This is a genomic window from Bartonella sp. 1-1C (assembly GCF_002810325.1).
GTDB classification, from domain to species: domain Bacteria; phylum Pseudomonadota; class Alphaproteobacteria; order Rhizobiales; family Rhizobiaceae; genus Bartonella; species Bartonella rochalimae.
This window is the reverse complement of record NZ_CP019489.1, coordinates 979,046-1,036,716: the sequence shown is the minus strand read 5'-3', so window position 1 is coordinate 1,036,716 and position 57,671 is coordinate 979,046. Positions and strand designations below refer to the sequence as shown.

Sequence of the window (57,671 nt, the reverse complement as noted above, 5' to 3'; positions counted from 1 at the left end):
GTTTTTGAGAGCAATACGCATTTGTGCAGACATAGTTTCTTTACTCATAGGTACAATTTCAGCAACATGGTTGTTATCTTGTACGTTGACAGCTGTGATTGCTAAACTTGCTTTTGTTTGAAAATGTGTTGCTGTTTCTATATCACGAGCAATACCGGCTCCTCCTGTTGGGTCGGTACCTGCAACAATAAGTATAGAAGGCATTAGCGCCATGCTTGAGTCACCTTTATCCATTGTTGGACACGTTCTTCAGGCTTTTTATTTAAGATAATATCAGTGACAACAGCAGCGCTATTTGCTCCAACTTTTAAAATACTCATTGCGCGTTCTGGTGTTAAACCACCAATACCTATTAAAGGCAAAGAACCAATTTTCTTTCTCCATTGCTTGATTTTTTCTAGTCCTTGTGGGGCCCATTTCATTTTTTTTAAAATTGTTGGATAAATGGGACCAAGTGCAATATATTCGGGAGAGATAGATAAACTGATATCTAGTTCGTGTTCATCATGAGTGCTAAGGCCAAATTTTATGCCACTTTTACGGATTGCCAAAATGTCAGCACTTTTTAAATCTTCTTGTCCAAGGTGAATAAAATCACATTTTTCGTCAATGGCTATTTTCCAATAATCGTTAATGACTAATTGGACTTTAAATTTATCACATATATTCTTTGCTCGTTTTATATGTTGAATGATTGTTTCTGTATCTTTATCTTTTATGCGTAGTTGTATCAGCTTAATTCCAAAGGGAACTAAACGTTCAACCCAATCTGCACTATCAACAATGGGATAAAATGGGTCAAGTTTCATGAGAATATTGCTTTGCCGATAACTGGTGTTGAAGGCACTGCTACATTGCGTGCTTCAAGGAGACCTGCTTTGTAACCGATACGTCCTGCTGTAATAGCTTTAGAAAATGCTTCAGCCATTAATACAGGATCACCCGCTTTAGCAACAGCTGTATTGAGGAGTACTGCATCATAGCCAAGTTCCATAGCAATGGCAGCATGTGATGGACGTCCAATACCAGCATCAATGACAAGAGTAAGATCAGGAAGATATGCGCGAATAGAACGTAATCCATCAGTATCACGGGGACCTTTAGCAGATCCAATAGGCGCGCACCAAGGCATAATGACACGGCAACCAACTTCAAAGAGTTTTTCAGCAACAATAAGATCATCTGTTGTATAGGCAAAAATTTGAAAGCCTTCATTATTTAAAATTTGTGCTGCTTCGACTAAAGAAAAAACATTTGGCTGTAATGTATCTGGGTTACCAATAACTTCTAGTTTAATCCAAGGCGTTTTAAAGAGATCTCGTGCTAATTGAGCTGTTGTGACAGCTTCCTTAACAGTGTAACAGCCAGCAGTATTAGGAAGTACAGTTATGTCAAGTTCTTTAAGAAATTGCCAAAATTGTCCGCTCTGTTTTCCCCCTGCAGTTTCTCGACGTAATGAAATTGTTACAATTTCTGTCCCAGATTTATGAATAGCTTTACGGAGAACTTCTAGTGAGGGATATTGAGCTGTACCTAACAAAAGGCGGGAAGAAAATTCACGTCCATAAAAATTCAACATCGTTTTAGCCTCCTTGCATTGGGCTTAGAATTTCAATTCTATCTCCTTCATGCAAAACAAACTGGCTTCGTTCATCAAGAGAAACGACTTCAGAATTAACAGCTGTTGCTAGCCAATTACCTTCATAACCTAATTCATCAAGAAGTAAATTAAGGTAGGTTACTTTTGTTTCAATTATTTCACCGTTAACAGATATTTTCATGTTTTATTCCAACGCTAATTTTACTGCTTGTTTTGCCATTTCTGGAGATAAAAGGAAACCATGTCTATAAAATCCATTAATAAAGATATGATTATCATGTTTATGAACATAAGGTAAATTATTAGGATAGCAGGGACGAACACCAACGCCGGATTCAATAATTTCTGCTTCAGCAAAGGCAGGATGGAGAGTATAAGCTGCATTAAGAAATTCCATCATTGATCTTGCTGAGATAGCACCATTAAAGTCACTTTCAATCATTGTTGCTCCAATCATAAAGATATTATTTTGTCTAGGGACTACATAGAGTGGAATACGTGGGTGGAGAAGACGAATTGGACGAGAAATTTTAATATCTGTGCTGCGCACTAGAAGCATTTCACCACGAACTCCTCGTATATTTTTATCTTTTCCTAAACGTGCTATTCCTGTTGCATCAATGACAGTATTAAAATTCTCTTCGGGTATTCCTATATCAACAAAACAGGCTCCGTTTTTTATAAGAATCTCTTTTAAAGTGATCAGTGCTCTGCGTGGATCAATGTGTGCTTCAGTTTCATAAAAAAGTGCACGGTTAAAACGTCCAGCAAGATCGGGTTCAATATGTGTTATTTCTGTATTGTCTATGATTTTATGATTATTTGTACGTGTTGAAAATCGTTCGAGCTCTGCTATATCTCGCGTAGGAGCAACGACCAAAGTACCTTTTTGTTCTACAATATCAGGAAGTGTTTCTCTCCACCATTGCATAGCTTGTATACCAAGATCTTCGATAATTTGTTCAGAACTTTCTTTTTCACAATGAGGTGCTAACATGCCTCCTGCATACCAGCTTGCAGTTCCTATAGGAGAATGGGGAGGTGCAGATACAGTGATAGGGATACCTTTTTGTTGTAGCATAAAAGCAACTGTTAAGCCCCCTATACCTGCGCCTTTGATAAGAATATTTTTCAATTGTTTGCTTTCTCTTTTCTAGAGTGAGAATTTTCTATGTAGAGATCACCGTTTTTTTTATATTTTTCAGCCATAGCAATCATACCTTCTTCTTTTCTTTTTGTTGCTGCATCACGGATATCATGGGAAATACGCATTGAACAGAATTTAGGTCCACACATAGAGCAAAAATGCACCAATTTATGGGCCTCTTTAGGCATTGTTTCATCGTGAAAGGAGCATGCGGTATCTGGATCAAGGGAAAGATTAAATTGATCACGCCACCGAAAATCAAATCGTGCACGTGAGAGGGCATTATCGCGTAATTGCACTCCAGGCAAGCCTTTAGCAAGATCAGCAGCATGAGCTGCGATTTTATAAGTGATCACTCCGGTTTTTACATCATTTTTATCTGGTAGTCCTAGATGTTCTTTAGGTGTTACATAGCAAAGCATGGCAGTGCCAAACCAACCAATCATAGCGGCACCAATAGCCGATGTGATATGGTCATATCCAGGAGCAATGTCAGTTGTAAGAGGGCCTAAAGTATAAAAGGGTGCTTCGTGGCAGAGGGTTAGTTGTTTTTCCATATTTTCTTTAATTTTATGCATTGGTACATGACCAGGTCCTTCAATCATAACCTGTACATCTTTGTCCCATGCAACTTTTGTTAGTTCTCCCAAAGTTTCAAGTTCAGCAAATTGGGCTTCATCGTTTGCATCCGCAAGAGAGCCTGGACGCAATCCATCTCCTAATGAAAGAGAGACATCATACATGCGTGCAATGTCACAAATTTCATTGAAATGTTCATATAAAAAATTTTCTTTATGGTGATGCAGACACCACTTAGCCATAATAGAACCACCTCGTGAAACAATACCTGTTACGCGATTAATCGTTAAGGGAATGAAGGGCAATCTTAATCCTGCGTGAATAGTAAAATAATCAACACCCTGTTCTGCTTGTTCAATTAAGGTGTCGCGAAAAACATCCCATGTTAAATTTTCAGCAATACCATGTACTTTTTCAAGTGCTTGATAAATTGGGACAGTCCCAATAGGAACAGGAGAATTGCGAATAATCCATTCACGAATATTATGAATATTACGACCTGTTGAAAGATCCATAACTGTATCTGCACCCCAACGAATGGCCCAAACCATCTTTTCAACTTCTTCTGCCATGGATGAAGTAACTGCTGAATTACCAATATTAGCATTAATTTTAACACGAAAATTACGACCAATAATCATTGGTTCGCATTCTGGATGATTGATATTTTGAGGAATAATAGCTCGTCCGCAGGCAATTTCATTACGAACAAATTCTGCAGTATAGGTTTCTGGTATTGATGCGCCGAATGTTTCTCCCGATATTTTTTTTTGATCTTTTGCTACCAAACCTTCATTTTCACGTATAGCGACATATTCCATTTCTGCAGTAATAATACCTGCACGTGCATAAGCCATTTGTGTGACTGCTTTATTATTTTTTGCGCGAAAAACGGGACGAGTTTGTTCAAAAGTTGGTGCAAGATTTTTATCATGAGTAAAGCCATTATCTGCAGGTTGAATTAATCGTGCCGGATAGGATTCAATGTCAGAACGCTCAGATAGCCAGGGTGTGCTAATGGCAGGTAATCCTTTTGTAATATCAATAGTCGCATTTTCATCGGTATAAGGACCTGAAGTATCATAAATCGTCAAAGTTTCTTCATGACTATTATCTGTCAGAGAAATTTCACGGAATGGTACGTGTACATTAGGAAAGAGAAGACTCTGTTGATAAATTTTGCGTGACGCAGGGAAAGGAGAAAAACTAATTGATGGAGTGTTTTTTTGCACAAACTTTTTCCTTATAGATTCGTAGTGAAAAAATGCCTTGCAAGGTTATTAGAGATGCGTTCAGCTCAATAAATCAAGGACTCTTTAATAAGATTACGCACAATATCATTTTTTGTATAAATACACATCCGACAAAGTTCAGAAAATTTTATTTTGAAGAAATCAAGAACAATATTTTTTGTAATGTCTATATATGTACTCTACTCCTAGTTAGAGCATTTATTTGTGCAATTATGATCAGCTGAAATACCTATATTGTCAATTGCAAAGATGTATTTTGAATAATTTTGAAATGTTTTTTGAATAGAATCAAGAAAAATTATAAGTAATTAACTTACAATATTAGCAAAATAGTATAGGTAGAAAGTATATTTTTATGATTTACTTCATAAATAATTTATTGATGCAAAAAGTATAGCTCTATTTATTAGTAGAGCGCCTTTAATATATATAATAAAATTGTTCTTTTATTGAGGACTATCAATGAATGCAAGATCGCAAGAGATTGTGATTATTACAAATATTATTAGTAAAAAAAACACCAGTAACCTAGGCTACCAGTGTTTATAAGCTCTCTTTTTAAGAAATTAGAATGAACGTTGGAAACGAATCATGCTTTGCAAAGCACTTTTTCCATTCAAAGCATTACTATAGTTTGTATCACTATTTGCTTTACCTTTAAAAGTACGGTCATCGTTCCAAGAAATATAGGTTAGTTCAGGTGTAATAACAAATCCTGGAAGCAGTTTATATGCAACATTAACGGATGTTGCGAAAGTTTTTATAGCACTATAAGACACTTGAGCATTCAAATTTGCTTTTGGATTAATTTTGTAAGTTGCACCAGCCCACGCTGCCCATTTACCACCCCAGTTTGCATAAATGGTCGTATTCTGACGTGACAATACATTATTAGAATCTTCTATAGTATCTACTCTATAGTAATCTAGGTTATTTTTATAACCTCCCATTGCCCAAAGATTCAAATTATCATTGATATTAAAATCTACACGTGCCTTAGCAGCCCATTTTTTGTAATAAGCATCGTAAGCGACAACAGTTGAGGCACCACCCCATTTTTGCATAAATTTCATACCAAATAAGATATTAGGGTTATAGTCTTTTGTTTGTTTACTGGGAAGATCTGTTTCATCAACACGAACAATTTTGCTATCTTTATCGATGTAATAGTATTCGATATTATTACCAGCGTTTGTTTTAAGAGCAGGACCTGAAGCATTACCCAATTCAACTCCGATAATAGCGGAAAAACCAGAATCAGCATTAAAAGTGTAAGAGATAGTATTTGTGCGTATATCACCTGCCGGTGCTATGCTATCGTCATTGATAACTTTACCGTAACCACCTGTCCAACTATCGAAAATTGTGCTATCAAGGCCTACGCGAAGGCCACCAATTTCTATATAAGCAGCACGAAGCTGTCCACCAGAACTATCCTTTCCTTTGCTCCATTGTGAGCGAATTTCTGCATATGAACGAAGCGTTCCTAATTCCGTTTCAGACGCAGCTTGGAAAATAAGGGTTAAACGTGAATTTGTGCGATAAGTTTTTTTACCATTTGCTAAATCCGCATCGGTTATTGCATTAATATTATCACCACCTGTAAAATCAGCGCGGACATTACCAGATACGCGAATACATGTTTCTGTTCCAGGAATATAGAAATATCCTGGACCATATGCATCGCAAGCACGTACATATTCTATAGGTTCAGGTTTTGTCGGAACAGTTGAAGCCGCTTGAGATCCAGAGACTGCAGAGAGAGCTAATGTAGAACTGAGAAGGAAGGTTTTAATATTCATAAATGATCTCCAGTCGGTTTTAATTATAAGAGTGTATATTGGATTTAATTATAGAGTGTATAAAGGTCATATTATGTCCGCTTGTTAAAAAATACGAGGGAACTAAGCAAAACATTACATAATGTTAACTATACGAACCTTTATTTTGAGATACAAATATAAATTAACCTTGTCAAAAGTAATTTATATACTATTTATTATAGTGTGATAAAAAAGATACAAACATTCATTATTTTTTAATTTAATCCAATCAATTAGAACTGAAATTTTAGATATTTTGAAAAAAATCGAAAATATCTTGAATTTTTTATTGATACTGTTTATGCACCTTAATTGGAGAGGTGGCCGAGTGGTCGAAGGCGCTCCCCTGCTAAGGGAGTAGGGCTCAAAAGGCTCTCGAGAGTTCGAATCTCTTCCTCTCCGCCAAATATCAATAAAATCAATGGTTTTATCTAAAAGTTAGGGATTTTTGATTCCATTGATTTTATTATGTTTTTTCTATTCTATCCCGAACTTTTTTGAAGCTTTTTTATTGCTTCTATTGCGAGGTGTTTTTTATCCGCTGTTTTAGTATAGAGGGATGCCATGCTATCTTCTGTCCGGCCAAAAATTGCTTTGAGTTGTGAAATTGTAGCACCAGCATTGGCAGCACGTGTTGCTGCTAGTTTTCTCAATCCATGGGCTGATTTTTTGATTCCCGCTTGATTACACGCTTCACGAAATAAGTTGCCAAAGCTTTCTTTTACAAGTTTATTTCTACCCTTTCCGCAAATGAATGTTTCATCACCTACGGGACCAATTTTAAGCGTTTCTGCAAGTTCAGGCAGAATCGGAAGAAAAACATCTGTTTTAAATTGGCTCTTTTCTGTTTTGAGATGAATAATATTATCTGTTACATCTTTCCAACCAATCCGAACAGCATCACCACGACGCAATCCTGTATAAAGAAGAACATCAATCCAGATACGTTCATGGGTACCGTGATGCCATTTGTGATAATATTTATCAATGTCCTCTTCTAGCCATGGTTGCAATCTCTCACTGTTAAGAGATTTTGGTGCTTTAATATTCAGAGCAGGATTTCTGTTTAACAGAGCATTCCAACCGCCTAATTAAAAAGACCGTTTAGAGATGTTAAAAAATATTTTTCTGCTGCGGGAGTAGCACGTCTTCTGTCTACAGCGTCAAGGATATGGCGTTTTTCTACGCTTTTATAAGCGCGATCACCAATATGTTTAGAAATATTGTTTAGAATTCTATATTTAACTTTTTTTGTTGACTCTGATTGATTATGCCATTGCATGCTTTGTAAATATTGATGCAACAACCAATCAAAAGATCCTTCTGTAAGTCTTGTGCGTCTTATTGTTTTTAAGGAGCCATTTTGCGCATCTTTCAGAGCGAGCGTATAATTGTCAACAAATTCTTGTGTTCTGTAAGCACCGTCAATGCGAAACCGTGCTCCATGACCACCAATACGGACATACCATATGATTTTACCATGGTGTGTACGTTCATGCACAAGATGTAGTGGACGACGCTTTGGCATGGTTAGAATTTTATGCCATCAAAAGAAGGGCAAGATGGGTTAGTATGAAATTCTTCTTGCTTGCTTTCAAGTAGAGGAAAATCATTGATGCTATATACAGCATTTGTCGTTGGTGATACTACAGTTTTATTGATATGAATTAATAACTCTCCAGTAGGTTTGATTTCTATGAGTTCGCATCCTTGTTTTTTAGCTTCTCGTAAAGCGCGAGCAATAGCGGGTTGAGTTATGGTGGGAAGGCGGTGTGCCATGTTTTTCTCCTTCAATTGAGATGCAACTCGCCTGTGGTGTGAAGCACGCATGTTTTTACAGTTGTTAGGAAAGGGCGGGAATGCTGGAGGGTAGGGATGGAGCATCCCCATAACTTTAAGCCGTTTGAGCTGTAATCTGTTTGATGTCTTGTTCGATTTCTTCTAAAAATGCTTCCACTGCTTGATTGATGATTCTATCTGTTCATCATTGCGATGGATCCGCTGAACCTTAAGACGTAAGTGAGCAGATTGTCCTGCAAACCGAGGATCATAGCTCATGAAATCACACCACTGACGTCCTGTACAAGCCATTTGAAATTGCATTTGTGCTAAATATTCTGGTTTGACTTTTTCTGTCATCCAGAAACGAAGGTGGTTTACAGACTGGGGACATTTAATCTCTGTAAGCCCATTCTCACCAATGAGACCATTAGGGCTTGCACCGGCCATTTCGATTGTAGGATGTTGGATGCAACCACATGGAGTCACCTCTCTATCATAAATAAAGCTATATTTTTGAGGGCATCCCCTTCATGTTCAATACTCACATTGAAAGGCAGTTTCGCTTTTCAGATAATAAAGCTATCAGGAAAAGCGGTTGTATTATATATGTCATAAATGAGATGCTGTTTGTGGTAGTATAAAAGGGATGTTTTTTTTAGGTATTTCAGAAACTGTGAGCGAGCAATTATAAGCTTTACGCAGATTTTCTGTTGTTAAAACAGTGGAGGCATCTCCTTCACAACAAATTTCTCCTTGTTTTAATAGTATGATTTTATCGGCATAGTGGGCGGCAAGATTGAGATCATGTAGAACAGCAAGAACGCCACCACCACAACGAACAAAATTTTTTATAATATTCATGACAATAAGCTGATGTTGTATATCAAGGTTGGCAATGGGTTCATCTAATATCAGCCAACGAGCAACTCCATTATAAATAGGTTCCCATACTTGGCAAAGAACACGGGCAAGCTGGACTCTAGCTTGTTCACCACCAGATAATTGGTGATAATATCGGTTTTCATAGTCTGCTAGACCAACACGTTTTAAAGCTTTTTGGGGGAGGTTTTTAAATTGAGCTTTTGTGATGTTAATCTGGTTGATCGAAAGACCAAGTCTTACTACTTCATGAACGAAAAATGGAAATGCTAGTGTTGTTGATTGGGGCAAAACTGCACGCATCATTGCCATTTTATTTGCTTTTGTTTGTTTAATATCATGGCCATTCAGGGTCATTTTACCATTATAAGGAATTTCTCCACTAAGTGCTTGTATAAAGGTACTTTTTCCAGAGCCATTTGGACCAATAATGATGGTGAGGGTGCCACTTTTAGCTTGAAAGTGAATATGCTTCAGAATATTTGTTTTCCTGCGTTGAATACAGACATTGATCGCTTCAATCATGAAAAATTTATTCCTCGTTGGTATATAAGGATCCAAAGAAAAAAAGGTGCGCCAAAAAGTGCTGTGACAATTCCAATGGGTAATTCTGCTGGAGCAATAATACAACGTGCAAAGGTATCAGAAAAAGTCAGTAATACTGCTCCTAAGAGAGCTGAACAAGGGATGAGATAGCGGTGATCAGGACCAATAAGCAGACGTAGAATATGTGGAACAACAATACCAATAAAACCAATCCCACCACTGACAGCAACTGCTCCTCCGCACATCAGAGCAACAAGTAAAACAGCAATGTTTTTAATCCGTTGAATATGAAAACCAATATGTTGAGCGACAGCTTCCCCGAGTGCGAGTGCATTAAGTGCACGTGATAAAAAGGGAGAAAAAAGCAAGCCAATCCAAACAATAGGTAAAATGAGACAAACTTTTAACCACGTAGCACCCGAAAGAGAACCAAGATTCCAAAAAGTAATGTCACGCAATTGTTGATCATTGGCAGTAAAAATTAAACTTCCAACAATAGCGCTGCTGAAAGCACTAAGAGCAATGCCTGCAAGAAGCATCGTTGCAATAGAGGTAAAACTGTGTCGTGTTGCTATTACATAGAGAAACATTGTTGATAAAAGCCCACCAAGAAATGCACCTATGACAATTTTGTAAGATTCTAGAAAAGGAATAAAGAAAGGTGGGAAGGAAATACCAATAACAATGGTTAATACAGCGCCGAGACTTGCACCTGCTGATACACCTACGATTCCAGGATCTGCGAGAGGATTACGAAAGAGTCCTTGCATAAGAACACCAGAAACAGCGAGAGCGGCTCCAACCAATGAGCTTAAGATAATACGAGGTAATCTGATCTCAATGATGATAAGGTAGTCATACGTCTTGCTAGCTGCTGAAAAATTTTGCGTAAGAATTACATGAATGAGATTAATGAGAGAAGCATTTGATGCACCACTGAATAGTCCACTAAAAATACTGAAGATAAGAATTACTATTAAAATTAATAGCGCAATTTTTCCTCGATTTGTAGGGGGTACTTTTGTATTATCTATTATTTCAGAGATGTGCGTTGTAGAAATATGCTTAACCATTTCTATCAACTCTTGCCATTTTGTTCTGTGCCATAAAGCATATTAATTAGCTCTTTTGATGCTTCTGCAGTGCGTGGACCAAAACCTAAAAAATACATGGCATCTATTTGTTTAATGGCATGATTTTGAGCTGCAGGTGTTGCTTGAATTGCTGGTATAGCTAAAATTGTATCAATTTTAGTTGAATTTCCATTGTGATTGACAAATAATATGAAATCAGGATTTGAATTTAATAAGGCTTCATTATTTAAAAGCTTATATCCTTTATAATCAGAAACGGCATTTATACCTCCTGAAAGTTTGATCATACCATCAGCTGCAGTATCTGTTCCAGATACCATAACACCTCCGTTTTGTACTGAAAAAATAAAAAGAACGCGTTTTGGTTTAGTTATTTTTGTTAAAAGCATATCGTTTTTTATAAAGTTATTGTTCAATTTTTTAATCAATTCAGTTGCTTGAACTTCTCGATGTAGAGCTTTACCAACAAGGCGAATTTTTTCTATGACACTTTCACGTGAAAAGTTTTCTGGTATGATTACGAGAGGTATTGATGTTTTTTTGAGAATCTCAATTGTTGAAGGAGGACCGCTTCCTTCAATAAGTAATATACCTTCTGGAGAAAGAGATAAAATACCTTCAGGAGAAAGATGGCGCATGTACCCAAGTTCAGGAAGTTTGAGTGCAGCTTGTGGATAGATGCTTGTGCTGTCACGAGCAACAAGTTGATCTTGAGCTCCTAATGCATAAATAGTTTCTGTAAGAGCACCACCAATGGAAATAATTCGGGCATTTTCAGGAAAACTTGTCGTCAGTTCAGCCATTACTTGTTTAGAGAAACAAGTAAGGAACAACAACAAATATAAAAGAGAAAGGCCTGATAGTTTACGCAAAAAAGGTCTCAACATATCTAGGTCTTATCCTTTAAGTAATGTTTGTCTCTTGGTACAAAGGCAAATCATTTAATAAAGAGCGCCATTTTTCACATTCTTTGTGACCCTCTTTTCTTAGACCAAAGAATTGGACAATCATTTCACCATTTTGATCAAAAACTTCAAGAGAACTAACATAACCCTCACTTATAGGTTTGCGAACATGCCATACTTTGTTAACACCAGAAATAAGCATATGTAAATGAAAGTTGTCATCAAGAATATTGAGCCAAGGTCCCATTTGTTTAATATTTTTAATTGGACCGCTGAAAATTTGAATGCAGCCTTTATTACCAACAAAACACATAATTGGTATTTCTTGTTCAACGGCTTTATTCAGCATCATTTCAATGGATTCTGCACTTAATTCATCAGTAAACTCGTTTCCAGCGTATTTTACAGCATCATGCCGACCAATTTTAAATTCGGAAGTAATTTCATGGAGCTGATGCACATCAGTCATGTTTCTCCAACGATCACGAAATTTCTCAATGTCTAAATTTTCTGTATTGTGTTGTATAGGTGCAGGAGTTGGAGGAATATGAAGAGCAGATGATTGATCTTCATGAAGCAATTTTTCAACAAGTATATTCCATTGTTCCATATTTGTCATGTCTTTAGAATAGACTTTAAAAATAGCAGTACCATATTGATCAAAAAATTGTAAACTTTTTGTCGGCTTTCCAAAAACCATCATTTCATATTCAAAACCAAATTCCCATTTTTTGGAAAAAATCCGCAAATCAATTTCTCCAAATGTCATAGGGATATGTTCATTCAGAACAATTTTTTCAAAACATCCTGTTTTTTCATGAACAGCATATTCATTGCGTGTTAATGCCATAACGGTTTCAACTTTAGGAGCATTTTCAAGGAGAGTAGGAATATCAACTTTTAATCTTTTTGCTTTTCCAATTGTACGATAAGCTGCTATGAATTCCGCTTCAGATATACCAATCGAATTAGCAAAATCACGATTACGCATATCTTTTTTTTCTTCACGCATTTTTATAATCATTTCAGCTGTATAAGACATAGGCTTTCCTTACTTTATTTAGAGTCAATTTTAATTCATTTTAAAAAATTATGCTGAGCCATTGTAAGCAATGGCTCAGCTTGTCAATCAATTGCCCCTATCAATAATAAAAATTGAATCTGATAAATTAAAAATATTTACAATCCTTTTCCCAATTTTGGGTTAGAATAAAGTAAGGATTAAAATGCAATTTTATCAATTATAATTTCCTCAATAGTTTAAAGACTGACAACAATAATTAAAATTCTTGTACATAAGATACCTTAAAGTTACGACCAGGCTGACTAAAATAATCTTTTGGTGGTAACGATTGGCGTCTAGGAATAGGAGAAGGGGAAGGTAGATCAGCTGCATTCCAGTATTTTTGGTCAAAAAGATTATAAACACCAGCTCTTATAATTGGGCCTTTCTCACCAAAAGGTTTCCACCAACCCAATATATCAACGACACCATATCCTGGAACTTTGTTGTAATCAGAATTTCCTTCTACTTTATCACGCTTAGCAGCCAAAGTCAGTATAATATCTGTTCCCCAAAGTTCTTTTTCATATCCTAATCCAAAGACTGTTTTAAAAGCTGGAATTGAATTGAGATATTGATCTTTATCGAGATCTCTTCCTTGTGTATAAGCAAGGGCAAAATTACTATAAAGGCCATTCATCAAGGTGAAATGTGCTTTCGTTTCAACACCAGAAATACGCACATGTGCACGGTTCACATAATGTTTGCGCGCATACATAAATTCTTTTGAAGGTCCTTTATCTATAACATCAATAAAGTTTTTATATTCATTGGTGAAAACACTGAAAGAACCATTTAAATGCATGTTGTTGTATTGTACACCAATGTCATACCCATTACTGGTTTCTGGTTTAAGATCAGGATTTCCAATCATATAGTAAAAAGGAGATTTGACAAAGGTTAAGTAAAGCTCTGAAACGCTCGGCGCACGAAAAGCTTGCGCCCACTGAGTATAAAATAATACTTGATTATTAGCATCCCATTCTATCCGCATTTTAGGAGAAAAATGTGAGCCGCTACTTTCTTCGGGCATTACCCTAGAACCTAATGCTTTTTCAAAATCAGGTGTTTTTTGCGGGATATGTTTATACCAATCATAACGCATTCCAGGGATAAAACGAAGGCTATTGTTATAAAAACCTATTTCGTTTTCGAGCGTCAGACCAAAACCTTGGCTGTTTGTGTCAGGTGCATCCGATTTATTTGTACCTAGGAACACACATCCACGCTCATTGCCTTTTAAATGACAATTATCTTTACCTGATGCATATTGATGAAATTTAGAAGCAAAAACATTTGCAGCAAACTTTAATTTATGGCTCATAGAACCAATATCCACTTTTTTAAAACTATAAGTGTTAAAGCCATAATTCGTACTGCGCATAAAGTTATCTCTTAAATAATCTCCTTTGGGTATTTGTACGCGATATCCATTTAAGATGTGATTATTTGATTGCTTTTGCCAATAAAATTGCCCATGAAATGCATCAAGAATAGCATCTCCATTGCCGTTATAATCATAAGAAGCAGAAAAACGTTCACGGCGTGTGTTCTTCTTATTGTGAACAGATTTTGGCAAAAATATTTCAGTTGAAGCATTCAATGAATGGGTATCTTTGTTGTAAGAAAAACGTTCTGCTGTAAAGCCAAATCGATGATTATCATTAAGATATTGATGGACTTTAAAGAGCAAATTATTTTTGTCGAAATTAGCAGGATTTTTGCGAGTGCGCTGATCTCCATCAACTTCTACAGTACCCATATTCTTACGTTGATGACCTTCTGCACGAGAACCCTGAAAAAGAAGCAAGGTTTGGTTAGCACGTACTGCAAAAGCTTGATTTATATGCCAACTTTTATCAGCAGAATTGTAGCTGCCTTTTGTAAGGGCTCCCCAATTCTTTTCTTTTGTAAGGAGGTCTTCAGGATTAAGAGTACGCAAGGCAATAATTCCACCTAATACACCAGAACCATAAAAACTAGAATCTGAACCACGAATAATATCAATTGTAGAAAGCGCATTAAAAGCAAATGCAGAACTTCCACCTTTAACACCACGTACTCCATCATTCAGCCATGGGAGAGGCACACCATCTATTGTTGTTAAAACACGATTGGCATTTAAACCACGAATTACAAAACTGTTATTATCTGTATTATAGTTTATAGAGGGATTAAGATGGCTAATATCGTGAATATCATTTATTTGCTTTTTATCAATATTTTGAGTAGTGTCACGATCAGTTAAAACCGTTGCTTTATTCAAAGGATTTTCTATTTTTTTTTCAATTATGATTGGTTTAAGTTTAGTTATAGAATCCTTATTGCCATTTTGTGCAACAACAAATGAAGGTATACAAACTGAGAGCATACCTGAGATCATATATTTTTTATAGATATTTCGCTTTATTCGCATAATTCACCATCATTTTTCTTAAAAACACCCCCTACATAAGCTTTCGTATATAAAACACACAACAAAAAATATTCATCTTACTAATTACACACTGTAATCACATAATTGGTAAGCTAAACACTTAATTACTAATATAATCATATTAAACATGATAAAAATCGTCAAGAAAAAAGTTGTGCTTTAAAGATGACATGTTTTAATAGAACTGAGCTTCGATTATTTAGCTTAGAATGGTGGTAGATGAGATGATGAAGAGTGTAAGTATTGGGCGAGTATTAACTCTTTGGATAGGTGCTTTTTTGTGTTCTTTTGCTTTACATATTGGAATAGGATCACGATTTTATTTTAAAAGTATTTATATGAATGGTTTTATGTTCTCACCGATGGCTATGTTAATTGTTGCACCAAAGATTACGCACTCTGATGTTAATTTAGATACAGAAATATTAGAGTTTGATATTTTAAAACAAGAAGAAATATCAAAATCAGAATTCAGTAAAGTTCAATCAGAAAATTCTCTATCAAAAGAGGGGCAGATTACGGAAGAGTTGCAGTCTATCGCAGAAAAAAATGATTTGAAAGTGTTGAAACCTTTGGAAAAATCTTCTCCATCAGAAATAAATCGTAAAGTTTTTATAAAAAAGCGATCATCAACACTGAATGTTACAGCGAAGAAAAGTAATGAAAAAAAAGCACATTCATTTTCTGCAAGTAGGGATAGTCATATAATGGCATTTGACAGTGCATTATCAGAACGTTGGTTAGCAAAGGTACAAATACAGTTAGAAAAACAAAAAAGTTATATTATAGGACAGCGTATTAGTAGTGTACAAGGAGTCGTGCAGTTGGAATTTAAAGTGCATGAACAAGGAGGTATTTTTGCCAGCCGTATTATGCTTTCTTCTGGTAATCGGGAACTTGATTGGTTGGCTATGACAGCACTTAAACGTATTGACATGTTTCCTCCACCGCCACGTGAAATGGTGAATAAAACTATCAGAGTATCTCTGGTGTTCGAGTAAAGAAAGTAAAATGACGATATAAAATTATATCTTATATCGTATTTGGATTTTTCAGAAGGGTAACAGAAGGGTAATATATTGAAACTTATGATATTCTTGGTTATCGGGAATGGGAATAACTGAGATGGTTTCTGTTAGATTTATAGAGATAGAAAAGTTTATAGCACTATTATTATTATTATGTCTAACTACCTATCTACGAGACTAAAAATGTTTACGTTTATGACAAAGATACAGTTGTAATTATATAGGGGGTATGGAAGAGAAGATTATTAAAAACGTTTAACCTTATGATAAAACGAACTTTGCGAGATTTACGAAATTGAAATTACTTTGAATTATGTCTTTGAAAAGAATGTATGTTATTCAATAAACACTAATTAGCTGATAATTTTTTTACGATTGAAGGAGAAACTGAAATTTATGTGTATACTCCTTTTAGACACTCAATTGAAAGAAATAGAAAAGTTGAGCAAAAAAGGAAGTCATTCCTTTTAAAAGTAAAACTATTTTATTGTACACAGAAAATGAGCAATGCATTTATATAAATTAAGGTAAATTATTTAATTGTTACACTATGTGGTAATAGTTTACACTACTTACTATAGTGCTTGCAGAAAACAGGTGATGATGTAAAAATGGATGCATATTTTTTCATATTCGTGATTGTTAGATATGTTTAATGTATCATTGCAGCCAAATTTTTCATATGAGCTCGATTTGCAAAAAAAAGGTTTCTTTTATATAGCAGGTGTTGATGAAGTTGGACGTGGGCCTTTAGCTGGGCCTGTAGTGACGGCGGCTGTTGTTTTAGATAAAGACCGTATTCCCGAGGGCTTGAATGACTCAAAAAAGCTCTCTAGCCAACAGCGTAATAGACTTTATTATGAAATTTTGCGAAATGCATTAGCGGTTTCGGTTGCTAGTCTTTGTGCTCGGACAATCGATAAGTCTAATATTAGAAAAGCGACTTTAGAAGCAATGCGGCATTGTATTACAGGGCTTGCTATTTCAGCGCATTATGCGTTGATTGATGGGCGTGATATTCCTTCTAATCTGCCTTGTCCTGCAGTTGCTTTGATTAAAGGTGATCAGTCTTCAGTTTCAATTGCGGCAGCGTCTATTATTGCTAAAGTAATTCGCGATAGGATGATGCAATATGCTGGACGGGTTTATCAAAATTATGGTTTAGAGAAGCACGTGGGTTACGGAACAGTAGCGCATCGAGCAGCTATCGATAAGTATGGGCCTATTGTAAGATTGCATCGTTATAGTTTTTCTCCTCTTAAAGAACGCTATAAGGGTAGTATTTAATGGCGATCTTACCATTTAATAATGCTGCAATAAACCAAGCAGTTGCGATTCTTCAACAAGGACAATTAGTGGCTTTGCCGACAGAAACTGTTTATGGATTAGCTGGAGATGCGACAAATGGAAAGGCTGTGGCGTCTATTTTTTCTACAAAGGCACGACCACTCTTTAACCCTCTTATTGTTCATGTAAGTGACATAGTTATGGCAGAGTGTTATGTGAAAATTGATTTTCTTTCACGTCGATTAATGGAAGCATTTTGGCCAGGTCCTTTAACTGTAGTTTTGCCATTAAAGGCTCATCATAATATTCACCCTTTAACAACTGCTGGTCTTAATACATTGGCTATTCGCTCTCCAAAAGGAGGTTTTGTAGAAGTTATTCGGCATTTTGGACGTCCTTTAGCTGCACCTAGTGCTAATCAATCAGGAAAATTGAGTCCTACTTCAGCTCTATCTGTATTTACATCTTTAGGTACATCAGTGCCTTTGATTATTGATGGGGGAGATTCAAAAATAGGGCTTGAATCGACGATTATTAAAATTTGTGATGAAAATATTTATTTATTGCGTCCAGGAGGATTAGCTATTGAAGAAATTGAAAAAGTGGCAAAGAAGTCTGTAAAACGTTTGGATCAGAAAACTGCAATTGAAGCTCCGGGGATGTTAAAATCACATTATGCACCTAATACTTCTATGCGTTTAAATGTAAAAAAGGTGAAAAGCGGTGAAGCACTTTTAGCATTTGGACCTAAACGTATTGAAGGTGTTGAAAATGCCGTTGCTGTTCTGAACCTGAGTACAAGTGGTCGATTAGAAGAAGCTGCATTCCATTTATTTCAATATATGCAGCAATTGGATTCACTTAAAGTGAAGTGCATTGCAGTGGAGCCTATTCCATTCTACGGATTAGGGGAGGCTATTAATGATCGTTTAATACGCGCTGCGGCTCCAAAAGGGAAATAAAAATGGAGCAAGGTTTAATTGAGTCTTTTAGAAGCATTGTCGGTTCTGAATATGCTATAACAGATCAGGCATTGATTACACCTTATTTATTTGAAAATCGTCGACTTTTTCATGGTAAATCGCCGTTACTTTTACGGCCATCTTCTACAAAAGAAGTATCATTGATTATGCATTTGGCTAGTCAAACATGTACGCCGATTGTTCCTCAAGGAGGAAATACTGGTCTTGTAGGTGCTCAGTTGCCAGATGATAGCGGGCACAGTGTTATTTTATCTATGGAACGTTTGAATAAGATTCGATCATTGGATCTTAAGGATAATTTTGCTGTAGTGGAGGCTGGAGTTATTCTAAAAACGTTACAAAAAAAAGCTGATAAAATGAATCGTTTTTTTCCTCTTTCTTTGGCTTCTGAAGAATCGTGTCAGATAGGAGGTAACCTATCTTCTAATGCTGGAGGAACGGGGGGATTAGCTTATGGTAATATGCGTGATCTGTGTCTTGGTTTAGAAGTCGTTTTACCTGATGGACGTATTTTGGATGATTTGCGATTTGTGAAGAAAGATAATAGCGGCTACAATTTGAAAGATCTTTTTATTGGTGCGGAAGGGACTTTAGGGGTTATTACCGCAGCAGTTTTAAAGCTTTTTCCAAAACCAAAGTGGAAAGAAGTTGCTCTTGTAGGTTTAGATAGTCCAGCGAAAGTTGTAGAGCTTTTATCTCTTGCTCAATGCCACGGGGGGACATTATTGACTGGTTTTGAGCTCATGGGAAAACTTAGTTTTCAAATGGCTTTAAATTATAAGATGTGTTCCCGATCTCCTTTTGATCGTGAGCATGAATGGTATGTTTTGGTTAATATGTCATCATCACGAAGTGACAACGATGCATTATCAGCATTGCATATTGTTTTAGAAATGGCTTTAAAGAATTCTATTATTGACGATGCAGTTGTTGCTCAATCATTAAAACAGCAAGATTTTTTTTGGCAATTGCGTGAAAGTATATCACCTGCACAGAAATTAGCAGGAGGATCTATAAAACATGATATTGCTGTACCTATTGCTTCCATTCCTGATTTTATTGCTGAGGCTGCTCTTATTGTTGAAGAAATAATTCCAGGTTCACAAGTAGTTTGTTTCGGACACGTGGGTGATGGGAATCTTCATTATAATATTACACAACCAGTTGGAGCGGATACTACAGCATTTTTAAAATTATGGCCGAAAATAAACCATCGTATTCATTGTTTAGCAATACAATATCATGGCACATTTTCTGCTGAACATGGAATTGGTCAGCTTAAACGAGAAGAACTACGTACTTTTAAGTCATCTGTTTCATTAGAAATTATGCAAGAGATTAAGAAGATATTTGATCCTTTAGGAATTATGAATCCTGGAAAAATATTATAATTTCAGAAGAATAAATATTTTTTTGTATTTTTATTTAGAATTTAATAACCAAAAAGAAATTAAGTTTTTTTATATAATTTTGTTAATAATCTGATGAAGAAAATCTGCTAGATTGTGTGGCTTATTGAAAAAATTGGGAATATTATGTATGGCTAATCAATGCTTTAATCAGGCAAAGGCGGTGCTTGAGTTTCGACTAGATCCGTGTCATTTGCCACAAATAACGACATATTTTGTATCAAAAACGGGTAATCAAGTAGTTTGTTCATTAAATAAATGTGGTGTTTTTTTTAAATTGGGGTCTTCTTCAAGACTGTCACGTTTGATCCCAGCTCACCATTTTAGGGGGGTTACAGCCCGTATAGTCGATACTCTCTCAGGTGAGAAAGCTATAAGATTAGAGCTATTCCATGTAGATGAGAAGATTTGTATTCCACTTTTAGTTTCTAGAAAATTAAATAATGTTTTTCTGGATTGGCGATTGTGGACGCAGATTTACAATCTTCCTATGCTTATGATTGATGAGTATAGCAATATTGTCAAGGTTCAAGATCGTTCTATTATACATCAATTTTTTCATATGGTATCACCTAATTCTGCACAGAAACGTTTTTTACTTCGTGGGCCTAATTCATTAGGTTTACGTTTGATGATTAACAATCAGACTGCATTGTAAAAAATATACGTCAATTTTTAAAATATAGGTTCATTTTTATATGTTGTGCAGTCATGTATATTTATTTTATTTGTGTTTTGACCCTTTATTCATGATAATTGAATTCCTATCTAATAAAAATAGAAAAGAATTGTACGTATTTGAAACATTCAGAAAAAATTAAAAGGCGTATGCTTGTCTTTGAACTTGATCAAAAGAAGGCAATAGAAGCGCAAAAAGCGCATTGTCGTCGTTATACCAGAAGATTGAAGACATTTTTACATTTATTAATATTGTGGCTGATTTGTGTTTCTGTTTATTGTGGTTTTCTCATCATGATTGAGGGACAAAATTGGACGCATTATTGGGGAAAGTCTCTTATCAAAACGGCTTGCATTTATGCTGCAATTATTTGTGTTATTTGGGCACTGAATTATTATGTTTTAGTAACGCATAAAGCGTATCGTTTAGTAAAAAATAATCAACAAATAGGTCTTAAACAAGTATGGCAATGGGATGATCATGCGCTTGCGATTCGAAATTCTTATATACAGGGCACTTATCCTTTTCGTCTGTTTTATGATTGGCATGAGTATCCAAATTTTTTAGCACTCTATATTTCAGAGGAAAAATTCAACATTCTTCCTAAAGCTATCATGACTAAAGAGCAGTTAGCTGATTTACGCACTATTCTATCACGTGAAATTACGAGTCCTAAAAAAAGACTTTAAAAATCTAATTTTCTCGCATGATAGCCCGCCATCCAATATCACGGCGTACAAAACCTTCTGGCCAATCAATGCAGTCCACCGCTTCGTAAGCGCGTTTTTGGGCGATTTTTATGGTTTTTCCTGTTGCTGTTATATTTAAAACACGTCCGCTATTCGCAATTAATTCTCCATTGCATAAGGCTGTACCAGCTTGAAAAACTTTTACATTAGGGAGAGAATTTACTTTATCAATATTGCGAATTACACTCCCTTTTTGAGGAGAAACAGGGTAGCCATTAGCGGCCATAACAACTGTTAAAGCAGTTTCTTCAGACCATTGAAGATTTTTCTTTTCAAGGTTTCCTTGGGCCGCTGCAAGAAAAAGCGGAAGAATATCGTCTTTTAGACGCATCATTAAAACTTGGCACTCAGGATCACCAAATCGCACATTAAACTCAATTAATTGGGGACCTTTTTGTGTTATCATCAACCCAACGAAGAGAATTCCCTTAAAAGATATATCCATTTCAGCTAGACCGCGTAGAGCTGGTGTAACAATTTCTTGAAGAGTACGGTTAACCATTTCTTCCGTCATGATAGGAGCTGGTGAATAGGCACCCATGCCACCTGTATTGACACCTGTATCACCATCACCAATACGTTTATGATCTTGTGCAGATCCAAAGGGGATAGCTATTTTGCCATCACAAAGACAGAAAAAACTTGTTTCTTCTCCTTCGAGGAAAGCTTCAACAACTACTTCTTTTCCTGCATCGCCGAATGTCCCTTCAAAACAAGAATCAATTGCATCAAATGCTTCTTCCATTGTCATAGCAACTACAACGCCTTTACCGGCAGCTAAACCATCAGCTTTAATAACGATAGGAATACCTTGTTGATGAATATAAGATTTAGCTTTCAAAGCATTATCAAAGCGTTGATAAGGAGCTGTAGGAATGTTATTTTTGTAACACAGGTCTTTTGTAAAACCTTTTGAGCCTTCTAGCTGAGCAGCTTGTTGATTCGGTCCGAATACACAGATATGAGCTGCATTAAGGGCATCTGTTATACCCCCTACTAATGGGGCTTCTGGACCGACAACTACGAGATCAATAGTATTTTTTTTACAAAAATCAACGATACTAAAATGATCGTTAATGTCTAAGTCAATATTTGTACCAAATTCCATTGTTGCAGGATTTCCAGGAGTACAATATAACTTCGTTAGTAGTGGAGATGCTGCTATTTTCCATGCTAAAGCATGTTCTCGTCCGCCTGAACCTATAAGAAGAACGTTCATTGCTTGCTCCTATCATAGAAGATGGTTAAATTGATTATTTGTCATAAGAATGAAATATTTCTATTGCAAGTCTAAAAGGTGAAATCATTTAATGAAAAAAAGTAAAGATATTTTGCATATTCAGTCCTGTGATAAGCAGGGACGGGTTATGGATGCAGTGCCAAAACAGTGGGTTTATGATTTTCTTCCTTGTTCTTTATGGCTATATGCTCAATTAGCTCGATGGGATAGGCCTATTGGATGGAAACTATTGATGTGGCCTTGTTTTTGGTCAACAACTATGGCTATTTTTTCTTGTGAGATGTCACAATTATCTATTTTGTCGAGTGTTGTTAATTGGATTTGGTATCTTTTTTTATTCTTCGTAGGCTCTATAGCTATGCGGGGTGCAGGTTGTACATGGAATGACCTTGTTGATCAAGAAATTGATTCTAAAATAGAACGAACACGTTCTCGCCCATTGCCTACTGGTCAAGTGAGTCGGTTTCAGGCAAAAATTTTTATATTGATACAATGTATTATAGGCCTAGGTGTTTTATTGCAATTTAATGAATTTACTTTTTTTTTAGGTCTTTCATCACTGGTAGCAGTTATACTTTATCCATTTATGAAACGTATAACAAATTGGCCGCAATTTTTTTTAGGTATTGCATTTAATTGGGGAGCATTAATGGGATGGGCTGCGGTACATGGGAGTTTAAGTTGGGCTCCAATAGCACTTTATGGAGGCTCAATTTTATGGACGATAGGATATGACACAATTTATGCTCATCAAGATAAAGATGATGATGTGATTGTTGGTGTTCGTTCTACGGCACTTCTCTTTGGTAAAAAAACGAAATATGCATTGATATTTTTATATGGTGGTTTTGTGATTTTAACCAGCTTGGCATTTTATTTGGCTCAAGTTCCTATTCTAAGCTTTTTAGGGATTTTTATCGCAGCGATCCATATGTTCATACAAATTAAAGTTATTGATATTGACAACAATTTACAATGTTTACAACTTTTCAAGTCTAATTCATTTGTTGGTTTTTTGATCTTTGTTGGTTTGGTATGCGGAGGAATTTCAGCAGTGTTATACTCTGTGATTTTGTGATATTTATGACAATATAAAATAATCTATGAAGTAGAGATTTGTTATCATACAAACATGAAACGTATTGCTTTAAGAGTTTAAGAATTAAGGATAGAGTTTTTGCTTCTTCCAGCTGTTTTGTTTAATAGAATCTCGTGTAAAGAGTAAGCGATCATGTAAACGGAATGGGCGATCACGCCAGAATTCAATATAAAGAGGGTTTACACAAAATCCAGACCAGTGAGGTGGGCGTGGGATTTTTTTTGCAGCATATTGTGCGGTATATTCGGTGATTGCTTTTTCAAGAGCAAAGCGGTTCTCTAATATTTGAGATTGTTTAGATGCCCATGCGCCAATTTGGCTTCCACGTGGACGTGATTGAAAATATGCATCTGCTTCTTCAGTGCTGACTTTCTCAACGATTCCTCTGATTCTAACTTGACGACGGAGTGATTTCCAATGAAAGCTTAAGGATGCTTTCATTGATGCTAAAATTTCTTGTCCTTTGCAACTTTCGTAGTTTGTATAGAAGACAAATCCTTTAGAACTAAAATCTTTGAGGAGGACTATACGAACGTTAGGTAAGCCTGTTGTATCTATTGTTGCTAAAGCCATAGCATTTGGATCGTTGATTTCGCTTGTTGTTGCTTCTTCAAGCCAACGTGTAAAAAGTACAAAGGGATCTTGTATTTGTACAAAATTATCATTTGTTTGTGTTGTGTTCTTCATAATGGGCTTTGATCAATTAGCATGAATGAAGGATTATTTGAGTTGTTTTTTATATCAGCTGACAAAAGACTGCTCTTTTTATTTTGAAAAATTAATAATATTACATATTTTTATCATGGTTTTTTAATGATGTTGGTTTTTAGTATGAGTTGCAATACATTATATTAGATATAAAAATATTTATTCCATATGGTATTTTCATTTATTTATAAACATATAGATAAAGTAGAAATTACTTTAGTTAAATTGATTCAAGAATAAAATTACTAAAAATATACCGGTTGATATTAAAAATGACAAAACTGGAAAGAAGACAATATGCGTGATCCCTATACAGTTCTAGGTGTGGCGCGCACCGCAAAACCGCAAGAGATTAAATCTGCATTCAGAAAACTAGCGAAAAAATATCATCCAGATCATAATATGGGTGATGTGAAGGCTAAAGAAAAGTTTGCTGAAGTGAATCAAGCCTATGAAATTATAGGAGATAAAGATAAAAAAATACAATTTGATCGCGGTGAAATTGATGCAGAAGGAAAGCCGCTTCATCAAGCTTATAGCTCTGGAGGACATTTTAGAGAAGGGCATAATCCTTTTTCAGGAAGTACAGGAGGGTTTGACTTTGGTTCTTCAAGTGGTGTAGGTTTTGATGCAAGCGATATTTTTCGTGATTTATTTGGAAAAGGAAGGAGTTTTTCGCATTCTACACAACATAATCAGTCTCAACAAGGAGCCCATATTCGGACTAGTCTTTCTGTAACCTTGGAACAGATGGTTGGCGCAGAAAAGGTGGAAACAATTTTTCCTAATGGCAAAAAACTAAAAATTAAGCTTCCAGTTTATGTTGAGGATGGGCAAACTATCCGTTTAAAAGGTCAGGGAGAAAAAGTTCCGTATAGACAATCAGGGGATGCGTTGGTAACAATTCACATCCAAAAACACCCTCGTTTACGAGTTGAAGGAAGGGCACTTCATCTTGATTTGCAAATTCCTCTTAAAGACGCGGTGTTGGGAACAAAAGAGGAAATTCAGACATTAGAAGGGCGCGTCGTTGTAACAATTCCTGCATGGTCAAGTTCTGATCGTGTTTTACGGCTAAAAGGGAAAGGACTTCATTTAAAAAATGGAGAAAGAGATGATCTTTATGTGCATGTTCGTATCATGTTACCCAAAAAGGATCCTGCATTAGAACAGTTCTTGCAAATGGAGAAGAGTTAAGATTGCTTATAGGACGAAATTATAGTTTTGATTTTAAACCAACTGCTTGAAGAAAAAGTTTACCTGTGCCATAGGCAAGTGGGTAATATTAATTTTTTGTTGCGATGAGGCAATGTTAATGGCTGATAGTAATAATTTATTATGCGGTAAGCGTGGTCTAATTTTGGGGTTGGCCAATAATAGGTCTATTGCGTGGGGAATAGCTAAGGCAGCAAGTGCTGCAGGGGCAGAGCTTGCTTTTACTTATCAAGGTGAAGCATTGAAGAAGCGTGTTGAACCTTTGGCCGAAGAAGTAGGAGGAATTGTTTGTGGTCATTGTGATGTATCTGATAGTAAATCTATTGATGCAGTTTTTAATGAAATAGAAAGAAAATGGGGTAAGCTTGATTTTTTAGTTCATGCTATTGGTTTTTCTGACAAAGATGAATTAAGCGGTCGTTACATTGATGTCAGCGAATCAAATTTCATGATGACGATGAATATTTCTGTTTATTCTTTGACAGCTCTTACGCAGCGTGCAGAAAAATTGATGTCAGGTGGTGGTTCGATTTTAACATTGACTTATTATGGTGCTGAGAAAGTTGTTCCTAACTATAATGTAATGGGGGTTGCCAAGGCTGCTCTTGAAGCTAGCGTAAAATATTTAGCTGTAGATTTAGGACCGAAGAATATTCGTGTTAATGCTTTGTCAGCAGGGCCTATAAAAACGTTGGCTGCTTCTGGTATTGGTGACTTTCGTTATATTCTTAAATGGAATGAGTATAATGCTCCTTTACGTCGTACAGTGACAATAGAAGAGGTTGGTGATTCTGCGCTATACTTTCTCTCAGATTTATCTCGTTCTGTTACGGGAGAAGTGCATCATGTAGATTCAGGGTATCATATTATAGGTATGAAGGCCGTTGATGCACCAGATATTTCTGTTATTAAAGAGTAAGGGGTAAGCTTACTTTATCAGTAACAATTTGACTACAGTTGAAATGGTTAATAATAGTTTTAGGTAAGATGATCTTGCTTGCAGCTCAATGTACTTGATTATATATATTTTGTGTGCTGTGGTTGCGTATATTTTAAAATGAGACTGTTTCCATATCGCGTATACATTGGATCATTTATTTCGTGTGACAATATGGTATGAGAGTATGGGGTTAAGTTATACGTTGAGTATATTATTGACAGTTGTTCTCTAGAGATTATTTTCACTTTTACAGAAATTCAGGCATATCTTGATAACGGTGATCAGAACAATCAAAATTAAAGCATAACTTCAAGAATTAAGTAAGGTAGAGGTTCTTTCAGGAGTTATTACTCAGGTTTGATGCTACAACATGAGTAACAATAGGAATGCTAGTTTCAATATTTATCTAGGGTACAGATCAGTGATTAGAAGATTATAATATAATAATTAATTATTATTATCTAAATTATGCAGGTTTTATATATGATGTTAAATATGAAATTCTTTATTGTTGTAATGGTGAGCGTGCTGGAGCAACTGAAACAATAGAGCGGGTTGTGGCAGGTATATTTGATGCAAAATTATTCCTGATTCGATTGTATAGGGTGCGATGGTAGTGATTGTCACTAATCATATAATTGTGGTCGATGGAAGTGCCCAGAGCTCGATAATAATCCTTTTTTACACATGCTGCTTATGCAGCCTGTGTTTTCATTAATTATATGGACCAATTAATTAAAGATGAATCGTTCGTTTTGCTGTGTATTTTGTAGTTAAGCCCATATTATCGATTTTAGCTTTCTATTGTTCAATTGATGTTAATAGTAAAAACGTAGATGTTATCACAAACGGGTATTGTGATTCGGATTATTATTTTTAGTGAATCAATAGTTTCTTGTGTTATTGCTGATCATTAGCTGAGGAATTGCGGTCAAATTGGTTGTATAGGAAGGAAAAGCAATGATGTATAATCAGAAAAAGGTTGTTTCTGCTATTCAGGCTTTTGAACGCGGCGAAATTGTTGTGGTTATGGATGATAATGATCGCGAAAATGAAGGTGATTTAATCGTTGCTGCTGTCCATTGTACAGAAAAAAAAATGGCATTTATTATGCGTTATACATCCGGTATTATTTGTGCTCCTTTGCCGAAGGAGAAAGCGCAGCAATTGAATTTAACTCCTATGGTATCAGATAATGATTCAATGCATTGTACCAAGTTTACTGTTACTGTTGATTTTAAATATGGAATAACAACAGGGATTTCAGCACACGATCGTACATTAGCAGTTCGTAATCTTGCTAATCCAAATGCTAGTGCTAATGATTTTGTGCGTCCGGGACATATTTTTCCTTTAATTGCACATGAGGGGGGTGTTTTGATGCGATCAGGACATACTGAGGCTGCAGTTGATTTATGTAAATTAGCGGGTTTGACACCAGTTGGTGTGATTGGTGAACTAGTCAATGATGATGGCAGTGTTAAACATGGAGATGAGGTTATAAAGTTTGCGCAAGATCATCAGTTGCATACAATAACAGTTGCTGATCTTATTGCTTATCGCCAGCGTAAAGAGACACTAATAAAACATGTCGGAGAAATGCAAATTGAAACATTCATAGGGCCGGCTGTGGTTCAAAGTTATCAACTGCCTTGGGAGAGGGTTCAGCATATTGCAATTGTTTTTGGTGATATCCGTGATGGTGAGGATATTCCAGTACGTTTGCATCGTGAGAACATTTTGAATGATGTTTTTGGTCAAGTTTCAAATATTGAAGTTATTATGCGTCGTATGTTAGAAAAAGAAAAACGGGGTGTATTTGTTTATCTGCGAGGAGGATTTGTTGGTGTTGATTGTCAATCAGCTATTGATAATCAGGAAATAACAAAAAGAGATTTAGAAAATCATATGCAGGCGATTGAACGTGAAAAAGAATGGCGCCAAATTGGTTTAGGAGCACAAATTTTGAGACATTTAGGGATTAGTTCTGTTATTGTTTATGCTTCTAAGGAACGTCATTATGTTGGTTTAGAAGGTTTTGGAATTCGCGTATCTAGAACAGATATCTTGTGAGGATTATATGAAGCAAGGCAAAAAAAAAGAGGATATTACTACGTTGAGTTTTGAGGAAGCGCTAAAACAACTTGAAGCGATTGTCGAAAATTTAGAACGTGGAGATGTTCCTTTGGAACAATCGATTGATATTTATGAACGTGGTGAAGCTCTTAAAAATCATTGCGATAAGTTATTGAAAGTCGCTGAAGCTAAAGTTGAAAAAATTCAACTTTCAGATGAGGGGAAACCTGAAGGGGTAGAACCACTAGACCCTGAATGATGTAAGTCATTTTTTATTTTTTGATTACAAGAAGTACAAAAAGCTTATATACGATAAACTTGTTAATCTTATTTCTTGACATAAGCGAGTCAAAAGGACGCATATGAATCCTCAAGACATATGGATATAATTGTAATTATATCTACATAATTATCATGCATTGTGTATATCCATATTGTCTTTTATTCTTGATCATAAGTGATTGTTAAAAATATTGTTTATCCAGTGTATAAGACTGTTACGATGGGAACTATTTACACTTCATTGAATATTCACATACATCATGATATTTACATCATTATTTATTTTTTTATATTCTGTTCATACAGGGCCATTTTTTATAAAGAACTAGCAATTGAAACATCTGTTAAGGTATGAATTCTAAAAAGGTATCAAAGGAACAAGATAGCATAATTGATTGCTCTATACTAATAATATAAGGAGTTCTTTTTGTCTCGCCCATTAACGCCACTGCTTGATCTGATTCATTTACCGCAAGATTTGCGAGCATTGCCGGAGTCTGATTTGCTACAGTTGGCTCATGAATTGCGCACCGAGACAATTGACGCAGTTTCTGTAACAGGCGGTCATCTTGGGGCAGGGCTCGGTGTTATTGAACTTACTATTGCACTACATTATGTTTTTAATACACCTGATGATAGGATTATTTGGGATGTTGGTCATCAAACCTATCCTCATAAAATTTTAACGGGTCGCAGAGATAGAATTCGCACATTACGTCAAGAGGGCGGTCTATCAGGTTTTACAAAGCGTTCAGAAAGTGTGTATGATCCGTTTGGTGCTGGCCATTCTTCCACTTCTATTTCAGCAGGTCTTGGTATGGCAATGGTTAGTGCATTGGAAGCTGAAGAAAAACGCAACATTATTTCTGTGATTGGTGATGGCGCTATATCTGCAGGCATGGCTTATGAAGCGATGAATAATGCTGGTGCTTTGGATGCACGTTTGATTGTTATCCTTAATGATAATGATATGTCTATTGCACCTCCTACAGGCGCTATGAGCGCTCATCTTGCACGGTTAGTTTCACGTCCATCTTACCGCAGTTTGCGTGAACGAGTAAAGATTTTAAGCAAAAAGTTACCAAAATTCTTTTTGGAGAAAGCACGTTATTCAGAAGAATTTGCACGTAGTTTTTTTGCTGGGGGAACCTTGTTTGATGAGCTTGGTTTTTACTATGTTGGGCCTATAGATGGTCATAATTTTGGGCATTTGTTGCCTGTTTTGAAAAATGTTCGTGAATGTCCTGATGGTCCTGTTTTAGTGCATGTGGTAACGCATAAAGGGAAAGGGTATCCACCCGCAGAGGCATCATCCGATAAATATCACGGTGTTAATCGTTTTGATGTCATTACAGGTAAACAAGTTAAAGCACAAAGTAGCTCTCTTTCTTATACTAAAGTGTTTTCTCAAGCTTTAATAGAGGAGGCTAAACATGATAATAAAATTGTTGGCATTACGGCAGCAATGCCAAATGGAACGGGGCTTGACTCTTTTTCTGAAAAATTTCCAAAAAGGATGTTTGATGTTGGTATTGCTGAGCAGCACGCTGTAACTTTTGCTGCAGGGATTGCATGTGAGGGATATAAACCCTTTGTTGCGATTTATTCTACTTTTTTACAGCGTGCTTATGATCAAATTGTTCATGATGTATCACTCCAAAAATTACCGGTGCGTTTTGCTATTGATAGAGCAGGATTTGTTGGAGCAGATGGTGCGACGCATGCGGGGAGTTTTGATATTGTTTTTTTGGCAACTCTTCCTGATTTTGTGGTTATGGCACCTTCTGATGAGGTTGAACTTATGCATATGGTGCGTACAGCGGCAGCTTATAATCAAGGACCTATTTCTTTTCGTTATCCTCGTGGTCAGGGTGTTGGTATGGATTTGCCGCAGAGGGGTGAATTGCTTGAAATTGGAAAAGGGCGTCTTTTGTGTGAAGGAAGTAAAATCGCTCTGGTTTGTTTTGGGACACGGTTGTCTGAAGTATTGGTTGCAGCTGATGAATTAGTCGCAGAAGGATTGTCTACGACTGTTGCAGATGCTAGATTTGCAAAGCCTTTGGATAAAGATTTGATGCGTCGGTTAGCGCGGGAGCACGAAGTCTTAATAACAATTGAAGAAGGAGCAATAGGTGGCTTTGGAGCGCATTTACTACAGTTTTTTGCACAAGAAGGACTCCTAGAGCATGGCTTAAAAGTCCGTACCTTAAAGTTTCCGGATGAATATTTAAATCATGGTCTGCCAGATAAAGTTCTCTCACAGATTGGACTTGATGCGACAGGTATTATTAATGCTGTTTTTAGTGCTTTAGGGCGTAAACTTCGGCCTATATCGCGAACTCGAGTGTAAATATGGCAGTCACAAAAAGACTGGATGTTCTCTTAGTTGAAAAAAATTTTTTTGTAACGCGTTCACGGGCACGTGATGCAGTGGCACGAAAAACAGTTAAAGTTAATGGAGAAATTGTTTTTAAAGCTGGAAAAATGATTTCTGATGACGCTACGATTACGGTTTCTGATCCTGCAAAGAGTTATGTATCTCGTGCAGCATTAAAACTTCTTTATGCACTTGATGTGTTTCCTGTGATGACAAATAAAATTACTGCGATTGATATTGGCGCATCGACTGGTGGTTTTACGCAAGTTCTTTTAGAACGAGGAGCCTCTCATGTCATTGCTCTTGATGTTGGTCACAATCAATTTGATGTTCGTTTATCAGGTAACGATGCGATAACTTTACTAGAGGGTCTGAATGTTAGAGATTTGAAGCAGGAACATTTAAATGGTCATGAGATTGATCTTATTGTATCTGATGTCAGTTTTATTTCTCTTAAACTTGCACTACCATCGGTTTTATCTTTAACAAAAAAGAGTGCTCAAGCAGTTTTATTGGTAAAACCTCAATTTGAAGTTGGTCGAGCGGGTATTGGTAAAGGAGGAATATTAAAAGACCCGTTAATAGCCAAAAGAGTTGCTGAAGAGCTTTTTGATTGGCTGAATACTCAAATAGGATGGACAGCAAAAGGTTTACTTCCTTCACCTATTACAGGTGGTGATGGTAATTTAGAATATTTGTTATTCGGAGAAAAAAGTGAGCAGTGATGTTATAATTGACCATGTTGGCGTGAATGGTCATGGTATTGCCAAAACAGCATATGGTTCAATTTCTGTACCTTTTACTCTGCCTAGAGAGGTTGTTAATGTTGCCCTTCATGGAAAATACGGTACACCTATTACTCTAAAAGAGAAATCGCTAGAGCGTGTTGGTGCTGTTTGTCAACATTTTGAGGTATGTGGAGGATGTATGCTTCAGCATTGGCATTTTGATGCTTATCGCTCTTGGAAGCGGCAATTGGTTGTTGATGCATTTAAAAGATATGATCTTAATGCTGTTATTTCTCCATTAATTGAATGTGGAAATTATACTCGTCGACGAGTTACTTTAACAGCATATGTGATTCAAAAAAAACATATTGTTGGTTTTAATCGTTATCGATCTCATGACATTATAGCTATTAAAGAATGTCCAGTTACTCGTTCAGAGATTTTGTCTAAATTGGATGATATTAGGGCTATATGCGCTCTTTTAAGAAATAACGCTAAACCGTTTCATGTGACAGTAACAGCTGTCGAAAACGGTTTTGATGTTGCTTTAAGTAACTGTATTGTCCAAAATGAGTTTACTCGTCAAAAAATGATACGTGTAGCTCTTTCATGTGGAATTACACGTTTATCCGTCGAAGGTGAGATCTTAGTTGAACAAGAAAAACCGGTGATCCACTTTGGAGATGTTTGTGTTGAATTTCCTATTGGCGGTTTTCTTCAAGCAACTTTTGAAGCGGAAACTGTTATGGGAGAGATTATTTTAGCTCATTTTAAAAAAGCAAAAAATGCTGCTGATTTATTTGCAGGAGTAGGGACTTTTGCTTTACGTATGGCGAAAAAGATGAATGTTCATGCAATAGAAAACAATGGAGAAGCTCTAGCTAACCTTGATCAGGCAGCACGTATTGCTACTGGTTTAAAAACAGTGGTTTGTGAAAAACGTGACTTATTTCGTTGTCCACTTTCTGCAAAGGAGCTTGAATGCTTTGATAGTGTTGTTTTTGATCCACCACGGTCTGGAGCAGAGAAGCAGGTAAATGAGTTGGCCAAAGCAACGGTAGCACGTGTGGTAGCTGTTTCGTGCAATCCTATTACATTGGCTCGTGATTTATCACTTCTTGTTGCTGGTGGTTATATAATTGAAAAAGTTGTACCAATTGATCAATTTTTATGGTCACCTCATATTGAAGTTGTTGCAACTTTAAGGAAACAAAAAACGAAGAAAAGCTGGAAGCTTTAGCTGAACAATAAAAAGATTTTTTAAATAAAATTGGAAAATTTCCGGATTAAGTATATTCAATTCACTCTATGAAACTGCTGTTCCACCAATTGTCATATTATTAATTCGCAAATGAGGCTGTCCAACGCCAACAGGAACGCTTTGTCCTGCTTTGCCGCACATCCCTACGCCATTATCAAGTTTGCTATCATTACCAATCATTGTAATGCGTTTCATAGCATCTGGTCCATTACCAATAAGGGTTGCACCTCTGATTGGAGCTATGATTTTCCCATTTTCTACTCGATAAGCTTCGGTACATTCAAATACAAATTTTCCAGAAGTAATATCGACTTGTCCTCCACCAAACGAAACAGCATAGATACCGTTTTTTAATGAGGATAAAATTTCTTCAGGTGTCTTATCTCCACTCAACATTATTGTATTGGTCATTCGCGGTATTGGTGCATGTGCATAGGATGCACGGCGTCCATTTCCAGTTGGTTTCATTCCCATCAGTCGAGCATTTAGTCTATCTTGCATATAATTAACGAGTTTTCCATCTTCAATCAAAACATTATAATTTGATGGCGTTCCTTCATCATCAACTGTGAGTGAACCACGGCATCCAGGGATTGTACCATCATCAACAATGGTAACACCTTGCGCAGCAACCTGTTGGCCTAAAAGTCCAGAAAAAGCAGATGTTTTTTTACGATTGAAGTCCCCTTCTAGACCATGTCCAACAGCTTCATGAAGCATAACACCAGGCCATCCATTGGCTAATACAACATCAAATGTTCCTGCTGGTGCTTCTTCTGCTTCTAGATTGATTAAGGCTATTCGTAAAGCCTCATCAGCAGCTTTTTTCCAGTTTTCTTCACAAATGAATTGGTTAAACATTTGCCGTCCACCACAGCCATAGGAGCCATTTTCGCGACGATTACCATCGGCAGCAACCACGGATATAGAGAGCCGTACGAGAGGACGAATGTCATGAACAAGATGTCCATCAGCTCGTAAAATTTCAATATGCTGTAATGAACCGGAAAGAGCAACAGTTACTTGATGCAATTTGTCATTTTTTTCACGTAAATATGCATCAATTTTTTGCAAAAGTACACTTTTTTCTTCAAATGATGGAGAAACAAGAGGACTTTGGGATTGATAAAGACTTTTGCTTGTCGGTTTAGGAGCTGCACTATAAGGTCCCGCATGATTATTATAGGTCGCAGTTTTAGCTGTTTCACTCGCACGTTTAAGTGCAGCAGCTGATAGTTCACCAGAGTGAGCATATCCAGTGGTTTCTCCGGCAACAACGCGTAAACCAAATCCTATATTTTGGTGAAATGAACCATTTTTAAGTTGTCCATTATCAAATAGAAGAACTTCACTTTCTGTATATTCAAGATAAAGTTCACCATCATCAGCCTTATGAAGGGTTTCTTGTACAAGTGATTGTACTTTTTGTGAAGAAATATCAAAATGGTCAATCAGCGATTTCATAGTGATTATCCTATTTTGTTAGTACTCAAAATTTGTCCATTTTGTTTTATTTATGAAGCTAAAAGCAAAAACTATTTTATTTATAGGGGGAATATCTATTATGACAAAGTTGCATAGGCCTCTTTAAGACCATTAAGATCAATCAGACCTCCGATTCCTTGTTCAGGAGTTGTAAAGATAATATAGGTTGCTACTTTACCTTCTAAAAAGTATTGTATTGCATTTTCTTTAAGAAGTGATTCAGCAACACAATTATTACCTAGACAACGACGATATTCCATTTTTCCTATATTTTCATTATCAATTTTAATTCTAATTCCAGATTGCAATTCAACTCGGATTGGAACAAAAACACGCATCAAAACCCCTTGGTTTTGAGGCAATTTTTGAAATGCTACACGAAAGGTAATATCACGACGCTCTTGTGTATGAACATCTTGTACAATTTCACATTGTACGTTAGGTGTGCCTGGTGGCAAAGAACAAATTTTTGTCCATGCACCATAAGTTTGTGGAGCAGGAAAACTTTGCTTATTGGGTATTTGTGCAATAACGTGATTGGCAAAAATATTGCAAAACGCGTAAATAAGAATGCTAAAGAAGTTTTTTTTGAGAAATTGATAAAGTGTCATAAAAATCCCTACCCGAATCGCTATTATATTATTGTGTATAGCTTTTCATGAAAAGTAAATTTTTGATTTTTTTGATAAAATAATTATAAAGTCAGGTTTTTTCGAAGATATGAGTTGGTAAGATATAGAACAAAAATGGAAATTTAAAATGGTTAGTATTTGATGAAAACAAAGTCTTTTAGCATTTGATATATGATATTTGGTAGAGTGTTTTTGTGGTACATTTCTTGAATACAATTAAAAAATATGCTCTTATTACAGTTATTTCTAATCTACATTAGGTATGTATAAAATTGAGAGTATTGTACATTCTTTAAAAAACTGTAACACTAATTGGTTCTTCCTATATTTTAGACAATGTTTGTTTGTGGGTAATATAGATGAAAAAGGTTCTTTGACGGAATGTCTGTTTCAAAAGAATTACTGGTTAAAAATGATAAATTAAGCTCGATAGTAGCTAAGATTTGTAATTATATTACATTAATGAAGCCACGCGTTATGTCGCTTGTTATATTTACAGCTCTGGTTGGGTTAGTGTTATCGCCTAGTGCTATGAGTCCGCTGCATGCTTTTTTAGCTATTTTGTGTATAGCTTTAGGTGGTGGTGGTGCGGGAACGCTTAATATGTGGTATGAATCTGATATTGATGCGATGATGAAACGTACTCAAAAGCGTCCTATTCCGACAGGTAAAATTAGTCGTAGACAAGCATTTATTTTTGGTTTAGCTCTTTCTATATTCTCAGTTTTGATTATGGGAATTTTCATTAATTGGTTTACGGCGTTTTTTCTTACTTTTACAATTTTCTTTTATGTTGTTATTTACACAATTTGGTTAAAGCCTATAACATCTCAGAATATTGTGATTGGTGGTGCTGCCGGAGCTTTTCCGCCAATGATTGGGTGGGCAGCTGCAACAGGTACAGTAAGTTTTGAGAGTTTCCTCTTATTTTTAATCATTTTTATGTGGACACCACCACATTTTTGGTCTCTTTCCCTCTTCTCATCTTTTGATTATGATGTAGCGGGTATCCCTATGATGCCTAATATGCGAGGAGAGCAATCGACGAAAAACCAGATTTTGATTTATACTATTATTATGGCAATATGCGCTATTGGACCTTATATTATAGGTTTTTCAGGTATTATCTATGGTATTTTTTCAACAATTTTAAGCACTGTTTTTATCTATCTTTCTTATCGTTTGTGGAAAGCTAAAGGATATGATGAAACAGTTGTTATGGCAAAAAAAGTATTTTTCTTTTCGTTGTTTTATTTATCCGCTATATTTGGAACCCTTTTAGTTGAATCCTTTCTTAAGCGATTTATCATTTTTTAGTATTTTTTAATTTATCAAAAAGTTATATATTACTACAATAATTGTATATCGTAGGTGCGGCATTTCTTTTAGAGAGATCTAAAGTTTCTGAATTATTGATAAGTAGATATTTAGTTCACATTCTCTGAAAAGTTCAGAAATATTAATAACTTTTATTCTTATATTTGAAACTGCAGAAAAAGGGCGTTTTGAAATCAGTGTTAATGGATTTCAGATAATACTCTTAGATTGTTATCTGTTTAGCTAAGAACAATGTTTTCCTACTGTTGAAAGGGCCAAAAATGCCAAAATAAATGTTGTAAGATCACATGATAATTCGTTCTTTATATATAAAGCTTAAAATCATAGACAGTTAAATGAACAAAGCAATATTATACTTTAAAAATAGATGTATCTTATGAGCCGTTCATCTTTTTTAATTTCCAATTTTAAAAAAAACAGCGATTTTTATTGTTTGCATTCACTAAATATTTTTTACAATCTTTTTTATAAGTGCAATGTTTGTGATTTAGATTACGTTAAACCATATTATAAAATTTATTATTTAGTTACAAATTTTTTAGTGAATACTCTTTTACAGTACAGTATTTTGCGGCATAGCTTCAACACCTAATACCTCTGGAATAAAATGCCGTAAAAGATTTTCAATACCATGTTTAAGGGTTGCTGTTGAAGAAGGACAGCCAGCACAAGCACCTCTCATGTTGAGGTAAACAATCCCGTTTTCAAAGCCGCAGAAGGTGATATCACCGCCATCATTGGCTACAGCTGGACGTACACGCGTTTCAAGCAATTCTTTGATGACAATAACAATATCAGTATCTTTTTCATCAAAAAATTCTTTATTAGGTATATTGGTTTCTGTAGTGATAACAGGATCATTGGAGAGAAAATGTTCCATAATTGTACCTAAAATCGCTGGTTTAAGATGTTGCCACTCTCCATCATTTTTAGTTATAGTAATAAAATCATATCCCAGAAAAACGCTTTTTATATTTGGAATATTAAATAATTTTGCCGCAAGAGGAGAATTTTTAGCAGCTTCTTCGCGATTGTGAAATTCTAGGGTTCCTTGAGGAAGGACAATACGACCTGGTAAAAATTTAAGTGTTGTAGGGTTCGGTGTGCTTTCAGTTTGAATAAACATACATTACTCTTTCATTACTTATAGTTTCAGAAGAGAATTCATATAGAAGTATTGTTTCTAGGCAACAACTTTTATTTCTTCCTCAGGGAGATCACTTGGGATAATAGTAACGGGGACAGGAAAAGTACTTCCCCGATGAGCAATGGATTGGATAAGCGGTCCTGGTCGTTCTGTATGACAGCTTGCAGCTAAAACAATGAGGGCGATATCCTGATCTTCATTAATTAGTTTAAAAATTTCATTAATTTTTTCCCCTTCACGCATAATTGTTTCTGCTTCAAGAGCTTGAGTGGTGCGCACATCATCAGCTATTTTTTCTAGGATTACACAGGCGTTTGCTGCTGATTCCATCCGCATAACTTTGTCTACACCTAGGAAATGCTGAAATTTTGAGTTGTCAATAATGGAGAGCAAAATTAAGGTACCATTCGTATTTTTAGCATGTTGTGCAGCAAAAATCACAGCACGCCGACATTCAGGTGTTTCATCAATGATGACCAAAATTTTTCGTTTATGATTTATTTCTTGACTTTTTCGCTTAGAGAGCATGTCATTTTATTTCTAATTTTAAAGGTTAAAAGTTTAACTGCTTTATATATTGTGTATAAAACCGACAATTTCACGAACTTTTTTCATATTTTTTTCTGCTAAAAGACTTGCACGTTGTGCACCATCAAACAGAACAGAATTAATATAGGTTTTTTCTTGATATAGACGGCGCAATTCTTGTGTTATTGGTGCTAGCTTATGGACGATGAGGTCAGCTAAAGCTGATTTAAAAAGTGAAAATTGTTTTCCTGAAAACTCTAATAGTGCTTTTTCTTTACTGATTTCAGCAAAAGAAGCATAGATGCCCAATAAATTATTAACTTCTGGACGTTTTTGTAAATCATTTAGCGTATCAGGAAGAGGAGTGGAATCGGTTTTTGCTTTGCGTATTTTTTGTACGATAAGATTAGCATCATCGATCAAATTAATTCGTGAAAAGTCGGAAGGATCTGATTTTGACATTTTTTTTGTGCCGTCACGTAAAGACATAATACGCATGGCTGTCTTGTTAATAATAGCCTCTGGCATTGGAAAAAAAATTTGTTCATTTTTTTCACCATTTTGCATAGAAATACCAAAATTTAAATTTGTAATACGATCAGCATAAATACTGTTGAATTTTTGTGCAATATCGCGTGTTAATTCAATATGTTGTGTTTGATCTTCTCCCACTGGCACATGTGTTGCGTGGTAGATTAAAATATCAGCAGCCATTAAACTTGGATAAGCAAAAAGTCCAAGGGATGTTTGTTCACGGTTTTTTCTTGCTTTATCTTTGAATTGTGTCATACGTTGGAGCCAGCCGATACGTGCAATACAATTAAAGATCCACGCCAATTCCGCATGTTGAAAAACACGTGATTGGTTGAAAATAATTTGTTTTTGAGGATCTATGCCGGCAGCTAAAAAGGCTGCTGTCATCATATAAGTAGACTCTGCCAAACTAAGTGGATCTGGATTAATGGTCAGGGCATGCATATCGACAATACAATAGAGGCATTTATAGGATGTTTGCAGATCTACCCACTGTTTGATGGCTCCAAGATAATTACCAAGATGCAGATGACCACTCGGTTGTACACCAGAAAAAACAAGAGGTGTAAAGGTATCCATAGAAAAGGCCTTTCTCTTTCTTATGATATTATATTATATGCTAAATATATTATGATAAAATATATTTCTGAAAATAATAGAAATATTAGAGGTGCTGTTTCACATTTTTACGTAAGAATGACAAATAATTTGTTCCAAATAAAAGACAAATAATAAAATAAACTGATGTTGCGATAATAAGTAGTCCTGCTAAGGAGCTTGCACGCAAGAAAAATGACGTTTGTGATGATAAAGGCGCAGAGAAGAAGCTGATGGAGTAATACAAAGTGAGGGCCATGAAGAAAGAGGCGATTATGAGAGATGCTATTCGCTTTATTAGTTGTGTATCGTATTTCCAATAGCCTCGTTTAAGGAGAGTGCTACACAGCAATAAGATGTTAACCCAGCCGGCAGTAATTTCAGCAATGACAATACCTCGTGCTGATAAACATGAGAATAACGTTAAGGCTAAGCTGATATTGATAAAAACACAAATGCCTGCAAAAATCATGGGTGTTTTTGTATCTTCGCGAGCAAAAAAATTAGGAATAAAAACTTTTATGAGTACGAAAGCTGGAAGACCAATTCCATAAAGCTGAACCAATTGAGCAACATTGTTTGTTGAGGCACTGGTAAATTGACCTCGTTCAAAGAGAAGGCTAATAATGGGATTAGAGATAAGCAGAAAAGCAACCGATGCAGGGAAAGTTAAAAATAGAGAGAACTCAATTGCACGATTTTGCAATTCATCAGAATCTGTGTGTTTTTTGTTGCGCAGCGTTTTTGTTAATTCAGGGAGAAGAACCGTAGCAATAGCGATACCAACGACTCCAAGGGGCAATTGATAGAGACGATCAGCATAAACAAGAGAAGAAACCGCACCTGATTGGCTAGAAGCGATATTAGTATTGATCAATAGATTAATTTGTGTAATTCCTCCTGTGATAGCAGCAGGGAAGGCTAAAATTAACAGTTGACGGACATTGGGGCTAAAATGAGGTAGGCGGAGGGAAAGTTTCATTCCGCTTTTACGTAAGGCTATTGTTATAAGAGCTAATTGGATGAGACCTGATACTGTCACTCCCCAAGATAGATTTAATCCAATATGCCAAGTATCAAGTTGATAGATCCAAGCATAGGTGAGTACGCATATCAAGATAATATTTAGAAAAACAGGGGCAATAGCTGCAACAAAATAATGTTGGAGTGCATTCAACATTCCTCCCATCATCGCTGCTAAAGACATACATGCTAAATAGGGGAACATGATAGCAGTAAAACGAATTGTAGCGTTAAATTTTGTAGCGTCTTCTGCAAAGCCTGGTGCAATCAGTGTGCGAACCAAAAAAGGCATACTCAGTTCCATAACAATAGTGAGAAGTAAGAGTAATGAAAATAAAACACCAAACACTTCTTCTGCGAATTTGCATGCGTTTTCTGATCCATTTTCTGTGATTTTTTTAGAAAAAAGAGGAACAAAAGCTGTTTGAAAGGCTCCTTCAGCAAAAAAACGACGGAAGGTATTAGGAAAGCGAAAAGCAGCATTAAACGCATCGGATACAGGACCTGTTCCAAGAGCTGCTGCCATAAGCATTTCACGGACAAAGCCAAAACAACGGCTTGTGAGAGTTCCAGAAGCTACTGTTATAAATTTTTTAATCAGGTTCATGAGGATATATCGGGTTTGTAATAAGGGAGAATATAATAGTTATTCTCAATAATAAAATATGATAAATATATTATAGAGTATTTTATGATGATATTTGTTTTTCTGTCAATAAGAGCATATCTGCATCATTGATCCCATTTCTATGGCTTTTTTCTCATGGATAGAAAGCAACTAACTATTTTTATAGAGAGAATTTTATAATTTTATAAAAGGAATTTTATTTATTTGTTAACTTAGTACTTTTTTATGCAGAAATTATCTCTTATAAGATCTTCATTTCAAAGAGAGGAGAGAATATAGAAAGTAAAATTCTATATAAAATCATACCATTTTACATTTTATTCTATAATGGATATTATAAAAATTTTTATAATATTTTTAAATAAAAATATTTCTTATTATAAGATAAATTTATATTATATAAATGACTTAATTAGAGAGTTAACTTGTTCTTTGATTTTTTTTATATTCAAAACAATTTCTGGTCGTCTTGCACAAAGGACATAAAAGAATCTCAAAAATGAATAGAAATAGTTTCAAGAAAAAGGAACATTGTGTAGAGTTTTATAGGAGAGAGTTTGAAAATCCTCTTCTTAAGGCTTATGATACTGTTTTTAATTTTAAAAAATATAGAGATCAATATATTAAAAAAAAGAATTGGCATATATCGATATGATACACAAACATAAGAGATAGCCTAAAAAATATCTAATATATTAACAGGTGTATTTATGAAAGAACTCACACATATCGATCCTCTCATAAGGCAATATGATGCTGTCTTTTGTGATGTTTGGGGTGTTGTGCACAATGGTGTGCAGGTTTTTGAATCGGCAGTGCAAGCATTGCAAAAAATTCGACAAATGGGGAAAAGTGTTGTTTTTTTGACAAACTCTCCTCGACCAAAAGAAGATGTGGTGGTCCAATTACAAATGATGCAAGTGGATACAAAGTGTTATGATGAAATCGTCACGTCAGGTGATGTAACACGTGATCTTATTCGCTCTGCGCCACGTAAAATTTTTTTCATTGGTCCACAACGTGATTTGGTTTTATTAGAAGGATTATCTTGCGAATTGGTTGAAGAAAGGGCAGCTTCTGCAATTATTTGTAGTGGTTTTCTTGAAGATTTAGAGGCGATACCAGATGCTTATGAAGAGATGTTTCGTCGTTTGCGAGAAAGGAATTTACCTTTTATTTGTGCGAATCCTGATATTATTGTTCATTGTGGAGATCAAGAAATTTGGTGTGCTGGTGCTTTAGCGCGTTTGTACCAACAATTAGGAGGTGAAGTGCGTATTGCCGGAAAGCCTCATGCTCCAATTTATGAGTGCGCTTTTAAAAAATTACAGAACATTCGTGGCATAGTGGATAAAAACCGAGTTTTGGCTATTGGCGATGGTCTTTTAACCGACGTTAAAGGGGCGATTCATTTTGGTCTTGATTCCCTTTATATTATGGGGGGCATTCACCATCATGATTATGGTCACAATAGTATTGTGAATAAAGAAGCTTTGCATGCCTTTTTCGATCGTTATGGTTACCAGCCACACGCAATGATGTGGATGCTTCAGTAATGTTCGATTTTTTGCGTCTACAGGAATGTAATCTTATTCCTTTAGCATGGCGTGGTGCGGTGCTTGCGATTGGTAATTTTGATGGTGTTCATCTTGGTCATCAAGTAGTTTTACAAAAGGCTCTTGATTTATCATGTGAAAAAAAGAGACCGGCACTTGTTTTAACGTTTGAACCACATCCAAAAAGTTTTTTTCAAGGTTCAACTTCTGTTGATCGTTTAACACAAGCTGCTGAAAAAGCTGAAATTTTTAAAATTCTTGGTTTTCATGGAGTAATAGAGCAACCTTTTGATGCACAATTTTCTGCTCTTTCATCCGATGAATTCATCACTGTAATTTTAAAAAAAACTTTTGATGTTTCTGCTGTGGTCACAGGAGAAAATTTTCGTTTTGGTTGTCAAAAGAGTGGAAATGTTCGTTTTCTTTGTCAAAGAGGTGAAGAATATGGTTTTGAGGTGGTGCAAATTCCTTGTTTATATACTTCAGAAAAACAAACGATTTCTTCAAGTTTTATTAGGAAGCTCTTATTAAAGGGACAAGTATCACAAGCAGCTCATTTGCTAGGTTATCACTATCGAGTGCGCTCGAATGTTATACAAGGTGAAAAGCTTGGGCGGCGATTAGGGTTTCCTACAGCCAATCAGCTTTTGCCTTCTCAGACGGGCTTAGCACACGGTGTTTATGCGGTCAGATTCCGTCGTGCTAATGGTACTTTATATGATGGTATTGCAAGTTTTGGACGTCGGCCAACTGTTATTAGTAATGGAGTACCAGTACTAGAAACTTATTTATTTGATTTTGATGGTGATCTTTATGGTGAAAATTGTACGGTTTCTTTTTTGCAGTTTTTACGAAGACAAGAAAAATTTTATGGGTTGGAGGCTTTGGTAGCACAAATGCAACACGATGAAAAAGAAGCACAAGCAGTTTTGAGGACAAAACAACCACTTTCATTGTTAGATGAAGCATTAACTTTCAAAAATATATCTTAAAAATGATTTAAAAAGGAAAAGAAAGCAGAAAAAACAGCGCTTAAACTCACTATGAGCACAAGGCTATATTCCAAAATATCATGGACAATATGCAGTTTCCGTTTATAGGTCGGTGAAACAAATATTTTAAGATCTGAATTAATCATTGTGCGTTTCTTTCCTAATTTGTATAAGATATATTATACAATGTTTAGAGCTTCTTTTTGGTTAATAAAATAGTTAAAATATGTTTAATAATCACAATACATCATATGCATTCTTATTCTTGTGGTAATTGGTTTAAGGAAGAAAAAGCATAATTTCAAAATAATTGCTTTCCGTAATATTTCTTTGTTCTATGTTATAGAGCGATAGGAGTATAATGATCTTTACTTTAGGGTTATGAGTTGCTGATTAAAAGACAGAATGAAGTAAAAAAACTTTTTATATAGACTTAATTGCAAACTATGCTTTAAGAAATTACCTTCATTTATGCCTAAATGTTTTCAACTCCAATCTATACATTGATACAAAATAATTTCCAATTTGCTATCAGCTTTTTCAGTACATTAGATATTTATCTTTTTATTAAAGCTCTTTAAAAACGGAGTATAAAAACAAGGAAAATATCAAAAGAGTCTATAGCTATTTATTACGCCCCCATAATTAAGGCAATTACAATAGCAATATTAATACCAACAATCAGCATTGAATAGAGCATAGTAGTCTTAATAATATCAATCACTAAATTCTCCTTTTCGAATTGTATTATTTATGATTCACATAATGTTACATGATGTAATATATGTTGATATGAGCTGCTCAGCAAGCTTAAAATAATCCTTTATTTATTATGGTTTGATATGTTTTGTGTTTATGCGTTTGTTTTAATACAGAGAGATTGCATGGTACAGCACAATTTTCACGCAAGCTTTATTATTTATTTTATACAATGAGATAATGGAATAGAGAGCAAAGGTAACTCGAAGGAAAATGAACTGGATATGCTTTGAAAATAAGTTAAAGAAAGCTTTTTATAAAAGGTACTCAGTGTGATTATATAAGGAGAAAAACGTGCAGCAGCATAGTTCAACGATCAATATCGCTCATCAGGATAAGTTTTCTGGTCGAGATATTGCGTTTGCAGCAGGAATTATTATTATTCTTATGGTTCTCTTTTTACCAGTTCCTGCTTTTGTTTTGGATTTAGGGCTTTCTTTTTCTATTGCATTTTCTGTTTTGATTTTGATGGTTTCATTATGGATCCAAAGGCCCCTTGATTTTTCAGCCTTTCCAACAGTTTTGTTAATTGCAACTTTATTGCGTTTATCGCTTAATATTGCAACCACCCGTGTAATTTTAACCCATGGTGATGAAGGTTATAAAGCTGCAGGTTATGTGATTCAAGGTTTTTCACAATTTGTTATGGGTGGAGATTTTGTTATTGGTCTTGTTGTTTTTGCTATTTTAATTATCGTCAATTTTTTGGTGATAACTAAAGGTGCCACACGTATTGCTGAAGTGGGAGCACGTTTTACACTGGATGCTATTCCAGGAAAGCAAATGGCCATTGATGCTGATCTTTCATCAGGTCTTATTGATGAAAAAGAGGCACAGCATCGTCGTCAGGAGCTTGAGGAAGAAAGTTCATTTTTCGGGGCAATGGATGGTGCGTCAAAGTTTGTGCGTGGTGATGCTATTGCCGGTCTTATTATTACGGCTGTTAATATTTTTGGTGGTATTGTTATTGGTGTAACGCGGCATGGAATGTCATTGTCTGGTGCAGCGGATGTTTTTACTAAGCTTTCTGTAGGAGATGGTCTTGTTACGCAGATACCTGCATTGATTGTTTCTTTGGCAGCTGGTCTTTTGGTTTCAAAAGGGGGAACACGCGGTTCTGCTGAAAAAGCTGTTTTGGGGCAGCTTGGAGGATATCCTAAGGCTCTTTTTGTATCCTCACTACTGTTATTAATGTTGGGATTGATGCCGGGTCTACCCTTTTTTCCTTTTTTCCTTTTGTCTGCTCTGATGGCTTCGATTGGTTATTCTATTCCACGTCGTTTAAAAAGAGAAGCGCTTGCAAAAGAAGCTTTGCGTAAACAAGAAAATCAGATTGCTCACCAGGAAGAGAGCCAATCAGTAAAAGCATCTCTTGAAATAGTACAGATTGAAATTGCTATGGGTAAGCAATTGTCTCAACGTTTATTACCGCAAAAAGTTGAATTAGCTAATCGTGTCGCAAAAATGCGCCGTAAATTTGCACAGGAGTACGGCTTTGTTATTCCTGAAATTCAAATATCCGACGATTATACAGTTCCGGGAAAAAGCTATTGGATCAAATTATACGGTACGGTTATTGCTTCTTACGAAATGCGTATTGGTGATGTTCTTATTATGCCAGGCAATAAGCCCATTCCCAATATTCCAGGTGAATATGTATCTGAGCCGGCTTTTGGGATGCGTGCTTTTTCGACTTCAGAGACGTTTCGTTCTGAATTAATTCGTGAAGGCTATATGGCAGTTGATAATCTTTCCGTATTATTAACGCACTTGAGTGAGGTTTTACGCAATAATTTAGCACAATTATTTTCTTATAAAGATATGCGCATTCTTCTTGAACGTTTGGGTAGTGAATATCGTAAATTATTAGAAGAGATTTGTCCTACACATCTTTCCTATTCGGGCTTACAATCGATTTTAAAACTTTTATTATCAGAACGTGTTTCTATCCGTAATCTTAATCTTATTCTCGAAGCAGTAGCTGAAATAGCACCTCATGTAAGGCGTTGTGAACTGATTGCTGAGCATGTACGGTTGCGTATGTCACAACAAATTTGTGGTGATTTATCTGAAAATGGCATTTTGAATGTTTTGCGAATGGGAAGCCATTGGGATCTCGTTTTTCATAAGGCGTTAAAGCGTGATGCAAAGGGCGACGTTATTGAATTTGATATTAATCCAGTTGAACTTGAAAAGTTTGGAACGGATGCGACAGCACTTATTCGACAACATATGGAAAAAGCAACGCGTTTTGCACTTATTACATCTCCTGAAGCGCGGCCTTATGTCCGCATGATTATCGAACGTCTTTTTCCAACTTTGCCTGTACTTTCCCATGCAGAAATTGCTCGTGGAATTGAAGTTAAAACATTGGGAACTATCTCTTAAAAGGCAAGGGGTTTATGTCATTAACATCTGTTCTTCCCCTAACATCTTTTTCAATTGAGCAATTGGTAACCATTGCTTTGTTAATTTTTGCACGGGTTGGAGCTTGTTTAATGTTGATGCCAGGAATGTCTAGTGTACGCATTCCTATGAGTTTGCGTTTATTTATTGGCATTTCTTTTTCACTTGCTATCCTTCCTTTGGTTACAGAATCCTTTAAGGTTCTCGGTGACAAACCCAATCTTGCACTACTTGTTCGTTCTTTGTTTGCTGAGATGTTAATTGGTAGTACTTTTGGGATAATTGCTCATGCTTATTTATGGGCTTTGCAATTTATGGCCTCAATTATTGGGATGTCGATAGGATTTTCTGGCCAACCTGGTCATAGTATCATTGAGTCAACACCAGAATCACATGTTGCGAATGTCTTAGTTTTTGCAGCTATCATACTTTTTTTTGCAAGCGATTTGCATATTATCACTATTCAGGGCCTTCTAGCATCTTATGATATTGTGCCTCTAGCTTTTATTCCAAATCCGGAAGCTGCTTTGACAGATTATCATGAAGCTTTATCGCGTGCTTTTTTAACTACATTGTCGATAGCAGCACCTTTTATTATTTATGCAATTTTGATTAATATTACGATAGGATTGCTCAATAAATTAACGCCTACCATTCCAGTTTATTTTATTTCATTACCTTTTGTTATGTGTGGAGGCTTATTTTTACTTTATATTTTAATACCAGAACTTTTACACTTGTTTAATTCTGAATTCCGTGATTGGCTTAAGAAAGGATCTTAATGGCGCAGAAAAGTAAACGTTATGGAAGACTTTTAAAAGTACAAAGTCTTGTTGAAGCACATCATAAAGCTGAATTAGAATATATGAAGGGTCAACTTTTTTCTTGTCAGGAAGAGACGCATGAACTCTTCTCATTAATGGAAAAAGATTCTGCTTTCAATTTTTGGAATGCTTCTTTTTTAGCAAAACGTTTGCATCATAATGCTAAGTTTGAAAAAGACCTTCAAGGAAAAATTGCACAACAGAAACAAGTTGTGTGTGAAGCTTCTAGTCGTTCGAAAAGATTAGAAGACAAGTATAAAGAAATCCAATCAATAGAAAAACAGAAACAATTTAGTAATATGCTAGAAGAGTATATTATAAATAAAATCGGTAAGACATCAGCTTGACATAAGTTTGGATGTTTATATCTATTACTATAGTTATAAATTATGAAGATTTTTCTTTCTATAAATAGCTATTAAAAGGAAGAAAAAGTTTTATAAGCTAGAAATTTAATTGCAAAGAAAAGCAAGAGTTAGGTAAAAAGGGGAAGTCTATGGCTATTCAGCCTCCTTCTGATATTGTGCTTGATGTTGCCCGTGCGGCAGATCCGCTTGAATATCGGGCTTCTGTTGAAAAGTTGTATTCTTTACAAAAATTTGCTCGTGTACAAACGACTGAGCGAGAAGGGAGTAGTTTTGCAGATTTGGCACAGACTACTTTGGCTTCTGAGGTACAAGATGATTTAGTTTCTGATGGGCTTGTTCAGCAGGTCCATATCAGGCCACAATCCGTACAAAGTAAAGAAGCTGAAGTTTTTAGAAATTTTGAAGCTTTTGTGTTGCAAACTTTTGTTGAAAGTATGTTTGCAACGGATATCCAATCGATTTTTGGAAAAGGGCAAGCAGGACAAATTTGGAAATCAATGATGGCTGAACAATTGGCCAAAGAATTTGCAGTATCTGGTGGAATTGGCATTGCACAGATGTTAGTTTCTGATCAAATGAGAAAAGAAATGGACACATCATTATCTACATTAGAGACAGATCAAGAGTTAGGTGCTAAAGATCATCGTGTATTAGCAGACGAAGTTATTTACAAAAATGAATTAGATTTGGTGAGTGAGGATTAAATAAAAACGAAATGAACATCTTATTTAAGATGAGAATTAAATAAATATTTTAGAGGGGAATGGAAATGTCTATAGTACAATTACAATATGATGATGAAAATGTTGCATTAAAAACAAAAATTCTCAATAATAATCTTATTGGTCGTGATTGGGCGATGACTAAATTTAATGCTGCCATTAAAGGGTTAGCAGAAGTTGTTGATTATGAAAGCAATATGCTAGAAAATCACGGTGCTCCAGATTATGAAGAAATTAATTTGCGTAAAACGCGTGGTTTGCGTGATCTTAATAAATCAATGAATGATGTAAAACGTTATATGGATCAGGATATTGAAATTGAGGTACAGACTTTGTTAACGGATTTACAAGAAAAATTAAACCGTAATAGTGAACTTCTTCGTATTCACTTGGAAGCAGTGAGAGATTTATCTCAAATTATTCAGGTTGCTGTTCGTGCTGAAGAAACAGATGGAACTTATAATCCAGTTTTGGTTAATGCTGGGCGTTCTAGATGATTAGAATGGTTGCAATGGGTTTGTGGGTTTGTTTGGTGGCTTTGGGCGCTTTAGTTTTTAGCCTTAGGGTCAATGCAGTTGATCCTAATACATCAGAAAAGTCCGCTCCTATTGCTGTAGAGATTGGTTCTAATAATACGGAGGTTATGAGTATTCCGATTTTGGTTGATGGTGATGTGCAGGGTTATATCATTGCGCAGTTTGCTTATGTAGTAGATAAAATAGCTGAAAAAGAGATATCTATTCCTGTAGAGGTTTTGATTAATGATACTATTTTTCAATATTTTTGGGGGAGCTATTCTGATGTGCGTGCAATTGAAAAAGTAAAATTTGAGATGATCAAAGAACGGATTATTGATGATGTCAATCAACGCTTTTCAAAAGCTGTCCTGAAAGATTTGCTTGTCAAACAGTTTAACTATCTTTCAGTTGATCAAATACGTGACATGAAAAATAAACGATAAGAGTGTTTATCAGCTTTTTAAAGGCAATAAAGTATAGAAACAAATTCTAAATTTGTTAATTAGTTTTTATTAGTTTGTGTATCATTCTTAATGCTTTGCCTAAGCTTAAAATTTGATATCTCTAAACTAAAAATTTATAAGATTCATAAAAAAGGTTTACTCTCATTGGAGAGCTTATAATAAAACCAGTATTTATAACAAGTGTATTTGGCATTATTGTCTCCATTATGTTTATGAATATTTATTTCTAAATCTTATAATAAATACCATAAAAATTAGTCGTTACTATCGGTTATATAATAAATTGTAAATAAAGTTTATATCTATAAAAGATTGATCGCATACCTATTGTCGAAGGAATTTAAGAATTCTTCGATTTTTTTTCTAAAGACATCTGAGATTAGATCATAAAAAGCACAGAGAATCAAAAGCGCTTCAACTTACCTTATTAGTTTACATTCAGGTTTATTTCTAAAGTGCTGAGTATTTTAAGCTTCTACTTATTTGCGAAGAAAAGAGCATTTTTACGTACTATTTTTTTCATTTTATGAATCAATATTTTTAGATGGATATAGCTTTGTCTTAATGCGTAAGTGGTTTTTGTATTCGTGCATTATTGAGCGCATTCATGAAAGCGCTGGTATTGGTTTCTTCATCAGAAGGATTATCAAAAATACAATTATCCAGCTCAACTCCAAATTCTTTAGCAGACATAAATATACGGAAAAAAGCATTGACCCCTTCATTAGAAAACTCCATGTGAAGTGATATATTAGGTGTGGTATTCCAATCCAGTTCATAACTGGCATTTCCGGCAAAGCGCATTGTATGAGGATAAAAACGCAATTCTGTTGCACTCTCAATGAGATCGGAAAGATAATTAAAGCGTTCAGTATGGATGTATGCAATAAAATCACCTACATCAATTAATCGTAGTTCTGGAATAAATTGCGCAACCTGTTTCGCTAGGACCATTTCACGAATTTCAATTATATAATCTTTTTTCATCTTATTACTTTATATCATTATTTAAATATTATTGATTCATTATTTCTTTTTATAAATTATTGTTTTAGTGATTTTTTTGATTGTTGATAAAACGAATTAAAGCAGCAACACTTTCATATAATTCTGTTGGAATTGTTTGGTCGATTTCAACTTGTTTGTACAACGTTCGTGCTAAAGTGACATTTTCAAAAATGGGGATCTCATGTTCGACGGCAATTTCACGAATATGTAGTGCTAGGATATCTAGTCCTTTTGCAATTACAACTGGTGCATAATCAAGCGGTGGTTTATAGCGTAAAGCAACAGAGAAGTGAGTAGGGTTTGTTATAATAAGAGTTGCTGTAGGGACATTTGCGATCATTCGGCGGCGGATACGGTCTCGTGATAAAGAACGCATTCGCGCTTTAACCATAGGGTTTCCTTCAAGGTTTTTATGTTCTTCTTTAATTTCTTGTTTCGTCATGCGTAATTGTTGACGCCAGTGAAAACGGGACCATGCGATGTCTAAACCTACAAGGGCAATAACTGCTGTAATAAAAGAGAGGGATAGGTTAATCAATTCTTTATGAATATATTTTGGTAAAGCTGATGCATCTGTTAAAAGCGCATTAATGAAAATTGTGTTGCTTTTGAAAAATATCATATAAATAATTAAACTAACAGCGATAAGCTTGGTGAGTGATTTTAAAAATTCAACTAATCCTGCTTTACTATAGATTCGCTTAAATCCATTGGCAGGAGAGATACGCGACCATTGTGGACGAATACGCTCTATGACAAATTTTGGTACATTCTGTACTGCTGATGCGGTAATGCTAAGCAAAGGGATAAGAATTAAGATAGGAGCTAAGGCTAAGCCTGCACTTCCACCTAATAAATAAATTAAGTGTTTGACATCTTCTGCAGTATTAATACGCCAAGATTCTGGACGTTCAAGCCATTGGATCAAAAAATAGGTAAGTTTTGAAATAGCTGGAAAGGAGATAAAAACGCAAATAAGACTAAAGCTTACAAGTGAAGCAAAGACAGGCAATTCACGAGAAAAAGGAAGATTTCCTTTTTCCTCTTCTTTACGAATTTTATACTCGGTTGGTTCTTCTGTTTGACTTTCTTTATCTGGTTTTTCATCTGACATATTGGTTCAGTGCGCCCTTTAGGACGTTCCTTCTTCACCTAAAAGATTGATTGTTCCTTGTTCTGATAGTTTAATAGCTGTTTGAGCAATGCTACGGCGTGCATTGATAATCGCTTCTTGTTGAATAGTGTCATTCTCTGTAGAGAGCTCTGTTTCTACCATGCGGCGTGTCCGTTGTGAAAGAGAATTAAGAATGAGTTCTTTCATAAGATCTTCCGCATTACGTAAAGCTGTAATTATAGTATCAGCTGCAATTCCATCAAAAAGAAGCAATCGTGCTCTTTCTGTCAAACGTGGAATATCTTCAAAAACAAAAAGTTTTGCTTTGATTTTTTCTACATCTTCTGGATTTAGATTGTCGAGATTTGCCAACATTTCGTCAATGTCTGCTTTATCAAGCTCATTTAAAATGACAGCTACTTGACTGTGATGTGCTTTGTCTCCTTCATCATTGTTCTTTAGGAGTGCTGGTCGTAGGGCTTGATCGAGAAGTGTTTCCATTTCTGGCGAAACTGTTCGTAGGTGTAATCTTCTGCGTGTAAGATCACTTCGTGTAGACATTGTTTGCGCCATAAAGATTTTTGCTGCTATTTCAGAAGGAAGACGAGAAATAATATAACTGACCACTTGCGGATGTTCTTGTGCAAGATGTTTTTGTAAAGCATCAACGTTTAATTTTTTAATGATATCCCAGATACTTTCTTGAGGTAGTGTTGGTGCTTTTGAAGGATCAAAAATTAACGCAGCTTCGTCTTCTGGCAATGTTTCTTGTATTAAATTATCGAATTTTGCACCGGCTTCTGAAAATGAAACGCCTTCTGCAAAAGCATCTTCGAATTGACGAACCAAAATTTCAAAATCAGCAAGAGAAATATTGGGTAAAGTATGTGCATGCCCACTAAGATGGCGTAAATCATCTGGTGTAAAGTGTTTTAAAAGACGTGCAGCAGCAGGCTTCCCTAAAGCAACAAGCAGAGCTGCAACCTTTTGTTGTCCAGAAAGCGTATCAATAATTGTAGAAGAGCTCTCTTTATCAGAGGGTATATTCTCTGATATAGTATGAAATTCTTCCGTAGTTTTTGTTTCCTTTGCCTGCGTCATATTTATCTTTCATAAGATTTGAAATCAGTTATTTATCAATAATTTCGGTAAGACTAACCCCAAAACGAGAAGGATCATCTTCTAGAACAATGACTTCGCCGCGGGCGATAATACGGCCATTGACCACGATATCAATAGGATCTCCGATTTGTTTGTCAAGTGTAATAACTGCACCTCTTCCTAAATCCATTAAGGTTGCGACTGGCATAGTTGTTGAACCAAGTACTACTTGAACTTCAACAGGAATACTCATAATGAGTTCTGTATTACTGGATGTGTCACTTGGGTTTTTGGGCGCATTTGAAGCACCTGTACCTCCAATAGTTGTTTTTCCTGCTGCTTCAGCTCCAAAAGAAGGAGTGCTTGGATTTGTTCTAAGATTAGGTGTTGCTGTTCCTGGTCGTGGTGCTCCAGCACCAAAACCTCCTGGCATTCCGGGTTTTTGTGCTATACCTTCTCCAACTTTTGGTGTTGTGAGGTTGGGTGCTGCTGCAGGATTGATTCCCTTAGGAATTCCGGGGTTTTTTATGTCATTAGTCATTCTGTCACCGTACTATTTTTTCTAACTTTAAAGGTTTTAAAATTTTGTTTTTAAAAGTTGTATTTTGTCATTAAGAGGTGTTTTATGCGCTTTGCGTTGCACAAAGACAGGCAGGCTTTTAGGACCGATAGGTTGCCGGCGAAGAGTATGTATTGCACCAGATGCTGCAGACGGACCATGAGCTTGTGTAGCTAAAATACTGCGGAACTGATTGAAATCACTTTTCAATTGATCACGGACATTTTCCATATGAGAGATTGAACGATCAATATCACGCCGAATACGCGTGGATTCAATCATCCGTGCATCCATTTTTCTATTTTCATCTCGGAACTCTTGATGTTCTTCACGCAGAGTTGAAAGGGCTTTGTCAAGACAGGCTGTCCCCATTTGGACTTGTTTTGCAAGCTCACGTCCCATTTGGATAGTAGCAGCTAGTTTGCGTATTGTAATAATCAAAACACTCAATGAGACGAGAGCTAAAAATGCACTTATAAAATTAAACATGAACCAACTCATCAATCATTTCCTCTTCTTCATCAATAGGATTTGTAACTCGGATAGAAAAACTTGTCCCAATTTTACCAAGGGAGCATTTATAAAGTGATTTATTGCCACTGCGTAATCTGATTTGTTTCGCAGCATTGGCAGGAAGGGGTAAAATTTGCCCTACTTTGAGGGTAGATAATTCATTTAAAGTCATTGATCCCTGTTGAATAAAAGCTTCAATGCGTACACGTGAACGACTGACTTCTTGTTTTAAACGTTTGGCCCAAAGGGGATCTGTTCGTTTTGCAGGAGCGCGGAGTGCACGCGTAACGGCTTCTTGGATAGGGCGATGGCAACTGCGTGGCATTAAGATATTCACGTGGGTTTCCACTTCACCGCATTTCACTCCGAGAGTGCAGGAAAACATTTGTGATTGGTTAAATGTTTCCGCATTAAATTCTTGTGCTTTACATGTTTGTTTGAAGATTAAAAGTGATCCATCACCGATACCAAAGACACCATCTAACGCATAGGCTAACAATTTTCCAAAAGTTGCACCGACTTTGCTTTCGATCGGACTAAAAGGGCGTCCATTGCGATTTGTTATCATGGGTTCTGAAGCCCCAAAAAATACTTCTGTTGCTAGTTCTACGAGTGTTGCATCAAGAACAAAAATAACATCATTTCCCCAGCGATCGGAGTTGAAATAAACCAGAAGTGCTTCTGTTCCAATTGCTTGAGTAATCTGTTCCGCTTTCAGTGTGTCAAGTGATTGTACATCTGTCATAAATTTTAAAGAGGTATAATTGCTTAAGCGCATACACAGATTACTTGCTGCATCACGGAAGACATATTGAAATGACATGAGGTCATCACTTGATAGGCCAGCTGCACGCAAAATATGTTGGGTCAGCGCATCTTGTTTTTTATCTTCTTGCGCTTTTTCTTCGTTTTCTTGTTTTTCGATCGGTTCAGTCATATTTAGGCGGCCTCTTTTTCACTACCTTGACTAGCGATTGCATGTTGTTCCATAATATCAATTGTTGGACGGTCTTTTGCTGAGATGGTTTTACGACCGTACTCAAGTGCTATTTGTGGCATTGCGCCGTTCATGTAAGCCAACAGTGTTTGTTTAACAACAATGTAAATACGCGCTTTTTTATTGCGTACTGTTTTTATTTTTGAGGCAAGAGGACCAAAGATACCATAAGCAAAAAAAATACCAGCAAAGGTCCCTACAAGAGCAGCTCCAATTAAGTGTCCTAATACTTCTGGTGGTTCACTTATGGCTCCCATAGCTTTAACTACACCTAAAACAGCTGCAACAATTCCAAGAGCTGGAAGAGCATCAGCCATATTTTGCATTGCTTGATAGGGTTTTTGAGAATCGTATGAAATTGTATGAATTTCTTCATCCATCAAAGCTTCAATTTCAAAATGGCGTGTATTTCCCATGACAATAAGACGGCAATAGTCACAAATAAAATTGGTTAAAGATTCATCTTTTAAGATCAGAGGATATTGCTGAAAAAGCGCAGATTCTTTTGGATTGTCAACATGAGCTTCCATTTCAGATTTTGATTTTGAACGCATTTCGCGCATAAGAACATAGAGCAAACCCAATAGTGATAAAAAATCTTTTTGTTTTGGAACAGCATCTTTCATTGCTTCTATTGTTGCTTGCAATGTATCTTTAATAGCGGGAATAGGATTGGAAACAATAAATGTTCCAATAGCTGAGCCTAAAATGATGACAAATTCCCATGGTTGTACTAAAACATCAAGATGGCCTCCCATAGCGACATAACCGCCAAGTATGCATCCAAAAATAATTATTAATCCTATAATAACACCCAAGGCTGTGAGCTCCTTATTTTAATTTTTGTGGAAAAATAAATGTCTATGCTTGTGTAAAACTTACCATTTATTTTCTTAATATTATATAAAAGTATTACAATGTTGTATAAAAGTGTTAAGAGATATAATACTTTAAAAGTAAAAATCATTTTATCTATTAATAAAGACTTGCTATTTCTTGGTTAATAATAACAAAGTGGTTTTATCATAAGCTTTAGGCAAGTTTTATGCTTTAAATCGGGGCTTGTGTAGAGAGGGGTTTTCTGTGATTAGCACATATACGAGTTATAGAAGTACAATTGATAATATGAAGCAAACGTTTGATAGGCTTTTTCAAAAGCCACAAGTCAAACGTGAGACAGACTATTATGTTAAGCATATTATTGGTGTGAAGTCAGTTGATGAGTTTTTAGCAAATGATAAGATCTATAATTATGCTATGAAAGCTTATGGATTGGAAGACATGATTTTTGCTAAAGGCATGATTCGTAAGGTGCTTTCAGATCCTGAGTATGCGTCTCAATTAGTAGATAAGCGTTATCAGCAATTTGCAGAGGCATTTAATTTTAGCAAATATGGTGAAAAAGCGACACAAAGAGAGAGTGCAAAAACAGTCACCGTGAATAAGTATATGCAACAAACATTAGAAGTTGAAGTAGGCGAAGTTAATGAGGGGACACGTCTTGCTTTGTATTTCACTCGGACTATTGGGGGAATGGTACAGAATAATGTTCTGACAGAAAAAAATTGGGCTTATCAGATTCTGAGCGATAAAGCTTTATCGGCTGTTATTTTTAAGGCCTTCAATATTTCTGAGAATGTGCTTACGTCGCCAATTGAAGTACAAAAATCTTTGTTAGAGTCCCGTATGTCACTTAAGGACTTACAAGATCCAAAGAAGTTAGAACACCTCATTGCAAAATTTTCTGCTATGTATGATGTACAAAATCAAACAGTTGTTAATCCTGCTTTAATGATTTTGCAAGGATCAAATGTAGGTAGAGGTTTAGCTTTTTCAAATGAAACAATAATGGCTTTACAATCTTTCAAACAGGGTGGTCTGTAAGTAAGTATTGATAAGATTCAGAAGGGACTAGGTATATGCAAAATCCGATTTATGTGGGTGTTTCAGGCCAAATTGGCTTGGAACGGCGGATGGAGACTATTGCGCAAAATATGGCAAATGTGAATACACCAGGTTTTCAAGCGGGTGGTATGAAGTTTGATACATTATTGTCTTCCGTTGCACATGAACAGGGTGATCGTGTGTTTTTCACAAGTGCTGGCAAGGGATATATTTCCACTGATCGTGGTTCTTTGGTAGAGACGGGTAATGCGCTTGATATTGCTGTAGTAGGCGATTCCTATTTTTCTATGCAAGCATCTTTCGGACAAGTGTATACTCGCGATGGACGAATGATTATGACTCCGGAAGGGGGATTGGTTTCTGTAACAGGGTTACCTTTTTTAGATGAGGGAGGGGCACCAATTCAGCTTAATCCAGCAGGGGGGACACCACGTATTGTAGCTGATGGAAGTATCTATCAAGATAATGCATTCGTTGGGAAAATTGGTTTATTTCAATTTCAGCCAGGTACCCAGTTGCGTTATGGACCGAATTCTTCTGTGATACCTGATAAAGCAGCTTTTCAATCAGAAGGGGGAAGCGGTGATACTGTTGTGCAAGGGTATATTGAAAGTTCGAATGTGAATGGTGTGATAGAGATGACTCGCCTTATTGAAGTAAGCCGTGCTTTTGAACGTGTTGAATCAATGCTTCGTCAGCAAGAAGAAATGCGTTCTAAATCTATTCAAATTCTGAGTGGAAAAGTATAAATATTTGATCATAGAAAATTTGTGTTAAAGAGTTA

At 35.8% G+C, this 57,671-nt stretch carries 53 protein-coding genes, 1 tRNA gene and 2 pseudogenes (1 of these 56 cut by a window edge); 26 read left to right on the top strand and 30 right to left on the bottom strand.

Annotation, left to right across the window (positions count from 1 at the left end; genetic code table 11):
- From B11cv2_RS04645 to B11cv2_RS04615, 7 genes are all read right to left on the bottom strand, one after another.
- Positions 1–213 carry the start of a hydroxymethylpyrimidine/phosphomethylpyrimidine kinase gene (locus tag B11cv2_RS04645; RefSeq protein WP_100693529.1) on the bottom strand. The gene continues 546 nt to the left of window position 1, outside the view, so the window shows 213 of its 759 coding nt (coding positions 1–213); it begins with the start codon at positions 211–213; its stop codon lies off the left edge, out of view.
- Positions 204–809 (bottom strand): thiamine phosphate synthase, encoded by a 606-nt coding sequence (locus B11cv2_RS04640; protein WP_100693528.1) that lies wholly within the window; start codon positions 807–809, stop codon positions 204–206. Before B11cv2_RS04640 ends, B11cv2_RS04645 begins: the two co-directional genes overlap by 10 nt.
- Positions 806–1,579: a thiazole synthase gene (locus tag B11cv2_RS04635; RefSeq protein WP_100693527.1), complete on the bottom strand. Its 774-nt coding sequence runs from the start codon at positions 1,577–1,579 to the stop codon at positions 806–808. The genes B11cv2_RS04640 and B11cv2_RS04635 overlap by 4 nt, the downstream gene beginning before the upstream one ends.
- A 4-nt stretch (positions 1,580–1,583) precedes the next feature.
- Positions 1,584–1,781, bottom strand: coding sequence for a sulfur carrier protein ThiS (gene thiS, locus B11cv2_RS04630; RefSeq protein WP_100693526.1), 198 nt, complete (start codon positions 1,779–1,781; stop codon positions 1,584–1,586).
- A gap of 3 nt (positions 1,782–1,784) precedes the next feature.
- Positions 1,785–2,735 carry an FAD-dependent oxidoreductase gene (locus B11cv2_RS04625; RefSeq protein WP_100693525.1) on the bottom strand — a complete coding sequence of 317 codons (951 nt, stop codon included), beginning with the start codon at positions 2,733–2,735 and terminating at the stop codon, positions 1,785–1,787.
- Positions 2,732–4,558, bottom strand: coding sequence for a phosphomethylpyrimidine synthase ThiC (gene thiC / locus B11cv2_RS04620; protein ID WP_100693524.1), 1,827 nt, complete (start codon positions 4,556–4,558; stop codon positions 2,732–2,734). Before thiC ends, B11cv2_RS04625 begins: the two co-directional genes overlap by 4 nt.
- 587 nt (positions 4,559–5,145) lie before the next feature.
- Positions 5,146–6,381, bottom strand: coding sequence for a porin (locus tag B11cv2_RS04615; RefSeq protein WP_100693523.1), 1,236 nt, complete (start codon positions 6,379–6,381; stop codon positions 5,146–5,148).
- Positions 6,382–6,716: 335 nt separating this feature from the next.
- Here B11cv2_RS04615 and B11cv2_RS04610 point away from each other — a divergent pair.
- Positions 6,717–6,807 (top strand) — tRNA-Ser (locus B11cv2_RS04610).
- A 77-nt stretch (positions 6,808–6,884) separates the two neighbouring features.
- Here B11cv2_RS04610 and B11cv2_RS04605 read toward each other — a convergent pair.
- The 8 genes and pseudogenes from B11cv2_RS04605 to B11cv2_RS04570 form a co-directional block, all read right to left on the bottom strand.
- Positions 6,885–7,930 (bottom strand): annotated as a pseudogene (locus B11cv2_RS04605) (tyrosine-type recombinase/integrase).
- Positions 7,931–7,932: 2 nt separating this feature from the next.
- Positions 7,933–8,181 carry a hypothetical protein gene (locus B11cv2_RS04600; protein WP_100693522.1) on the bottom strand — a complete coding sequence of 83 codons (249 nt, stop codon included), beginning with the start codon at positions 8,179–8,181 and terminating at the stop codon, positions 7,933–7,935.
- A gap of 115 nt (positions 8,182–8,296) precedes the next feature.
- A pseudogene (locus B11cv2_RS04595) lies at positions 8,297–8,723 on the bottom strand (lambda exonuclease family protein); the annotation flags it as partial.
- Between the two features lie 70 nt (positions 8,724–8,793).
- Positions 8,794–9,588 (bottom strand): heme ABC transporter ATP-binding protein, encoded by a 795-nt coding sequence (locus B11cv2_RS04590; protein ID WP_035007056.1) that lies wholly within the window; start codon positions 9,586–9,588, stop codon positions 8,794–8,796.
- Positions 9,585–10,682 (bottom strand): iron ABC transporter permease, encoded by a 1,098-nt coding sequence (locus B11cv2_RS04585; RefSeq protein ID WP_100693521.1) that lies wholly within the window; start codon positions 10,680–10,682, stop codon positions 9,585–9,587. Before B11cv2_RS04585 ends, B11cv2_RS04590 begins: the two co-directional genes overlap by 4 nt.
- Positions 10,683–10,687: 5 nt before the next feature.
- Positions 10,688–11,590: a hemin ABC transporter substrate-binding protein gene (locus B11cv2_RS04580; protein ID WP_100693520.1), complete on the bottom strand. Its 903-nt coding sequence runs from the start codon at positions 11,588–11,590 to the stop codon at positions 10,688–10,690.
- Positions 11,591–11,606: 16 nt separating this feature from the next.
- The gene (locus tag B11cv2_RS04575; RefSeq protein ID WP_100693519.1) at positions 11,607–12,650 is read right to left on the bottom strand and encodes a hemin-degrading factor; all 1,044 of its coding nucleotides are present in this window, start codon (positions 12,648–12,650) and stop codon (positions 11,607–11,609) included.
- 238 nt (positions 12,651–12,888) lie between these two features.
- Positions 12,889–15,087, bottom strand: a complete 2,199-nt coding sequence (locus B11cv2_RS04570; protein ID WP_100693518.1) for a TonB-dependent hemoglobin/transferrin/lactoferrin family receptor — start codon at positions 15,085–15,087, stop codon at positions 12,889–12,891.
- A 245-nt stretch (positions 15,088–15,332) separates the two neighbouring features.
- Between B11cv2_RS04570 and B11cv2_RS04565 the strand changes: the two genes are divergently transcribed.
- The 6 genes from B11cv2_RS04565 (at position 15,333) to B11cv2_RS04540 (ending at position 21,183) form a co-directional block, all read left to right on the top strand.
- Positions 15,333–16,109, top strand: coding sequence for an energy transducer TonB (locus tag B11cv2_RS04565; RefSeq protein ID WP_245406963.1), 777 nt, complete (start codon positions 15,333–15,335; stop codon positions 16,107–16,109).
- A 675-nt stretch (positions 16,110–16,784) separates the two neighbouring features.
- Complete coding sequence (locus B11cv2_RS04560) at positions 16,785–17,423, top strand: ribonuclease HII (protein WP_100693517.1); 639 nt, start codon at positions 16,785–16,787, stop codon at positions 17,421–17,423.
- Positions 17,423–18,385 (top strand): L-threonylcarbamoyladenylate synthase, encoded by a 963-nt coding sequence (locus B11cv2_RS04555; RefSeq protein WP_100693516.1) that lies wholly within the window; start codon positions 17,423–17,425, stop codon positions 18,383–18,385. Before B11cv2_RS04560 ends, B11cv2_RS04555 begins: the two co-directional genes overlap by 1 nt.
- Before the next feature lie 2 nt (positions 18,386–18,387).
- Positions 18,388–19,797 (top strand): FAD-binding oxidoreductase, encoded by a 1,410-nt coding sequence (locus B11cv2_RS04550; RefSeq protein ID WP_100693515.1) that lies wholly within the window; start codon positions 18,388–18,390, stop codon positions 19,795–19,797.
- Between the two features lie 148 nt (positions 19,798–19,945).
- Positions 19,946–20,473, top strand: coding sequence for a DUF6101 family protein (locus B11cv2_RS04545; protein ID WP_100693514.1), 528 nt, complete (start codon positions 19,946–19,948; stop codon positions 20,471–20,473).
- A 170-nt stretch (positions 20,474–20,643) separates the two neighbouring features.
- The gene (locus tag B11cv2_RS04540) at positions 20,644–21,183 is read left to right on the top strand and encodes a YcxB family protein (RefSeq protein ID WP_148664927.1); all 540 of its coding nucleotides are present in this window, start codon (positions 20,644–20,646) and stop codon (positions 21,181–21,183) included.
- A gap of 4 nt (positions 21,184–21,187) precedes the next feature.
- Here B11cv2_RS04540 and purD read toward each other — a convergent pair whose 3' ends face one another.
- Complete coding sequence (gene purD, locus B11cv2_RS04535; protein ID WP_100693513.1) at positions 21,188–22,462, bottom strand: phosphoribosylamine--glycine ligase; 1,275 nt, start codon at positions 22,460–22,462, stop codon at positions 21,188–21,190.
- 91 nt (positions 22,463–22,553) lie between these two features.
- On the opposite strand from purD, the gene ubiA reads away from it, so the two are divergent.
- Entirely contained in the window at positions 22,554–23,561 is a 1,008-nt protein-coding gene (gene ubiA / locus B11cv2_RS04530; RefSeq protein WP_100693512.1) for a 4-hydroxybenzoate octaprenyltransferase, read from the top strand.
- A gap of 84 nt (positions 23,562–23,645) precedes the next feature.
- Here ubiA and pdxH read toward each other — a convergent pair whose 3' ends face one another.
- Positions 23,646–24,269: a pyridoxamine 5'-phosphate oxidase gene (gene pdxH, locus B11cv2_RS04525; RefSeq protein WP_100693511.1), complete on the bottom strand. Its 624-nt coding sequence runs from the start codon at positions 24,267–24,269 to the stop codon at positions 23,646–23,648.
- 318 nt (positions 24,270–24,587) lie between these two features.
- On the opposite strand from pdxH, the gene B11cv2_RS04520 reads away from it, so the two are divergent.
- The 7 genes from B11cv2_RS04520 to B11cv2_RS04490 all read left to right on the top strand — a co-directional run bounded on the left by B11cv2_RS04520 (position 24,588) and on the right by B11cv2_RS04490 (position 33,148).
- Complete coding sequence (locus B11cv2_RS04520) at positions 24,588–25,487, top strand: DnaJ C-terminal domain-containing protein (RefSeq protein ID WP_100693510.1); 900 nt, start codon at positions 24,588–24,590, stop codon at positions 25,485–25,487.
- Positions 25,488–25,605: 118 nt separating this feature from the next.
- Positions 25,606–26,424, top strand: a complete 819-nt coding sequence (fabI, locus tag B11cv2_RS04515) for an enoyl-ACP reductase FabI (RefSeq protein WP_100693509.1) — start codon at positions 25,606–25,608, stop codon at positions 26,422–26,424.
- A 981-nt stretch (positions 26,425–27,405) separates the two neighbouring features.
- Positions 27,406–28,518 carry a 3,4-dihydroxy-2-butanone-4-phosphate synthase gene (ribB, locus tag B11cv2_RS04510; protein WP_100693508.1) on the top strand — a complete coding sequence of 371 codons (1,113 nt, stop codon included), beginning with the start codon at positions 27,406–27,408 and terminating at the stop codon, positions 28,516–28,518.
- A 7-nt stretch (positions 28,519–28,525) separates the two neighbouring features.
- Positions 28,526–28,780 carry an exodeoxyribonuclease VII small subunit gene (locus tag B11cv2_RS04505; RefSeq protein WP_100693507.1) on the top strand — a complete coding sequence of 85 codons (255 nt, stop codon included), beginning with the start codon at positions 28,526–28,528 and terminating at the stop codon, positions 28,778–28,780.
- A gap of 450 nt (positions 28,781–29,230) precedes the next feature.
- Complete coding sequence (gene dxs, locus B11cv2_RS04500; RefSeq protein WP_100693506.1) at positions 29,231–31,153, top strand: 1-deoxy-D-xylulose-5-phosphate synthase; 1,923 nt, start codon at positions 29,231–29,233, stop codon at positions 31,151–31,153.
- 2 nt (positions 31,154–31,155) lie between these two features.
- Positions 31,156–31,905, top strand: coding sequence for a TlyA family RNA methyltransferase (locus tag B11cv2_RS04495; protein ID WP_100693505.1), 750 nt, complete (start codon positions 31,156–31,158; stop codon positions 31,903–31,905).
- Complete coding sequence (locus tag B11cv2_RS04490; RefSeq protein WP_100693504.1) at positions 31,895–33,148, top strand: class I SAM-dependent RNA methyltransferase; 1,254 nt, start codon at positions 31,895–31,897, stop codon at positions 33,146–33,148. The genes B11cv2_RS04495 and B11cv2_RS04490 overlap by 11 nt, the downstream gene beginning before the upstream one ends.
- Before the next feature lie 66 nt (positions 33,149–33,214).
- On the opposite strand, the gene tldD is transcribed toward B11cv2_RS04490, so the two are convergent.
- Entirely contained in the window at positions 33,215–34,633 is a 1,419-nt protein-coding gene (tldD, locus tag B11cv2_RS04485) for a metalloprotease TldD (protein WP_100693503.1), read from the bottom strand.
- 98 nt (positions 34,634–34,731) lie between these two features.
- The gene (locus B11cv2_RS04480; protein WP_100693502.1) at positions 34,732–35,265 is read right to left on the bottom strand and encodes an invasion associated locus B family protein; all 534 of its coding nucleotides are present in this window, start codon (positions 35,263–35,265) and stop codon (positions 34,732–34,734) included.
- A 402-nt stretch (positions 35,266–35,667) separates the two neighbouring features.
- Between B11cv2_RS04480 and cyoE the strand changes: the two genes are divergently transcribed.
- The gene (cyoE, locus tag B11cv2_RS04475; RefSeq protein WP_100693501.1) at positions 35,668–36,603 is read left to right on the top strand and encodes a heme o synthase; all 936 of its coding nucleotides are present in this window, start codon (positions 35,668–35,670) and stop codon (positions 36,601–36,603) included.
- Positions 36,604–37,177: 574 nt separating this feature from the next.
- Here the strand turns inward: cyoE and B11cv2_RS04470 are convergent.
- The 4 genes from B11cv2_RS04470 to murJ all read right to left on the bottom strand — a co-directional run bounded on the left by B11cv2_RS04470 (position 37,178) and on the right by murJ (position 41,060).
- Positions 37,178–37,750, bottom strand: coding sequence for a NifU family protein (locus B11cv2_RS04470; protein ID WP_100693500.1), 573 nt, complete (start codon positions 37,748–37,750; stop codon positions 37,178–37,180).
- Positions 37,751–37,807: 57 nt separating this feature from the next.
- A complete protein-coding gene (locus B11cv2_RS04465; protein ID WP_100693499.1) occupies positions 37,808–38,299 on the bottom strand; it encodes a universal stress protein in 492 nt (163 codons plus the stop codon).
- A gap of 42 nt (positions 38,300–38,341) precedes the next feature.
- The gene (gene trpS / locus B11cv2_RS04460) at positions 38,342–39,412 is read right to left on the bottom strand and encodes a tryptophan--tRNA ligase (protein ID WP_100693498.1); all 1,071 of its coding nucleotides are present in this window, start codon (positions 39,410–39,412) and stop codon (positions 38,342–38,344) included.
- Between the two features lie 85 nt (positions 39,413–39,497).
- A complete protein-coding gene (gene murJ, locus B11cv2_RS04455; RefSeq protein ID WP_100693497.1) occupies positions 39,498–41,060 on the bottom strand; it encodes a murein biosynthesis integral membrane protein MurJ in 1,563 nt (520 codons plus the stop codon).
- A gap of 731 nt (positions 41,061–41,791) precedes the next feature.
- On the opposite strand from murJ, the gene B11cv2_RS04450 reads away from it, so the two are divergent.
- The 8 genes from B11cv2_RS04450 (at position 41,792) to B11cv2_RS04415 (ending at position 49,669) form a co-directional block, all read left to right on the top strand.
- Positions 41,792–42,637 carry a TIGR01459 family HAD-type hydrolase gene (locus B11cv2_RS04450; protein ID WP_100693496.1) on the top strand — a complete coding sequence of 282 codons (846 nt, stop codon included), beginning with the start codon at positions 41,792–41,794 and terminating at the stop codon, positions 42,635–42,637.
- Positions 42,637–43,629, top strand: a complete 993-nt coding sequence (locus tag B11cv2_RS04445; RefSeq protein ID WP_100693495.1) for a bifunctional riboflavin kinase/FAD synthetase — start codon at positions 42,637–42,639, stop codon at positions 43,627–43,629. Before B11cv2_RS04450 ends, B11cv2_RS04445 begins: the two co-directional genes overlap by 1 nt.
- 1,053 nt (positions 43,630–44,682) lie before the next feature.
- Positions 44,683–46,776, top strand: coding sequence for a flagellar biosynthesis protein FlhA (flhA, locus tag B11cv2_RS04440; protein ID WP_199570325.1), 2,094 nt, complete (start codon positions 44,683–44,685; stop codon positions 46,774–46,776).
- Between the two features lie 14 nt (positions 46,777–46,790).
- A complete protein-coding gene (locus tag B11cv2_RS04435) occupies positions 46,791–47,576 on the top strand; it encodes a flagellar biosynthetic protein FliR (protein WP_100693494.1) in 786 nt (261 codons plus the stop codon).
- On the top strand, positions 47,576–47,965 hold the full coding sequence (locus B11cv2_RS04430; RefSeq protein ID WP_100693493.1) for a hypothetical protein: 390 nt from the start codon (positions 47,576–47,578) through the stop codon (positions 47,963–47,965). The genes B11cv2_RS04435 and B11cv2_RS04430 overlap by 1 nt, the downstream gene beginning before the upstream one ends.
- Before the next feature lie 149 nt (positions 47,966–48,114).
- Positions 48,115–48,690 carry a rod-binding protein gene (locus B11cv2_RS04425; protein WP_100693492.1) on the top strand — a complete coding sequence of 192 codons (576 nt, stop codon included), beginning with the start codon at positions 48,115–48,117 and terminating at the stop codon, positions 48,688–48,690.
- 65 nt (positions 48,691–48,755) lie between these two features.
- The gene (locus tag B11cv2_RS04420) at positions 48,756–49,205 is read left to right on the top strand and encodes a flagellar protein FlgN (RefSeq protein ID WP_100693491.1); all 450 of its coding nucleotides are present in this window, start codon (positions 48,756–48,758) and stop codon (positions 49,203–49,205) included.
- The gene (locus B11cv2_RS04415; protein WP_100693490.1) at positions 49,202–49,669 is read left to right on the top strand and encodes a hypothetical protein; all 468 of its coding nucleotides are present in this window, start codon (positions 49,202–49,204) and stop codon (positions 49,667–49,669) included. Before B11cv2_RS04420 ends, B11cv2_RS04415 begins: the two co-directional genes overlap by 4 nt.
- Positions 49,670–50,251: 582 nt before the next feature.
- Here B11cv2_RS04415 and B11cv2_RS04410 read toward each other — a convergent pair.
- The 7 genes from B11cv2_RS04410 to motA all read right to left on the bottom strand — a co-directional run bounded on the left by B11cv2_RS04410 (position 50,252) and on the right by motA (position 55,800).
- On the bottom strand, positions 50,252–50,677 hold the full coding sequence (locus tag B11cv2_RS04410) for a hypothetical protein (protein WP_100693489.1): 426 nt from the start codon (positions 50,675–50,677) through the stop codon (positions 50,252–50,254).
- Positions 50,678–50,741: 64 nt separating this feature from the next.
- Positions 50,742–51,812, bottom strand: a complete 1,071-nt coding sequence (gene flhB, locus B11cv2_RS04405) for a flagellar biosynthesis protein FlhB (RefSeq protein WP_100693488.1) — start codon at positions 51,810–51,812, stop codon at positions 50,742–50,744.
- A gap of 18 nt (positions 51,813–51,830) precedes the next feature.
- Complete coding sequence (locus B11cv2_RS04400) at positions 51,831–52,913, bottom strand: flagellar motor switch protein FliG (protein ID WP_100693487.1); 1,083 nt, start codon at positions 52,911–52,913, stop codon at positions 51,831–51,833.
- A gap of 28 nt (positions 52,914–52,941) precedes the next feature.
- Positions 52,942–53,346 carry a flagellar motor switch protein FliN gene (gene fliN / locus B11cv2_RS04395; protein ID WP_371410323.1) on the bottom strand — a complete coding sequence of 135 codons (405 nt, stop codon included), beginning with the start codon at positions 53,344–53,346 and terminating at the stop codon, positions 52,942–52,944.
- Positions 53,347–53,490: 144 nt separating this feature from the next.
- Positions 53,491–53,961, bottom strand: coding sequence for a BAB2_0123 family type IV secretion system effector (locus tag B11cv2_RS04390; RefSeq protein ID WP_100693486.1), 471 nt, complete (start codon positions 53,959–53,961; stop codon positions 53,491–53,493).
- Positions 53,954–54,922, bottom strand: a complete 969-nt coding sequence (locus tag B11cv2_RS04385; protein WP_100693485.1) for a FliM/FliN family flagellar motor switch protein — start codon at positions 54,920–54,922, stop codon at positions 53,954–53,956. The genes B11cv2_RS04390 and B11cv2_RS04385 overlap by 8 nt, the downstream gene beginning before the upstream one ends.
- A 2-nt stretch (positions 54,923–54,924) precedes the next feature.
- A complete protein-coding gene (gene motA, locus B11cv2_RS04380) occupies positions 54,925–55,800 on the bottom strand; it encodes a flagellar motor stator protein MotA (protein WP_100693484.1) in 876 nt (291 codons plus the stop codon).
- Between the two features lie 265 nt (positions 55,801–56,065).
- On the opposite strand from motA, the gene B11cv2_RS04375 reads away from it, so the two are divergent.
- The gene (locus B11cv2_RS04375) at positions 56,066–56,866 is read left to right on the top strand and encodes a DUF1217 domain-containing protein (protein WP_100693483.1); all 801 of its coding nucleotides are present in this window, start codon (positions 56,066–56,068) and stop codon (positions 56,864–56,866) included.
- 35 nt (positions 56,867–56,901) lie between these two features.
- A complete protein-coding gene (gene flgF / locus B11cv2_RS04370; protein ID WP_035007133.1) occupies positions 56,902–57,636 on the top strand; it encodes a flagellar basal-body rod protein FlgF in 735 nt (244 codons plus the stop codon).
- The last annotated feature ends 35 nt before the right edge of the window (positions 57,637–57,671 follow it).

Coding starts and splice junctions, on each gene's coding strand:
- B11cv2_RS04420 (WP_100693491.1), top strand. CDS start 48,756: ATGTCTATAGTACAATTACAATATGATGATGAAAATGTTGCATTAAAA.
- B11cv2_RS04445 (WP_100693495.1), top strand. CDS start 42,637: ATGTTCGATTTTTTGCGTCTACAGGAATGTAATCTTATTCCTTTAGCA.
- B11cv2_RS04520 (WP_100693510.1), top strand. CDS start 24,588: ATGCGTGATCCCTATACAGTTCTAGGTGTGGCGCGCACCGCAAAACCG.
- B11cv2_RS04575 (WP_100693519.1), bottom strand. CDS start 12,650: ATGTCTTATACAGCTGAAATGATTATAAAAATGCGTGAAGAAAAAAAA.
- B11cv2_RS04550 (WP_100693515.1), top strand. CDS start 18,388: ATGGAGCAAGGTTTAATTGAGTCTTTTAGAAGCATTGTCGGTTCTGAA.
- purD (WP_100693513.1), bottom strand. CDS start 22,462: ATGAACGTTCTTCTTATAGGTTCAGGCGGACGAGAACATGCTTTAGCA.
- B11cv2_RS04385 (WP_100693485.1), bottom strand. CDS start 54,922: ATGACTGAACCGATCGAAAAACAAGAAAACGAAGAAAAAGCGCAAGAA.
- B11cv2_RS04600 (WP_100693522.1), bottom strand. CDS start 8,181: ATGGCACACCGCCTTCCCACCATAACTCAACCCGCTATTGCTCGCGCT.
- cyoE (WP_100693501.1), top strand. CDS start 35,668: ATGTCTGTTTCAAAAGAATTACTGGTTAAAAATGATAAATTAAGCTCG.
- B11cv2_RS04450 (WP_100693496.1), top strand. CDS start 41,792: ATGAAAGAACTCACACATATCGATCCTCTCATAAGGCAATATGATGCT.
- B11cv2_RS04540 (WP_148664927.1), top strand. CDS start 20,644: ATGCTTGTCTTTGAACTTGATCAAAAGAAGGCAATAGAAGCGCAAAAA.
- B11cv2_RS04635 (WP_100693527.1), bottom strand. CDS start 1,579: ATGTTGAATTTTTATGGACGTGAATTTTCTTCCCGCCTTTTGTTAGGT.
- B11cv2_RS04545 (WP_100693514.1), top strand. CDS start 19,946: ATGGCTAATCAATGCTTTAATCAGGCAAAGGCGGTGCTTGAGTTTCGA.
- pdxH (WP_100693511.1), bottom strand. CDS start 24,269: ATGAAGAACACAACACAAACAAATGATAATTTTGTACAAATACAAGAT.
- ubiA (WP_100693512.1), top strand. CDS start 22,554: ATGAAAAAAAGTAAAGATATTTTGCATATTCAGTCCTGTGATAAGCAG.
- ribB (WP_100693508.1), top strand. CDS start 27,406: ATGATGTATAATCAGAAAAAGGTTGTTTCTGCTATTCAGGCTTTTGAA.
- thiS (WP_100693526.1), bottom strand. CDS start 1,781: ATGAAAATATCTGTTAACGGTGAAATAATTGAAACAAAAGTAACCTAC.
- fabI (WP_100693509.1), top strand. CDS start 25,606: ATGGCTGATAGTAATAATTTATTATGCGGTAAGCGTGGTCTAATTTTG.
- B11cv2_RS04580 (WP_100693520.1), bottom strand. CDS start 11,590: ATGTTGAGACCTTTTTTGCGTAAACTATCAGGCCTTTCTCTTTTATAT.
- B11cv2_RS04495 (WP_100693505.1), top strand. CDS start 31,156: ATGGCAGTCACAAAAAGACTGGATGTTCTCTTAGTTGAAAAAAATTTT.
- B11cv2_RS04400 (WP_100693487.1), bottom strand. CDS start 52,913: ATGACGCAGGCAAAGGAAACAAAAACTACGGAAGAATTTCATACTATA.
- murJ (WP_100693497.1), bottom strand. CDS start 41,060: ATGAACCTGATTAAAAAATTTATAACAGTAGCTTCTGGAACTCTCACA.
- B11cv2_RS04430 (WP_100693493.1), top strand. CDS start 47,576: ATGGCGCAGAAAAGTAAACGTTATGGAAGACTTTTAAAAGTACAAAGT.
- B11cv2_RS04425 (WP_100693492.1), top strand. CDS start 48,115: ATGGCTATTCAGCCTCCTTCTGATATTGTGCTTGATGTTGCCCGTGCG.
- B11cv2_RS04615 (WP_100693523.1), bottom strand. CDS start 6,381: ATGAATATTAAAACCTTCCTTCTCAGTTCTACATTAGCTCTCTCTGCA.
- trpS (WP_100693498.1), bottom strand. CDS start 39,412: ATGGATACCTTTACACCTCTTGTTTTTTCTGGTGTACAACCGAGTGGT.
- B11cv2_RS04505 (WP_100693507.1), top strand. CDS start 28,526: ATGAAGCAAGGCAAAAAAAAAGAGGATATTACTACGTTGAGTTTTGAG.
- B11cv2_RS04480 (WP_100693502.1), bottom strand. CDS start 35,265: ATGACACTTTATCAATTTCTCAAAAAAAACTTCTTTAGCATTCTTATT.
- B11cv2_RS04560 (WP_100693517.1), top strand. CDS start 16,785: ATGTTTAATGTATCATTGCAGCCAAATTTTTCATATGAGCTCGATTTG.
- B11cv2_RS04565 (WP_245406963.1), top strand. CDS start 15,333: ATGATGAAGAGTGTAAGTATTGGGCGAGTATTAACTCTTTGGATAGGT.
- flhB (WP_100693488.1), bottom strand. CDS start 51,812: ATGTCAGATGAAAAACCAGATAAAGAAAGTCAAACAGAAGAACCAACC.
- fliN (WP_371410323.1), bottom strand. CDS start 53,346: ATGCCAGGAGGTTTTGGTGCTGGAGCACCACGACCAGGAACAGCAACA.
- B11cv2_RS04465 (WP_100693499.1), bottom strand. CDS start 38,299: ATGCTCTCTAAGCGAAAAAGTCAAGAAATAAATCATAAACGAAAAATT.
- B11cv2_RS04585 (WP_100693521.1), bottom strand. CDS start 10,682: ATGGTTAAGCATATTTCTACAACGCACATCTCTGAAATAATAGATAAT.
- B11cv2_RS04435 (WP_100693494.1), top strand. CDS start 46,791: ATGTCATTAACATCTGTTCTTCCCCTAACATCTTTTTCAATTGAGCAA.
- B11cv2_RS04640 (WP_100693528.1), bottom strand. CDS start 809: ATGAAACTTGACCCATTTTATCCCATTGTTGATAGTGCAGATTGGGTT.
- B11cv2_RS04570 (WP_100693518.1), bottom strand. CDS start 15,087: ATGCGAATAAAGCGAAATATCTATAAAAAATATATGATCTCAGGTATG.
- flgF (WP_035007133.1), top strand. CDS start 56,902: ATGCAAAATCCGATTTATGTGGGTGTTTCAGGCCAAATTGGCTTGGAA.
- B11cv2_RS04390 (WP_100693486.1), bottom strand. CDS start 53,961: ATGTTTAATTTTATAAGTGCATTTTTAGCTCTCGTCTCATTGAGTGTT.
- B11cv2_RS04590 (WP_035007056.1), bottom strand. CDS start 9,588: ATGATTGAAGCGATCAATGTCTGTATTCAACGCAGGAAAACAAATATT.
- B11cv2_RS04410 (WP_100693489.1), bottom strand. CDS start 50,677: ATGAAAAAAGATTATATAATTGAAATTCGTGAAATGGTCCTAGCGAAA.
- tldD (WP_100693503.1), bottom strand. CDS start 34,633: ATGAAATCGCTGATTGACCATTTTGATATTTCTTCACAAAAAGTACAA.
- B11cv2_RS04470 (WP_100693500.1), bottom strand. CDS start 37,750: ATGTTTATTCAAACTGAAAGCACACCGAACCCTACAACACTTAAATTT.
- B11cv2_RS04415 (WP_100693490.1), top strand. CDS start 49,202: ATGATTAGAATGGTTGCAATGGGTTTGTGGGTTTGTTTGGTGGCTTTG.
- B11cv2_RS04555 (WP_100693516.1), top strand. CDS start 17,423: ATGGCGATCTTACCATTTAATAATGCTGCAATAAACCAAGCAGTTGCG.